The following is a 57,671-nucleotide window of genomic DNA, read 5'->3' as shown; positions in this document are numbered from 1 at the left end:
CGGATCAAGCTGGAGAACGACATCCGCAAAGCGATAGCGAACGACGAGTTCATGCTGTTTTACCAGCCGCAGGTGGACATCGAAACCGGGCGCATCGTCGGCGCGGAGGCGCTGATCCGCTGGAATCATCCGGAGCGGGGAATGATCCCGCCGAATCAATTCATCCCGTTCGCGGAAGAAACCGGGCTGATCGTCACGATCGGAGAATGGGTGCTGCGCGCCGCCTGCAAGCAAAACAAAGCCTGGCAAAATCAAGGCTTTCCGCCGATTCCGATCTCCGTCAACTTGTCGATGCGGCAGTTTTTCCAACATAACCTGAAGGGCAAAATCGGCCATGTTCTGGAACAGACCGGACTGGATCCGCAGTACCTGGAGCTGGAAATTACCGAAAGTATGACGATGGATGTGGACCATGCGACCCAGTCGCTGCTCGAGCTCAAGCAACTGGGCGTCAATGTCAGCATTGACGATTTCGGCACCGGCTACAGCTCGCTTTATTTTTTGAAAAAGTTTCCGATCGATAAGCTGAAGATCGACCGTTCCTTCGTGCGGGACATTATGACGGACCCGAATGATGCCGCGATTGTCGCGACGATCATCGCCATGACGCATCATTTGAATTTGAAGGTGATTGCGGAGGGCGTCGAAACCGAGGATCAGCTCCGCTTTTTGCACCAAAACCGCTGCAACGAAGTGCAGGGCTACTGGTTCAGCCCGCCGATCAGCGCGCACCAGATGGAGGGCATGCTGCAGGGCGGCTCGCAAGCGGCCGAGACGGGCGCTTAAAATAAATAAGAGGGTGCCCCGGGTGGGGCGCCCTCGTTCGCAGTATCAGACAGTAGCCATGTAGTCGTCGATTTCGTTAAGTTTAAAGGAATAAACCTTTTTCTCGTCGACATGATAGACGGTTACATTTTGCGAGCCGCTGTCATAGTTGAGGATGCGGCAAGGCAGATTCAACTTGATTCCTTTCGCCTTAATGACAGTCAGCCGGACAAGCGTGTTGTTATTTTTGAACTGTTCAAGCTGCTCGATCACTTTCTCATTTGCCCGTTGGCTGGACGTGCTCGCAGTCGCCTCCTTCAGCAGGGCGGACGGTTCCGGACTTGAGTGCCCTCTCGCGTTAACCTCGATCAGTTGGCCGAGATCGATTCCTTTCAGGATCTTATAATCCCGTACTTGGTCCGTATTCAACAGATGAAGAAGCTTTTCCAAGGCCAGACCGTTGGTCGTTTCTTCGATCAAAATTTCTACGGTGAATAAGTGCCCGTGGCGGTTCGTGCTCACTTTTCCCTGATTCATAAGGTCTCCTTGCTTGATAATGATAACCGAATTGATAGCCTAGTAAAGTAATAACCTAACTATATCACGATATTGTGTCCAAAAATAGTTGCATTTTCATGTGATTTTGGGAAAAGGAGCTAATAGCGATGATCAGCGTCATTTTAGTGGCCCTCGTGGCAATCGAGCACATATACATCCTTTATCTGGAGATGTTTATGTGGACAAAACCGAGGGGGCTGAAAGCTTTCGGAACGACCAAAGAAGCGGCCGAAGCCTCCAAATCGCTGGCTGCGAATCAAGGGCTTTATAACGGCTTTTTGGCCGCCGGATTGATCTGGGGCTTGTTATATCCGGATGCGGCGGTGGGCCGGCAAATCCAATTATTTTTTCTCATCTGCGTGCTTTGCGCGGCCGTTTTCGGGGGATTGACCGCCAAAAGGTCGATTTTGCTCGTTCAGGGACTTCCCGCCCTGGCCGCTTTATTATTCGTATGTGTGGCGATTTTTTCTGCTTAGCGCCGGTTGAAAAAAAGTACGAAATCCGCTACTACACCGAACTAGCAATGCCCGCATATACTACCCGTAAGACTGCGAAGAGGAGCTGTGCTGAGCATGATGCGGGTAGAACCAATTCTTCTGGACGGACATACGGTAATCGCCATCGAAGTCAAGCTGCCTAAAACGACGCTGCTGGTCGTTACGACGGATAAAGGATACATTATGTGCGGCGCTTTGGACGTGGCGCTGTTAAATGAACGGTTGAGGGAAAGAAACATTGTGGCGGCCAGGGCAACGGGAGTCCGTACGATCCAGGAGCTTCTGGATGCGCCTCTCGAATCGGTGACGCATACGGCGGAAGATTTGGGAATCCGGGTCGGTATGACGGGGCGAGAGGCCATTTTGAAAATGGTATAATAAATAGGGAATGAAGGGCGCCGGCTTCCGGCGTCTTTTTTTCGATGAACACCGCGGTCAGGCGTCATGAAAAAGGTATCGCGCAATTTTCTAACGCCACCAGGACGTTTTAGCAAGCGCCTCTCCCGGCGCGGGTTGCAGTGCTGCACGGCGGGTGGTCATGCGGCGGCTTGGCAGGCTGGTCTGGGGTGAAAACCTGCGAAAGTGCAGGAATTTTTGCTGAAAGTGAGTCTGTGTCCATGTATTTGGTGAAAAGCCTGCACATTTGCAGGAATTGTTCGTGGCCAATGATCAAGGACGCAAATTCATGTATTTTTGCAGGTTTTCTTTGTGCAGCTAGGTAGATTGCGGCAGGGATTTTCGAAAAAAATGAATCTGAACCCATTTCGTGGGAAAAAGCTTGCACAAATGCAATAATGCTTCGTCTTCAGCGTGTCTATGCCGGTCATCCATTTCCGGCGGATGTAAACGTTTGTCACCCGCAGGGTGATTTTTTTTATCGGACAAGCTGTCGGTTTTTGTCAAAGTTTTTGGTAATTTTTAATAAAATTATTGATAAATATACCAATTTAGCATTATAATTGTCATTAAAGTGTTAATCGGGTAACCAAAGTGATAGAGCTTTTTGTCAACATTTACTTATAATGGGCTCACGATGAGGCATTTATGCTGCTTCGGAACCATATCGGAAATATGAGAGGAGGTGATAGTCGGGGCGGTTCGAACGGAAAGGAGGCGGTGCATATGTAAGACCAGCGGAATTTCCTCGAGTTTATTTTAATTTGGAAAGGTTGGGAAAAGATGAATGGAAGAGCAGCGAAGTTCACACTCGGTCTGCTTCTAGCTGCAAGCACTCTGGTATCGGGAATCGGCGCTTCCGCAAGCAGCCCGAATTATTATCATACCAGCGGCAACCGGATCGTGGACTCAGGCGGTACTCCAGCCACCTTTAACGGCATCAATTGGTTCGGATTTGAGACGTCGAACTTTTCGCCGCACGGTTTGTGGACCCGTTCGATGGACAGCATGCTCGATCAAATGAAAACAAAAGGTTACAATTTGCTGAGAATTCCGTATACGAACGAAATGTTTCTGCCCGGGAAAATGCCAAACAGCATCGACTACGTGCAAAATCCCGATCTCCAGGGACTGACGCCGATTCAGATTCTTGACAAATTGATTGAAAAAGCGGGCTCGCGCGGCATGAAAGTGTTCCTGGACCGCCATCGGCCAACGGCAGCCGGCCAATCGGAACAGTGGTATACGTCCACGGTTTCCGAAGCGACCTGGATCGACGATTGGAAAATGCTTGCGCAGCGCTATTTGGGCAACGATACCGTCATCGGTGCCGATCTGCACAACGAGCCGCACGGCAACATTTGCTGGGGCTGCGGGGATCAGTCGCGCGATTGGCGATTGGCGGCGGAGCGCGCCGGCAATGCGATTCTCGGCGTGAACCCGAATTGGCTGATCATTGTCGAGGGCGTAGATGCGAACGTCCAGGGACAAAGCGGCAGCTACTGGTGGGGCGGCAATCTGAAAGGGGTGCAGGATAATCCGGTGCGGCTGAACGTCGCGAACCGAGTCGTCTATTCTCCGCACGATTACGGTCCGGGCGTATCGAACCAACCGTGGTTCTCCGACGCTTCGTTTCCAAGCAACATGCGGGCCATTTGGGACGCCTACTGGGGCTACATCCACAAAAATAACATCGCACCGATTCTCGCCGGAGAGTTCGGGGGCCGCAGTGTAGATACGGCTTCGGTCGAGGGCAAGTGGCAAAACGCGCTTGTCGATTATCTCAAAGCGAACGATATGTACTGGACTTACTGGTGCGTAAATCCGAATAGCGGCGATACCGGAGGTCTGCTTTTGGACGATTGGACCACATGGAATCAACCGAAGCAAGATATGCTTAATCGGCTGATGAAAGCGCTTCCCGGAGGAGGCGGAGGCAATCCGACCGTTCCGGCGGCTCCGACCGGGCTGGTCGCAACGGCCGGCGATGGGCAAATTACGCTGGGCTGGTCCGCGTCCGCAGGTGCGGCAAGCTACAGCGTGAAGCGCGCGACTGTAAATGGCGGACCGTACACGACGGTTGCGTCCGGCTTGACGTCGCCGGGTTATGCGGACACCGGCTTGACGAACGGCACGGCTTACTACTATGTGGTAAGCGCTTCGAACAGCGCCGGCGAATCGGCGAATTCGTCCCAGCTAAGCGTTTCTCCGTCGGCAGGCGGCGGCACCTCAAGCACGCTGGCGCTTCAGTACAAAGCGGGCGATACGAACCCTGGCGACAATCAGTTCAAGCCGCATTTTCGCATCGTGAACAACGGCACGGCGGCCGTTCCGCTAAGCAGCCTGAAAATCCGCTATTGGTACACGATCGACGGAGTTAAACCGCAAACGTTCAACTGTGATTATGCGAATGTAGGCTGCGCGAATGTGAACGGTCAGCTGGTTCCCATGAGCACGGCGAAGACCGGGGCGGATTATTATCTGGAGATCAGCTTCGGCGCAGGCGCCGGCAGCGTGGCCGCAGGCGGCAACACCGGGGATCTGATGACGCGGATCAACAAGAACGATTGGACAAATTACAATGAGAGCGACGACTATTCGTTTGACGCGACCAAGACGGCGTATACGAACTGGAGCAAAGTCACGCTTTATCAGAACGGCACGCTTGTATGGGGAACGGAGCCCTAAAGCTCCTCTAATTTCTAAAATCAAAGGAGAAGTGATATGGTGATTGGAGTCAAGCCCAAAAAATGGCTAAGCGTATTGACGACGAGCACTCTTGTATTGTCAGCCAGCGTCCAATTGTTCGTCGGATCCCCGCAAACGGCGGCGGCGGCCAGCGTGAATGAAACGCGCTTTTTGCAAATGTACAATCAGATCAAAAATCCGGCTAACGGTTATTTTTCTCCTGAAGGCATCCCATACCATTCGATCGAAACGCTCATCAGCGAGGCGCCTGACTACGGGCATATGAGTACATCGGAAGCTTACAGCTACTGGCTGTGGCTGGAGACGCTCTACGGGCGCTACACTGGCGACTGGTCCAAGCTGGAAGCGGCTTGGGACAATATGGAGAAATATATTATCCCGATAAACGAGGGCGACGGCAAGGAAGAGCAGCCGACGATGAGCAACTACAATCCGAACAGCCCGGCCACTTATGCGGCGGAAAAACCGTATCCCGACCAATATCCTTCACAATTGTCGGGCCAATATCCGGCCGGCCAAGATCCGATCGACAGCGAGCTGAAATCGACTTACGGCAACAACCAGACCTATCTGATGCACTGGCTCATCGACGTGGATAACTGGTACGGATACGGCAACACGCTCAATCCTTCACATACGTCGACGTATGTGAACACGTTCCAGCGCGGAGAGCAGGAATCCGTCTGGGAGGCGATCGACCACCCGTCCCAGGACAATAAAACATTCGGCAAAACGAACGAAGGTTTCATGTCTCTGTTTACGAAAGAAAATCAGGCCCCAGCCGCCCAGTGGCGCTACACGAATGCAACCGATGCGGACGCCCGGGCCGTTCAGGTTATGTATTGGGCCAAGAAGCTTGGCTATAACAACGCGAACTATCTGAACAAGGCGAAAAAGATGGGCGACTATTTGCGCTATGGCATGTATGATAAGTATTTCCAAAAAATCGGCAGCGCCAGCGGCGGCTCCCCGCAAGCGGGCAGCGGCAAAAACTCCAACATGTATCTGATGGCTTGGTACACGTCTTGGGGCGGCGGCCTTGGCAGCGGAGGCAACTGGGCTTGGCGGATCGGCGCCAGCCATGCGCATCAGGCGTACCAAAACCCGGTCGCGGCGTATGCGCTTTCCGACGCCAACGGCGGATTGATTCCGTCGTCGCCGACAGCTCAAACCGACTGGAACGCTTCGCTGAAGCGGCAGCTGGAATTTTACAACTGGCTGCTATCTTCGGAAGGGGGCATTGGCGGGGGCGCGACGAACAGCTTTAACGGCAGCTACAGCGCATATCCTGCAGGGGTAAGCACGTTCTATGGCATGGCCTATCAGGAGGCGCCGGTTTATCACGATCCGAATTCGAACACATGGTTCGGGTTCCAGGCTTGGCCGCTTGAGCGCGTTGCGGAATTGTACTACATTCTCGCTTCCAGCGGCGATATTACTTCCGAAAACTTCAAAATGGCCAAAAATGTCATTACCAAATGGATCGATTGGTCGATGGATTATGTGTTTGTCGACAAGAAGCCGGTTACCGACGCGGACGGCTACTATTTGAACGCTTCCGGGCAGCGGGTTACGGGAGGAGCCAATCCGGCGATCGCGACAACTTCGGCGCCGGGCGAGTTCTGGCTTCCGAGCAGCCTCGGTTGGAGCGGTCAACCTGACACATGGAACAACTTCTCCACGTTTACGGGCAACCCGAACTACCATGTTTATTTAACGAGCCCAAGCCAGGACGTCGGTGTGCTTGGAAGCTATGCTAAAGCGCTCTCATTCTTTGCTGCAGGCACAAAAGCGGAGACAGGAAGCTTGACGGCGCTGGGCACCCAGGCCAAAACGCTCGCGGAGCAGCTGTTAGGCGCCGCCTGGAGTTATAACGACGGCGTAGGCATCGCCACAGATGAAAAGCGCGAAGACTATTATCGTTATTTTACGAAAGAAATTTATTTCCCGAACGGTTGGAGCGGCAAGTTCGGTCAAGGCAACACGATTCCGGGCTCGGGCGGCACGGCCTCCGATCCGGCAAAAGGCGGCAACGGCGTATATATCAGCTATCCGGAGCTCCGCCCGAAAATTACGCAAGATCCGAAATGGTCTTATCTGACTAATCTGTACAACTCGTCATGGAACCCGACTACGAAAAAATGGACGAACGGCGCCCCAACGTTCAAATATCACCGCTTCTGGTCGCAAGTCGATGTGGCGACAGCCTATGCCGAATACGATCGTTTGCTTGGCAGCGGCACGACGAATCCGACCGCACCTGCAGCGCCGGCGGGCCTGACCGCAACGGCGGGCAATGCGCAGGCAGCGCTGAGCTGGAGCGCGTCGGCTGGAGCGGCGAGCTACAACGTGAAGCGCGCGACAACGAGCGGCGGTCCGTACACGACGGTCGCGACAGGCGTGACGGCGGCGACGTACACGGACGCCGGCTTGACGAACGGCACGACGTATTACTACGTCGTGAGTGCAGTGAACAGCGTGGGCGAGAGCGTGAACTCCAAGCAAGTAAGCGTTACGCCGAGCGCAGGGGCGACCGTACCGGCAGCGCCGACGGGCCTCGTGGCGACAGCGGGCAATGCACAGGCAGCGCTGAGCTGGAGCGCAGTGGCGGGAGCGACGAGCTATAACGTGAAGCGTGCCAGCGTAAGCGGCGGCCCGTACACGACGGTCGCAACGGGCTTGACGGCGACGTCGTATACGAACACCGGCTTGACGAACGGCACGACTTATTATTACGTCGTAAGTGCGGTTAACAGCGCGGGCGAGAGCCCGAATTCCGCGCAAGCGAGCGTTACGCCGCAAGGTACGACGCAGCCTACGGGCAATCTGGTCGTGCAGTACCGTGCAGCGGATACGAACGCAACCGACAATCAGATCAAGCCGTTTTTCAATATCAAGAATACCGGCACGACGCCAGTCAATTTAAGCGATCTGAAGCTGCGCTACTATTTCACCAAAGACGGCTCGCAGGCGATGGATTCGTGGATCGACTGGGCGCAGATCGGCGGCAGCAACATCCAAAGAACGTTCGTCAGCGCCACGGGCACGAATACGGACACTTACGTCGAGCTGAGCTTTACGGCAGCGGCGGGTTCGATTCCGGCCGGCGGGCAGACCGGAGAAATCCAGCTGCGTATGTCCAAAACCGATTGGTCGAACCTCAACGAGGCCAACGATTACTCGTTCGATGCGACCAAAACGTCGTATGCGGACTGGAACAAGGTGACGCTCTACCAAAACGGCACGCTCGTTTGGGGCATTGAGCCTTAGGCAACGGATCGGAGCAGCGGGGCACGCCTGCAATGTGTCCCGTTGTTTTAACTAATTATCAAGGAGATGAACAGATGATAACCGCTTTGTATAAATCGAAACCCGTTTCGATTATTTGTCTGATCATGGCAATGTTAGTAAGCTTCTTCATACCTTTAGGAAACAGCAGTTCTGCGGCCGAGGCGCACGTAGACAATCCGTTTTTGGGCGCAACGTTATACGTGAACCCCGATTATGCGGCATCGGTCGATACGTCGATCGCGCAAGTAAGCGACAGCACGCTGATCGCAAAAATGCAGACGGTCAAATCGTACCCGACAGCCGTCTGGCTTGACCGCATTGCGGCGATTCAGGGCGGCGCAGCAAACGGCGGCCGCAAAAGTTTGACGGAAACGCTGGATAACGTGTTAGCGCAAAAACAAGGCAGCACACCGATCACGGCGACGTTCGTTATCTACGATTTGCCGGGACGTGATTGCCATGCGCTGGCGTCCAACGGCGAGCTTCCGTTAACGCAGGCGGGGCTGCAAACGTATAAAACGCAGTATATCGATGCGATTGCAAGCATTTTCTCCAATTCCAAATATCAAGATATCCGGATCGTTACCGTCATCGAACCGGATTCCCTGCCGAATCTGGTGACGAACCTGAGCGATCCTAAATGTGCCGACGCAAATTCCACGAACATTTACCGCGATGGGACCAGGTACGCGCTCGACAAGCTGCATGCGATTCCGAATGTGTACACGTACATGGATGTGGGGCACTCCGGCTGGCTCGGCTGGGATTCCAACCGCCAGCCTGCGATCGACTTCATCACTTCGGTCGTATCTGGGACCGTGGCCGGACTTGCCAGTGTTGACGGCTTCGTTACGAATACGGCGAATACGACGCCGTTTGAAGAACCGAATTTGCCCAACCCCAATCTGAACATCGGCGGGCAGGAGATCAGGTCCGCCAAGTATTATGAGTGGAATCCGTATTTTGACGAGGCGGACTTTACGGCAGCGCTGTACTCCGGTTTCGTGGCAAAAGGATGGCCGGCAAGCATCGGGTTCCTGGTCGATACTTCGCGCAACGGGTGGGGCGGGCCGAACCGGCCGACCGGAGCGAGTGGAAGCAATATCAACGATTATGTGAATTCAGGCCGGATCGACAAGCGTCTCCACCGGGGCAACTGGTGCAACGCTTCCGGCGCAGGCATGGGCCAAGCGCCGCAGGTGGCGCCAGCCGGTCACCCGGCATCGCACCTTGATGCGTTCGTATGGGTGAAGCCGCCGGGCGAGTCGGACGGTTCGAGCACGCTGATCCCGAACGACGAGGGCAAAGGTCTTGACAGAATGTGCGACCCGACCTACACGAATGCGAACGGTACACTGACAGGCGCGTTGCCGAACGCTCCTTTATCGGGTCATTGGTTCCATGACCAGTTCGTGCAGCTCGTTCAGAACGCTTATCCGGCTATTCCGGGCAGCAATGGCGGCGGCAATCCGACCGTACCTGCAGCGCCGACAGGCCTCGTGGCGACAGCGGGCAACGCGCAGGTGGCGCTGAGCTGGAGCGCAGTAATCGGAGCGACGAGCTACAACGTGAAGCGTGCGACAACAAGCGGCGGTCCGTACACGACGATCGCGACGGGCTTGACAGCGACGTCGTATACGAACGTCGGTTTGACAAACGGCACGACGTACTACTACGTCGTTAGTGCAGTGAACAGCGTGGGCGAGAGCGCGAACTCCGCGCAAGTGAGCGCCACGCCGAGCGCAGGGGCGGCAGTGCCTCATGCAGACAATCCGTTTCTGGGAGCAACGTTATACGTGAACCCCGATTATGCGGCATCGGTCGATACGTCGATCGCGCAAGTAAGCGACAGCACGCTGATCGCAAAAATGCAGACGGTCAAATCGTACCCGACAGCCGTCTGGCTTGACAGCATTGCGTCGATTCAGGGCGGTGCAGCGAACGGCGGCCGCAAAAGTTTGACGGAAACGCTGGATACCGTACTCGCGCAAAAACAAGGCAACACACCGATCACGGCGACATTCGTTATCTACGATTTGCCGGGACGCGATTGCCATGCGCTGGCATCGAACGGCGAGCTTCCGTTAACGCAGGAAGCGCTGCAAACGTACAAAACGCAATATATTGATGTGATTGCAAGCATTTTCGCCAATCCTAAGTATAAGGACATCCGGATTGCTACCGTAATCGAGCCGGATTCCTTGCCGAATCTGGTGACGAACCTGAGCGATCCAAAGTGCGCCCAGGCGAACTCCACGAACATCTATCGCGATGGGACCAGGTACGCGCTCGATAAGCTGCATGCAATTCCGAATGTATACACATACATGGATATGGGACACTCCGGTTGGCTCGGATGGGATTCCAACCGCCAGCCTTCGATCGATCTCATCACTTCGGTCGTATCCGGAACAGCGGCAGGACTTGCAAGCGTCGACGGTTTCATTACGGATACGGCGAATACGACGCCTCTTGAAGAACCTAATTTGCCCGACCCCAATCTGAATATCGGCGGGCAGCAGATCAAGTCCGCTAATTACTATGAGTGGAATCCGTATTTTGACGAGGCGGACTTTACAGCAGCGCTGTACTCCGGTTTCGTGGCAAAAGGCTGGCCGGCAAGCATCGGCTTCCTGGTTGATACTTCCCGCAACGGGTGGGGCGGACCGAATCGCCCGACCGGAGCAAGCGGCAGCAATATTAACGATTATGTGAATTCAGGTCGAGTCGACAAGCGTCTTCACCGGGGCAACTGGTGCAACGCTTCCGGAGCAGGCATGGGCCAGCCGCCTCAGGCAGCGCCAGCGGGCTATCCGGCATCGCACCTTGATGCGTTCGTATGGGTGAAGCCGCCGGGCGAATCGGACGGTTCGAGCTCACTGATCCCGAATAACGAGGGCAAAGGCTTTGACAGAATGTGCGACCCGACCTACACGAATGCGAACGGTACGCTGACAGGCGCATTGCCGAACGCTCCTATATCGGGTCACTGGTTCCATGATCAGTTCGTGCAGCTCGTTCAGAACGCTTATCCGGCCATTCCGGGCAGCGGCGGCAATCCGACCGTACCTGCAGCGCCTGCAGGCCTCGTAGCGACAGCAGGCAACGCACAAGTGGCGCTGAGCTGGAGCGCGGTAAGCGGAGCGACGGGCTACAACGTGAAGCGCGCGACAACGAGCGGCGGTCCGTACACGACGATCGCGACGGGCTTGACGGCGATATCGTATACGAATGTCGGCTTGACAAATGGTACGACGTACTACTACGTCGTGAGTGCAGTAAACAGCGTGGGTGAGAGCGCGAACTCCGCGCAAGTGAGCGCCACGCCGAGTACGGGAGTGACCGTACCTGCAGCGCCGACGGGCCTCGTGGCGACAGCGGGCAATGCGCAGGCAGCGCTGAGCTGGAGCGCGTCGGCGGGAGCGGCGAGCTACAATGTGAAGCGCGCGACAACAAGCGGCGGCCCGTACACGACGGTCGCGACAGGCGTGACGGCGACGACGTACACGAACGTCGGCTTGACGAACGGCACGACGTATTACTACGTCGTGAGTGCAGTGAACAGCGCGGGCGAAAGTGCGAACTCCGCGCAAGTGAGCGCCACGCCGAGCGCGGGAGTGACCGTACCGGCAGCGCCGACAGGTCTCGTGGCGACAGCGGGCAATGCGCAGGCAGCGCTGAGCTGGAGCGCGTCAACGGGAGCGGCGAGCTATAACGTGAAGCGCGCGACGACAAGCGGCGGCCCTTACACGATGGTCGCGACAGGCTTGACGGCGACAACGTACACGGACGCCGGCTTGACGAACGGCACGACGTATTACTACGTCGTGAGTGCAGTGAACAGCGCGGGCGAGAGCGCGAATTCCGCGCAAGTGAGCGTTACGCCGCAAGGCACGACGCAGCCTACAGGCACTCTGGTTGTGCAGTACCGTGCAGCGGATACGAACGCAACCGACAACCAGATCAAGCCGTTTTTCAATATTAAGAATACCGGTACGTCGCCAGTCAATTTAAGCGATCTGAAGCTGCGCTACTATTTCACCAAAGACGGCTCTCAGGCGGTGGATTCCTGGATCGACTGGGCGCAAATCGGCGGCAGCAACATCCAAAGAACATTCGTCAACGCTACGGGTGCGAATACGGACACTTACGTCGAGTTGAGCTTTACGGCAGCGGCGGGTTCGATTCCGGCCGGCGGACAGACCGGTGAGATCCAACTGCGGATGTCCAAAGCCGACTGGTCGAACTTCAACGAAGCCAACGATTACTCGTTCGATCCGACCAAAACGTCGTACGCGGACTGGAACAAAGTGACGCTCTACCAGAACGGCACACTCGTGTGGGGAATCGAACCTTAGGTTCGATTTCCCTGCATAAACGGAAATGTGTCAATTCCGATTCTATGGAGGGTTGATTGTGAAATTGAAAAAGACCCGTAAGTTGTGGCATAAAAGCTTATCGATCCTGACGTCCGGAGCTATCGCCGGAGTTTTCTTAGCCGGTATTCAACCGCCCGCACCGGCTTATGCGGCGGATTCTTCTTACAACTACGCAGAGGCCCTGCAAAAGTCGATCTTTTTCTATGAAGCTCAGCGTTCCGGCAAGCTGCCCGCGAACAACCGCGTCAGTTGGCGGGGCGACTCGGGGCTAAGCGACGGCGCGGATGTCGGTCATGATCTGACGGGCGGCTGGTACGATGCCGGCGACCATGTGAAATTCGGCCTTCCGATGGCATACAGCGCAGCCATGCTGGCCTGGTCGGTCTATGAATACCGTGACGCTTACGAACAAACCGGGCAATTGGACGCCATGCTCGATAACATCAAATGGGCGACGGATTATTTCATCAAAGCCCATACCGCTCCCAATGAGCTTTACGGTCAGGTGGGGGCGGGCAATACCGACCATGCCTGGTGGGGACCTGCGGAAGTCATGCAAATGAGCAGACCCGCTTACAAGATTGACGCCCAGAATCCCGGTTCGGATCTGGCCGGCGAGACGGCAGCGGCGCTGGCGGCCGCCTCCATCCTCTTCCAGACGAAGGACCCGCAATATTCGGCCACTCTTTTGACTCATGCGAAGCAGCTGTATTCGTTTGCCGACACCTATCGCGGGAAATACTCCGACAGCATTACCGACGCCCAGTCGTTCTACAAGTCCTGGACCGGGTATCAGGATGAGCTGACGTGGGGCGCGGTGTGGCTGTACCTGGCGACCAAAGACCAGACTTATCTGGATAAGGCCAAAGCTTCCGTCAACGATTGGGGCAAGGAAGGCCAGACCAATTACTGGGCATATAAATGGACCCAAGGCTGGGACGACGTTCATTACGGAGCCCAACTGCTTTTGGCCCGCATTACCGGCGAATCGAAGTACATCGAGTCCGTCGAACGAAACCTGGACTACTGGACGACCGGCACAGCCGGCGGGGAGCGCATCAAATATACGCCCGGCGGTTTGGCCTGGCTGGATTCATGGGGTTCCTTGCGCTATGCCTCAAACGCAGCCTTTCTCGCGTTCGTTTATTCGGATTGGGTGACGGATACGGCGAAAAAAGCGAAGTACCGGGATTTCGCGACGAAACAAATCAAGTACGCTCTCGGCGACAATCCGCGCCAGGGCAGCTACGTAGTCGGCTTCGGCCAGAACGCTCCGAAGCATCCGCACCACCGGACCGCCCATGGATCGTATGCCGACAGTCTGAGCGTTCCTGCGGAGCACCGCCATACGCTGTACGGCGCGCTTGTGGGCGGACCCGACGCAAGCGACGGCTATGCCGACGACGTTACGAACTATGTGACGAATGAAGTGGCGACCGATTACAACGCAGGCTTCACAGGCTCTCTGGCCAAGATGTACCTGCTGTATGGAAGTGGTCAAAAGCCGCTCGCCGATTTTCCGGTGGCAGAGAAGGCAACCGAGGATGAGATGTTTGTGGAAGCGGGTTTGAATCAGTCGAGTGACAATTTTACCGAAATCAAGGCGCTGCTGAACAATCGTTCCGGTTGGCCGGCCCGGATGGGCGACAAGTTGTCGTTCAAGTATTTTGTCGATCTGAGCGAGCTGTATCAAGCGGGATATTCGGTCAAAGACACAACCGTGGCATCGGCCTACAATCAGGGTGCTTCCGTCTCGCAGCTGCTGCCTTGGGATGAAGCCAAGCATATTTATTACGTGAATGCCGATTTTACCGGCGTCAAGATTTACCCGGGCGGTCAGCCTTATTACAAGAAGGAAGTTCAATTCCGGATAACAGGCCCGGCGAATACGAAAATTTGGAATCCGGCCAATGACTTCTCGTATCAAGGCATTACCGCTTCAGTCGCGAAAACGGCCAACATTCCCGTGTACAGCGCGGGAGTTAAAGTATTCGGCAGCGAGCCGGGCGCAGGCGGCACTCCTGTAGTTCCGGCTGCGCCGACGGGCCTCGTGGCGACAGCGGGCAATGCGCAGACAGCGCTGAGCTGGGGCGCAGTGGCCGGAGCGGCGAGCTACAACGTGAAGCGCGCTGTCGTAAACGGCGGCCCGTACACGACGGTCGCGACGGGTGTAACGGCGACGACGTACACGGACGCCGGCTTGACGAACGGCACGACGTATTACTACGTCGTCAGTGCAGTGAACAGCGCGGGCGAGAGCGTGAACTCCGCGCAAGTTAGCGCCACGCCGAGCGCGGGAGTGACCGTACCTACAGCGCCTGCGGGCCTCGTGGCGGCTGCTGGCAATGCGCAGGCAGCGCTGAGCTGGGGCGCAGTGGCTGGAGCGGCGAGCTACAACGTGAAGCGCGCTAGTGTAAGCGGCGGCCCGTACACGACGGTCGCGACGGGTGTGACGGCGACATCGTATACGGATGCCGGTTTGACGAACGGCACGACGTATTACTACGTCGTTAGTGCAGTGAACAGCGCAGGAGAAAGCGCCAACTCCGCGCAAGCGAGCGTTACGCCGCAAGGCACGACGCAGCCTACGGGCAATCTGGTCGTGCAGTACCGTGCAGCGGATACGAACGCAACCGACAACCAGATTAAGCCGTTTTTCAATATCAAGAACACCGGCACGACACCGGTGAATTTAAGCGATCTGAAGCTGCGCTATTATTTTACCAAAGACGGCGCGCAGGCGCTGGATTCGTGGATCGACTGGGCGCAGATCGGCGGCAGCAGCATCCAAAGAGCGTTCGTCAGCGCCACGGGCACGAATACGGATACGTACGTCGAGCTGAGCTTTACGGCGGCGGCGGGTTCGATCCCGGCCGGCGGGCAGAGCGGCGAGATCCAACTGCGGATGGCCAAAACCGACTGGTCGAACTTCAACGAGGCCAACGATTACTCGTTCGATCCGACCAAGACGGCGTACACGGACTGGAACAAAGTGACGCTCTACCGGAACGGCACGCTCGTTTGGGGCATCGAGCCTTAAGCACGACCCGGGAGCAAGGGGATGCAGCACATCGTCAGCATCGTTCGTCGACGTCTGAAAAGCAGCGTCCCCCCTTGACGTTCGCACCAAGCATAGCTCCCAGTGCGGAATGTTGCGATGCATGACGTCGGTCGATCGACCACATTCAGCCCAAGAACCTGCAAAAGTGCAGCAATTTTCTCAGGCAGCGGTCTATTTGTGGGGAAAGCCTGCAATAGTGCAGGAATAATCGACTTTGACGGCTCTAAGCTGGAGTTTGGCGCGAAAAGCCTGCAATTTGCAGGAATGATTCGCAGCTTGAACCGACATAGAGCAAAAAGATGCATCTTCGCAGGTTTTCTGCGTTTTGCCCGTGATGTCTTAGCCGGCAAGCGTTTGGATGATCTCGACAGTATCGCTGCAGCACGGGGGAACGAGCGAACGCGGAAATTTTTTGCGCCGGGTTAGATGCGGGCCCAGGCGCCAGCCAGACTCCCGGGGCGAACACTTGATGCTTAACATTAAGCGTCAAGCGTATAAACCAAAAAAGCGTCCTGCCAGGTGTTCATGCCCTGGCAGGACGCTTCCGTTATTTACCACCCGCGCACATACGGCTTGGGCGGCGTAATCTCCGCTTTGAGCTTATGGGCGGCCGTTCTGGGCCAATAAGGTTCGCGCAGCAGCACCCTGCCCAAAAAGATCAAATCCGCCCGCTCATTGCGCAAAATGTCTTCGGCATGCTCAGCTTCGGTAATTAATCCTACGGCGCCTACAGGGATGCCGGCTTTGGCGCGAATCGTTTCTGCATAAGGGACTTGGTATCCCGGGAATGCATTAGGCACAACGGGAACAAGCCCTCCCGAGCTGACATCGATGAGATCGACGCCTTTTTCCTTCAACCGGGCTGCGATGTATACGTAATCCTCAGGAGTGTAGCCGCCGTCAGCGTATTCATGAGCAGATACCCGAACGAACAGCGGGCCATCCCAGCTTTGCCGGGTGCGGTCGATGATTTCGGCGAGGAAGCGGAAGCGCCGGTCGCGGTCGCCGCCGTATTCGTCGCTGCGCAGGTTGGTGAGCGGCGATAAAAATTCGTGAATCAAATATCCGTGGGCGGCATGGATTTCCACAACGTCAAAACCGGCTTGCTTGGCCCTGGCAGCGGCCTCCCCGAAGGCGTCGACCGTTTCCCGGATTTGCTGGAGGGCCAAAGCGTCGGGAGTTTTGGACTGCTCGTTGAAGGGCAGCGCCGACGGTGCGACAATCGGCCCGTCGAGCACCGCTTTTCTGCCCGCATGGGCAAGCTGGATGCCGATATGAGAGCCTTGCTCGTGAACGGAGTCGGCCAGTTCCTTAAGGCCCTCAATCTGCGCGTCGCTCCATATCCCGAGATCTTGCGGGGAGATGCGGCCCTGCGCCGTAACCGCGGAAGCTTCCACAACGATGAGGCCGGCCTGTCCGACCGCGCGGGAACCGTAATGCAGGCGATGCCAGTTTTTCACGGTTCCGGAGTTGTCCGAAGCGTACATGCACATGGGCGACATGACGATCCGATTTTTTAACGTCACATTTTTTATCGTATAAGGTGAAAATAGCATGGTCCCTCACATCCTTTTCTATGTTTTATATGGGTAAAATATGTAGATGTCACTATTGTATATTAATCCAATTGGAATTATCAAATAATTTGTCGCACGAAAACTTGAATCGCGGCGGCCAAAGGCATAAAATATGAGAAGGCTGCGAATCGGGCGCAATCCCTGATTTGCAGTTTTCGTATTCTATGAAACTTTTATGCAGCAATAACAGTCTATGTTTTATATGATTTTTTTTCTATTTTAAGGAGGCTTTGCGAAAATGAATTTCAAAGCGACAGGCATATTGGCGCTGATCATGGCGTTTGCCATCGTGACCGGGTGCAGCAGCGACAAGCAGGAGGCGGCTTCATCCCCGTCCGCGGGCGTGACCCCGGCTGCCGGCTCTGCAGCGAGTCCGGCGTCGCCCCAGGGGGCAACTCCGGCCGCGTCAGGGAAGGCGGGCACCTCTGCCGAGACTACTGCGTCTGCAGCGCCTACTGCATCCCCGTCTGCGACGTCTGCCGCATCCCAGAAACCGACCCCGGCAAGCACGGCTAATTCGGCGGGAAAAGCGGGAAGCACGAAAGTCATAGACAAGCCGGAAAGCATTTCCGTGCTGGTGAACAAGCAATTTTCGCTGCCGTCCGATTACGAACCGAGCGATTTGGTTTACCCGGACGTGCCTTTTACGTTCAAGGAAAAGATTGAAAAGCGAAAAATGCGCAAGGAAGCGGCGGCGGCGCTGGAGAAGCTTTTTGCCGGGGCCGACAAGGACGGCGTCAAGCTGGCCGGAGTTTCCGCATACCGTTCGTATGCAACGCAAAAAGCGGTCTTTCAGCGGTATGTCATCAAGGACGGCGAAGAAAAAGCAAAGATGTACAGCGCAGTGCCGGGTACGAGCGAGCACGAGACAGGACTTGCTATCGATGTGACCGGCAGCGACGGCAAATGCGCGGCTGAAGACTGCTTCGGCGGCACGAAAGAAGCAAAATGGCTTGAAAAGCACGCGTACGAATACGGCTACATAATCCGCTATCCCAAAGGCAAAGAGAACATTACAGGGTACCAATACGAGCCTTGGCATATCCGTTACATCGGTACGGCGGAGGCTAAAGAATTAACCGACAAAGGTTTGACGCTGGAAGAATACTTGAATGCTGTACCCGTTTCAAAATAAAAAACCGCCGTACCTCCCTGAATCGCAATTCAGGAATGGTACGGCGTTTTTTATTACCACACTAGTTCTTTACAGCGCTAAACTGGCGTAGAACAGCATTCTTATTGGCGAATAAACCTACCGTTAAAACGTGGCCCTCACATCTACGAAAGACCTCGATAGAGGCTTATCTCAACATATTATATTCTCGGGTCTTGGCATGTGTAGATTTGATGAATACCGCTGCCCAGCGTCATGAAAGAGGTATCGCGCACTTTTCTACAGCCAACAGGACGTTTTTGCAAGTTTCGCACCGCGCGCAGCTCCCAGCACGCGGTGTTTCGCTGCATGACGGCGGTCGGTCGACCACATGTTTGTTTTCCAAAGACGATGATGCCGGCGTTGTGCAATGACTCTTTCCTAATGAGCGCCTCTCCCGGCGCAGGTTGCAGTGCTGCACGGCGGGTGACTATGCGGCGGCTTGGCAGGCTGGTCTGGGTTGAAAACCTAAGAAAGTCGAGACGCTTTGTTAGGGTTAGGGGAAACAGTGGGGCTCCCATGCTCGCCTCTCCCGGTGCAGGTCGCGGCACTACATAATTGGGCAGGAAGCGTTCTGGTAGGGAGAAAACCTGCAAAAGTGCAGGAATTTCTTGCGAAAGTGGCTTGTTTTGGCGAAAAACCTGCAGAAGTGCAGGAATTTTTGCTGAAAGTGAGTCTGTGTCCATGTATTCGGTGAAAAGCCTGCACTTTTGCAGGAATTCTTCGTAGCCTAATGATCTAGGACGCAAATTCATGTATTTTTGCAGGTTTTCTTCGTGCAGGTAGGCAGGTTGTGGCAGGGATTTTCGATAATGGCAAAAAGCCTGCACAAATGCAGGAATGTTTCGCCTTCAGCGTATGAACGAACGAAAATCTGCACTTTGCAGGCTGCCTTTCTCCGCGCAGCCAGACAGCAAGACGTCCAAGCCGTCCGGGCCATCCGGCTCTGCGCGCGAGTTCCACTGCCTGACTTTCGCAGATTTTACGTGCTCAACTGACAGCGGGCAAGTTTTTAGAAAGTCTCTTTTTTACAGGTCATCTGCGAACGACTGGTGATGTTGGTCATTCGCAGGTTTTTCATACTATGCCGGTGATGCCGGTCATCCATTTCCGGTGGATGTATTCGTTTGTCACCCGCAGGGTGATTTTTTATTCAAACAGGCGGCGCAAGTTTTCTGCGTAAGGCGCCCGCACGATGCCTTTTTCCGTTATGATCGCTGTTACGTACTCGTTTGGCGTCACGTCAAACGCCGGATTGTAAACTTTGACGCCCTGCGGCGCCGTGCGCTTGCCGAAGCCCTGCGTAATCTCGTCTTCGTGCCGCTCTTCGATCGGGATATCCGCCCCGGTCGGCGTGCCGAGGTCGATCGTGGACAGCGGGCATGCCACATAGAACGGAATGCCGTGCGCTTTGGCGAGCACAGCTACGCTGTACGTGCCGATTTTGTTGGCGACGTCGCCGTTCGCGGCAACGCGGTCGGTCCCGACGATGACCGCCTGGATCCAGCCCTTCGACATGACCGCGCCGGCCATGTTGTCGCAGATCAGCGTCACGTCGACGCCGGCCTGCTGCAGTTCAAAAGCGGTCAGCCGCGCGCCCTGCAGCACCGGCCTGGTTTCGTCCGCGAACACTTTGATGTTCACGCCTTTTTCCTGGGCCAAGTAGAACGGCGCTAACGCCGTGCCGTACTTGGCCGCTGCCAACCCGCCGGCGTTGCAGTGCGTCAGCACGCCGAAGCCGTCCTCGAACAGCGTCAGCGCATGCTCGCCGATCAGACGATTCGTCTCCTCGTCCTCGGCTTGAATGCTCTGCGCCTCCTCGAGGAGCGACTGCTTGAAGGCGTCAGGACTCGTGCCGGACGCCGCCAGCGCCTGGGCCCGATTGCGCATGCGATCGAGCGCCCAGAACAAATTGACGGCCGTCGGGCGCGACGTCGCCAAATAATCGGCCTGCTTCCGGACCTCCGCCAGAAGCTCCTCTACGCCTGCATCCAGTCCGCGGATGCCGAGGTACACCCCATACGCGGCGGCGATGCCGATCGCAGGAGCGCCGCGCACTTTCAAATGCCGGATCGCTTCCCACACCTCGACAGGCGTCTCCAGCGGCAGGTATACGATCTCTTCCGGCAGCAGCCGTTGATCCAGCAGATCAAGCTGCTGGCCGTTCCAGCGCAATGATTGCAAAGCGCCTTGTTCAGTCTGATGGCCTAACGGTTGATTTGTCATCGTTAAAATCCTCTTTCTTGTATAAAATGTCGGCGAGGTGCCGCAGCGATTCCCCTGCCGGTTACAGCACGGATTTGCCGGCAATTTCGATCATCTCGTCGATGGAAGCGGCTTTTCGATTGAAGCGGATAAGCGCAGTTCCGATGGACAAGGCAAGCCGCTGAGCGAGCTCTCTGGCTGCGGCGTCCTCAATTTTATCGATATCGGCGACATGAGCCAAACCATAGACGCGGCGGACCATTTTGGCTCCTGTGAATCCGAAAGTGTCCTGCAGCAAATTTGCAAAGAAATAGTTTTGGTAAGCTTCCGTGTTCAGAACGGGATCGACGCCATGCTCTTTCCATAAAGTACGGAAATTGGTTTCGAAATGGGTCCATACCTCTTTGACCGTTTGCAGCAAATAGCTGCGGTAGTCGGCGCGGCTGTCAGCGTCAGAGCCCCAGCCTTCCTGGGCGGCAAAATTCAGCAGCAGATTGGCCAGCACCGCTCCGATATCGAAGCCCATCGGGCCGTAGTACGCGAACTCGGGATCGATGACTTTGGTCGAATCAGGCTTAATAAAAATGCTGCCCGTATGCAGATCGCCATGCAGCAGCGCTTGCGATTTCGTCAAAAACTTCTCGCGGAGAATCGCGACTTCCAAATGAAGCTCGCTGTCCTGCCAAATTTGCTCGGCGGCATCGCGGATGTGCGCTTCGATATTGTTCGTATCCGCATCCCGGTAAGGATCGGCGAAAATCAAGTCCTCGGTTATTTTGCATAAGTCGGGATTAATGAACCGGCCCTGCTGATTTTTTTTGGCCTGCTGGTTCATGCCCAGATCGGACGTGAAAAATAGCGTATGGGCGAGAAAACGGCCAATATGCCCGGCAAACAGCGGATAACGGTTGTGTTCGATAAGGCCTTTGCGCATAATGACATGATCGCTCAAATCTTCCATCACCGTCAAAGCCAGATCCTGCTCGTACGCATACACGTGCGGAACGAGGTCAGGGCAGAGCGATTCCTCGATTTGCAGCGCTTCGCTTTCGATGCGGGCGCGATCCAGCGTCAGCGGCCATGATTCGCCGACAACTTTGGCATAGGGAAGAGCTTGCTTAAGAATAATGCTTTTTCCGGTCGCAGGCTCCGAAATATGAAAAACGAGATTTAAATTGCCGTCCCCGATTTCTCTGCTGGCGAGCTCGGCTCCTTGGGCGAAAAGATCGGGAATTTGACGGGCGTATTCTATAGCTTCTGCTTCACTAAGCGGGCGATAGCTTGTCATGTACATATCCTCCTGTATGTAAAATTCAATTCCAACCAATTTACTGTGTATTATTCGTCATTCCTTAGTATAAGACAAATCGTTCGCGTATGAAATAGCTTTTTCAATCTGTCCTCTATTTTACATAAAAACATGCTTTTTTGCACAAAGTAGCTGAAGTGCATGTTCACTTACACGTAAAAAGGAGGAAATTTCCGTATGGTTACAGCGACAGCTTCATCCGTCCATACCGTATTGAACAAGCAGGTAGCCAATTGGAGTCTGCTGTTTGTCAAACTTCACAATTTCCACTGGTTTGTGAAAGGAAATCAGTTTTTTACGCTCCATGTGAAATTTGAGGAACTTTATAATGAAGCGGCTGCTCACATTGACGAGCTCGCCGAGCGTTTGCTGGCCATCGGCGGCAAGCCCCTCGCAACAATGCAGGCCTGCCTGGAGCAGTCATCGCTGAAGGAAGCGTCAGGGGCCGAGACGGCAACCAAAATGGTTGAAGCCGTCATCGAGGATTTCAGCATCCTGATCAGCGAGCTTAAGGAAGGCATGGATGTATGCGCGGGAGAAAACGACGAGACGACTTCCGATATGCTGCTTACCATTCATACGGCGCTTGAAAAGCACCGCTGGATGCTCCAATCGTTTCTCGGCTAATTTTACAAAACGTTTATACAGACAAGACATCTGCCTAACAGTCGGCGGTTACACTGAAAGGACTAAGAGATTCGGAGGGTTAGCATGAGAATTCTGAATTTGCTCCTTGTAGCCGCTGCCTGCTCGGTTTTGCTTCTGATTGCTTACTTTGCGGAACCCGCCGATTCCAAGTGGGAACCCAACCCGATGAAAAGCAATCAGGCCCAGCTTACCCGCGTACAACAAGAAGTCCGTGGACTGGATTCGAAATAAATGATAAGGGATGGCGCTCAAGGCGGCCATCCCTTTATATTTTTCTAAGGATTTGGCAAGCCATCCAAGACGGTGGTTCCGATGTCGGCACAGCGGCTCTTTCCTCAAGCGTGCCTCTCCCGGCGCGGGCTTTAGCGCTGCACGGCGGGTGGTCATGAGGCGGCTTGGCAGGCCGGTCTGGTGAGAAAACCTGCGAAAGTGCAGGCTTTTTCTGAGAAAGTGGTTCATTTGGGCGAAAAACCTGCGAAAGTACAGCAATTTTCGACGAAAATGAATCTGAGCCCATGTGCGTGGCAAAAAGCCTGCACAAATGCAGGAATGTTTCGTTTTCAACGTATGAACGAGCAAAAACCTCCCACTTTTGCAGGAATTCTCCGCGTAACCGCGCAACCGTGCAGAAAGGCAGGCAGACAGGCAGTTAGGCGCAGGGTGATCCGGTTCTGCTTGCGGGTTTCTCAACTGCCTTTGTCGGGCGGAGTATTTGCATTGTTTTGCCTGCCGGAATTCCTTTATAATAGAGAGCATCAAAAGTGTTAATCGAGGTGATCGTGTAATGAGTACCCAACCCATTGCGCTCAAAGAATGGGCTTCGGCCGTGAAAGCGTTGGAAGACGGCACACAGATTATTATTATGCGCAAGGGTGGAATCGCCGAAGAGACGCGGGATTTTCAAGTCGAAACCGGCTCTTTTTATTTATATCCCACCTACGAGCACCAGAAGCAATCATTGTTAAAACAATCCTGCCAATCCTTGATCGACGCCACGTTGGAAGGCTGGAGCATCGACGACCCGTTCGTAAATATTACGGCTTATGCCCGGTTAGTTGAAGATATCGAAATATTGGATCAGGAGAAGCTGGACCGCTTGCTTCCTTTTCATATTTGGACGGAAAGCTTCACAGAGGAAAGATTGAAATGGAAGCGGAAAAATCCTCTGCATGTTATGCTGCTGCGCGTGTATAAGCTGGAAGAGCCTGTACGGGCGGAGATTTCATCGGCCTATTTGGGCTGCAAATCGTGGATCCAGCTCCAAGGCGAGTGGGGGAACGCAAGCATGTCCCCTGTATTGGACGACGCCGATTTCGAGGCGCAGGCAGCTGCGCTCAGAGCGGCATTAGGCTGATTGAACGGCAGCGGACAAAATCCCGGGAGGCTTCTCAAGCCCCCCGGGATTTTATGCATTACAGCAGCAGCTCGTTCAAGTTTAAAATGCCGACAAGCTGACCTTCGCTATGCCCGATTCCTGTGAAATGGGCGCCTCTGACGCTGCCGACCCAGTCGGGGGGAGCGTGGATGTCGTCGTAGGAAGACACTTTGTTGGCCTGATCGACGATGATGCCGATAAAAGTTTCCCTATGCTTGATGACGACGATGCGCGTAGCTTTGGTCAAAACCAAATCCGCATAACCGAACAGGCTGCCCAGATGAACGACAGGGATAATGCTGCCTCGCAAATTAATTACGCCTTTGATGTACGGAAGGGTGACCGGTATTTCCGTAATCGGCTGCATTTTAATTATTTCTTGAATATCCTTAATTCCTATCGCATAGGTTTCATTTCCTGCAACCATCTCTATGTATAAATCCCGCGGGGCAGAAGACATGCAATCACATCCAGATCAAATTATTGAATCTTGAAGACGGACACCGAAGTATGGAGATCGTCTGCTAAAGTGGCTAATGATTGGCATGTCGCGGCCGTTTCTTGAGATGCGGCTGCCGCTTCCTGACTGGCTGCCGCTATAAGTTCCACAGACTGCATGACCTCCGAGGCTTGAGCCGCTTCTTCCTGACAGGCTGCGGCGATTTCGTTCACTTTATTGGAAGAGCTGTCGACCATCTTGACAATTTTTTTAAACGCTTCGCTCGTTTGTTCCGATTGGGACACGCTGTCCAGAACGGCGGCAACGGTTTGCTTCGTATTTTCTTGAATGACCTTGATGATGGCGGAAATTTCTTTCGTGGCGGTGCTGCTTCGTTCCGCGAGCTTTCTCACTTCATCGGCCACGACGGCAAAGCCCCTGCCTTGATCGCCCGCCCTTGCCGCTTCGATCGCGGCGTTCAAAGCGAGCAGGTTGGTTTGGTCCGCGATATCGTCGATCACTTCGATGATTTCCCCGATTTTGTTGGAGTCGTCCTCCAACCGGGTCATACTGGTGTTGACCTTTTGCATGCCTGCTATGGAAGTTTCTACGACTTGGCCGCCTTCATTCGCTGTTAGTACCGTCGTATTCGACATCTCCGCGGCTTGTTCCGCGCTTTTGGCAACAAAATTAATTGCCGACGAAAGCTCGGTGAACAGCTCGGAGATCGACTGCGCCGACTGGGCCTGATTCGTCGTTCCGCTGGCTATTTCTTCACTGCTGGCGGAAATTTGCTCGGATGCGGCAGCTACGTTTTGCGACGATTGCAGGATGCCGCCGATCAATTCTTGCAAACTATCGATCATTTGATTGATGGAAGCGGCGAGACGGCCGATTTCGTCTTTCGTTTGAATGTCCGACTTTTCACGCAGATCGCCGTTCGCCACTTTCGACACCAAAGCCACAATTTTGTTCAGCTGCCGGGAAATCAACTGGGAAATCGCATAGCCGAGTCCGATGCTTATCGCAAAAGCGGCAATAATGACGGCGATCGTAGCAAGGCGGGCGGAAGAGTAAGTTTGGGCCGATTGGTCGTTTGTCTCGGAAGCAAGCTTCACGTTGATATCGATCAGCTTTTCCATACTTCCTCTTACTATCGCCCCTTGAGTATTCAGTGTTTCTTCCCGGTACTTATAAAATTCGGTTTGATCTTCTTTGTAAGTCAATTGCATTCCCTGTTCAAAAAGCTTTACGTAAGCCGGCCAGGACGAATCGAATATTTTCAACTGTTCCTGTTCTTCTTTTGTAGTAGCTACAGGACGGTAAGAATCCATTTTTCCAATAATCTGTTTGTTGTAACCGTCAATATCCGCCGCGAGCTTGTCTTTATCTTCCTTTTTCGCAGTCATGCTCATATCCCGTATCGCAACCCGCATGTTCTGGTAGCCGATCATCGCAGCCGACAAATCTCTTACGGAAATAAGATTGTTGTTGTACATTTCTTTCATATTCGAATTCATCGAGCTTAAATTCATCAGCGAATAGATGCCGACTGCGGTCAAAATCAACGAAACTATAACAAATGCGGAAATAAGCTTTGCTGCTGTCTTTAAATTAAAATACCATTTCAAAATAGCCACCCCATCATCCGTATTTTCGCGGCTTCCAGCAGCCGCTGTGTTTTAATCAGTGCCATGGAATAACATCTGTTGCGTTTGAAATTTCGCACCACCCGTTCGGTCGTTTTTTGAACGCAGATTTGCATTTGAGGTAACAGACCTATATGCTGTTGCGCCTTATGTCGTACAATATCAGTTATACGACATAATATTACATAATACTACAATTATACACGTTCCGACTGTTTAATTATAGTTATATTTTACTATATTAGCAACCAATTATTTGTAATTTGAACCAAAAATTTTCCATAAAATAAAATCCGTCACAAATATTCACTCAAGCTGTCTTCCACGTAATCCGTCGCCGATTTCTTCATTTGCTCCACCGTATGCAGGTATCGTTGTGTCGTATTGATATGAGCATGTCCCAAATTTTCCTGGACTTGCTGCAGCGATGCGCCGTGAAGCAAGGCTAAAGTCGCATTAGTGTGTCTCAGCCAGTGAGGTGTCGTCTTTTTCCCAAGTTCGCACTGCTCGCAAGCTTTGCTGATAATCCTTTCCACTTGCCGGACGGACAGCGGAAACAGCCGTTTATTTCGAACCGGTTCCTCCTGTTTTCCGGAGAACGAATCAAAATATTCCGTCAGGAAAACCCACAGCTGCTGAGGCACTTTAATTTCCCGCTGTTTCCCGCCTTTGCCTTCCATCACGGTCAGCCACATGGAGATTTCCAAGGGATCTTTGCGAAAATGCCCCCACTCCACAGCCGTTAATTCAGACACCCTTAATCCCATCAAAACCAGGGTCAATCCGATGAGATAGTTTCGGAAACTTTGCTGCTTGAGCTGGTTTAACAGCCGCCCCACTTCTTGTTTAGTCAAATAGTGATGCTTGCTTGTGATCTGTATCTTGGGCGGGCGAACGCCGGACATCGGGTTGTTGTCGAAAATGCGAATGTTCGGGTCGCTGCCCCATTTGTACAAGGAATTCAAAGGCGCGATGAAATTGGCCACTGTGGCCGGAGCGAGCTGTTTTCGCTGGATGCTGTAGTAGCCTTTCATTAGGCCTAATTTATAAATTTCCAGGTCCTTCCACGTCACTTCGCGCAGCGGCCTATATTTAATAAACTGCCTGAACAGTTCGATAGCCCTTCTGTAATTGCGCATCGTATATGGGGAGTCCGCACGCACGCTCAAAAACATGGAAATGATTTGTTCATCCGTATAAGAGTGCCCAGTGCGATCCTGATTCGTAAGTAATGCCGTTTCGTCTTGGTTCATGTCATTTTCTCCTGCCATTATGTCGTATAACTGATATTGTACGACATTATAGCTGTTATATGGCACTTTCGCGCAAATTTTGCATGCTGGAATTACAAAAAAATGCGTCCAAATCGGCTTGGAATTGTTGACCGCAAGGGGATCAACGATGCCGGCTTTTTTTTTGTTTGACGTTTTCAAAGCCGGGTTCATGTGCATACTTGAATGATGAACAACATATTCGTCAGATTTTTAACGTCTTGCCCTTTATTGATTTCGCCGGGTAAGTTATAATAGAATTATTCTAATGAGAATCAGTGAGAATCATTTAATAATGATTTTCTTTTACAAGTTAATTCAAAATTATGGAGGCTCAAGAGATGGCAAACTCACCAACATTCACAATAGACGGCCTGAAGGCGAACGTCGAAGGAAAGGAAATTTTGAAAGGCTTGAACCTGGAGATCAAAGGCGGCGAAGTCCATGCGATTATGGGACCTAACGGAACCGGTAAAAGTACGCTGGCTTCCGCGCTGATGGGCCACCCCAAATACGAAGTGACCGAAGGCTCCGTAACGCTTGAAGGTGAAGACGTGCTGGAAATGGCGGTTGACGAAAGAGCGCGCGCCGGACTGTTCCTCGCCATGCAGTATCCGAGTGAAATTACCGGGGTAACGAATGCCGACTTTTTGCGCAGTGCGCTCAATGCGCGCCGCGGCGAAGGCAATGAAATTTCCCTGATCAAGTTCATTCGCCAAATGGAAGCGAAAATGAAACAACTGGAAATGAACCCCGAGTTCATGCACCGCTATTTGAACGAAGGCTTTTCCGGCGGCGAGAAAAAGCGCAACGAAATTTTGCAAATGCTGCTGCTCGAGCCTAAAATCGTCATTCTCGACGAAATCGACTCCGGTCTTGACATCGACGCCCTGCGCATCGTTGCGGAAGGCGTTAACGCTATGCGCAGCGAAGACCGCGGCTTCCTGATCATCACTCACTATCAGCGCCTGCTGAACTACATCAATCCTGATTTTGTCCATGTCATGATGCAAGGCCGCATCGTCAAATCAGGCGGTCCTGAGCTCGCTCAGCGTCTGGAAGCGGAAGGCTACGACTGGATCAAAGAAGAGCTGGGCATCGTGGATGAAACCGTAGGCCAAGAGACGGAAGAATTCAAAGTTCCTATGAACACGACTGCGCCGAAGTACTAAATCAGGAGGAATACCATGAGCACACAAACTATTCTTTCCATTGATCCGGGCGCGGTTGCAGAGCTTTCCCGCAGCAAAAAAGAGCCTGAATGGATGACGGCTCTGCGCAGCGAAGCGCTGAAATCGGCGGAATCTTTGGAATTGCCTAAACTTGAAAAAACGAGAATCGACCGTTGGAGCATCAGCTCACACGGTTCCTATAAAGCACAGGCGGCCCTGGCTTCTCTGGATGAGCTGCCTGAAGCGGCCAAAGGTCTGTCCAACCCGGACAACCTGATTGTGCAAAGAAACTCCGGCATCGTATACAAGCAAGTTGCGGATCAGCTTAAACAGCAAGGAGTTATTTTCACGGATCTTGAGACTGCGCTGCAGGAGCATGCCGATCTTGTGAAGACTTATTTCATGAAAGCTGTTGAAGCGGGCGAAAATCAGTTGACTGCGCTGCACGCTGCTCTTTGGAATGGAGGCATCTTCCTTTACGTGCCCAAAGACGTGAGAGTGGACATCCCGCTGCAGGCGCTTTTTGTTACTGACGATGCGGAAGCGAGCTTTGCGCCTCACGTTCTGATTGTTGCGGAAGCGAACAGCTCGGTAGCTTATGTCGACAATTTTGTTTCCTCGCACAGCGGCGGCCACCTGGTTCAAAACGGAGCGGTTGAAATTTTCGTGAAACCGGGAGCGAAAGTAAACTACGCGACGATTCACAATATGGGCGAATCGGTAACGGATTTGACTTACCGCCGCGCGATTGTCGAAAATGACGGCGGCGTGCAGTGGGTAGTCGGAGAGCTGAACTACGGCAATTCGATGTCCGATACGACGTCCATTTTGAAAGGCAACGGCTCCGATTCGGACGCCAAAGTCATCTGCGTCGGAACTGACGAGCAAAAGCTGAACCTGACTACGCGCGCCGTACACTTCGGCAAAGCTTCGACTAGCGATATGATTACCCGTGCCGTTATGAGAGACGGAGCTACAGCGATTATCAACGGTATTACGAAAATCGAAAAAGGCGCTACAGGCTGCAACGGCCAGCAGACCGAGAAAGTGCTCATGCTGAGCCCCAAAGCGCGCGGCGACGCCAACCCGATCCTGCTTATCGACGAAGACGACGTTAAAGCGGGCCACGCGGCAAGTGTCGGTCAAGTGAACGCGGAGCAGGTCTACTACCTGATGTCCCGCGGGATTTCCAAAGAAGAGGCGCAGCGCCTGATCATCTACGGATTCCTTGCGCCGGTCGTTTCCGAAATTCCGATCAAGAGTATCGAAGAGCAGCTGCAAAGCTTTGTAGAAAGGAAGCTGGGACAATGAATACCGCGGAGATACGTGAGCTTTTTCCCATTCTCAAGCAGGAAGTGAACGGTCATCCTCTCGTATATCTGGACAGCGCAGCTACGTCCCAGAAGCCGGTGAGCGTGATTGAAGCGCTGAAGCGTTACTATGAGTGGGACAATTCCAACGTTCACCGCGGCGTTCATACGCTCGGCTCACGCGCGACTGACGCGTATGAAGGGGCACGGGAGAAAGTAGCCAAATTCATCAACGCGTCCAGCGAGCAGGAAATTATTTTTACGCGCGGCACGACGACCGCCATTAATGTGGTGGCGAACAGCTACGCGAGAGCGGTGCTGCGGGAGGGCGACGAGATCGTCATTACCCCGATGGAGCATCACAGCAATTTAATCCCATGGCAGCAAGTTGCGAAAGCGACGGGAGCCACTTTAAAGTACATTCCTTTGCAGGCTGACGGTTCCATATCTTTGGCCGATGCCGAGAGCGTCATTACGGAGCGGACGAAATTCGTTTCGATCGTTTATGTATCCAACGTGCTCGGGGTCATCAATCCGGTTAAAGAAATTGCCAAAATCGCGCACGAGCATGGCGCAAAAATCATGGTCGACGGCGCGCAAAGCACACCGCACATGAAAGTCGACGTGCAGGATTTGGATTGCGACTTTTACGGCTTTTCCGGACATAAGATGTGTGGACCTACCGGAATCGGGGCATTGTATGGGAAGAAGGCACTGCTGGAAAGTATGGAGCCCGTTGAATTCGGCGGAGAAATGATCGATCATGTGGATCTCTATGAATCTACCTGGAAAGAGCTCCCCTGGAAATTCGAAGGGGGGACGCCGATCATTGCCGGCGCCGTAGGATTGGGAGCGGCTATCGATTTTCTGCAGCAAGTTGGTATGGACAATATTTATAAGCATGATGTGCAGCTTACGAATTATGCGCTTGAGCGAATGCGGAAGATCGAAGACCTCACCGTTTACGGTCCTCTCCAAAACCGCGCTGGTCTCGTCACGTTTAATCTTGGGGATGTGCATCCTCACGATGTGGCGACGGTACTGGATGCGGAAGGAATAGCCGTTCGTGCCGGCCACCACTGCTGCCAGCCTTTGATGAGATGGCTGCAGGTTACGGCTACGGCTCGCGCCAGCTTTTATATGTACAATACCGAAGAAGATATTGACCGACTTGTGGCGGCCTTACTAAAAACAAAGGAGTACTTCGGTCATGCAATTGGATGATTTATACCGCAGAGTCATTATGGATCACTATAAAAACCCCCGCAACCGCGGCAAGTTCGACTCCAGCGAAGCGGTCACGATTGACCTGAACAACCCGACCTGCGGCGATAAAATATCGCTGCAGATGAAGGTGGAGGACGGGAAAGTCGCGGACGCCAAGTTTATCGGCGAAGGCTGTTCGATCAGCCTTTCTTCCGCTTCGATGATGACGGACGCGGTGAAAGGCAAGACGCTCGACGAAGCGCTCGAAATGGCTGAGAAATTTTCCGGATTGATGAAGGGCGAAGCCGTGGAATTCGAGTATGAAGATATTGAGGCGTTGTCGGGGGTCAACAAATTCCCGGCCAGAATCAAATGCGCGACATTAGCGTGGAACGCGCTGCGCAAAGGCATCGATCAAACGAAACAGAACGGATAACGAATAGGAGGTAACTACGATGGCCAAACAAATGCCCGAACTCGATGAGTACAAATATGGTTTTAGAGATGAGCACAAGGCTGTATTCCAAAGCGGTAAAGGTCTGACGCGCGAAATCGTGGCGGAAATTTCCAAAATGAAGGGCGAGCCGGATTGGATGCTGCAGTTCCGCTTGAAATCGCTGGAACAATTTTTTGCAATGCCGATGCCTCGTTGGGGCGGCAATTTGGACGATCTGGATTTTAACGATATCCAGTACTACGTAAAACCTTCCGAGAAGCAAGGCAAAACGTGGGAAGAAGTTCCGACGGAAATTAAAGAAACTTTCGACAAGCTGGGGATCCCGGAAGCCGAGCAAAAGTTCCTGGCGGGCGTATCCGCGCAGTACGAATCCGAGGTCGTCTACCACAGCATGCAAAAAGAGCTTGAAGAGCAAGGCGTTATCTTCACCGATACTGATACGGCGCTTCGCGAATATCCGGAGCTGTTCAAAGAATATTTCGGCACGGTCATTCCGCCAAGCGATAACAAATTTGCCGCACTGAACAGTGCCGTATGGTCCGGCGGCTCCTTCATCTATGTGCCAAAAGGCGTGAAATGCGAAGTGCCTTTGCAAGCTTACTTCCGCATCAACTCCGAAAACATGGGGCAATTCGAGCGCACGCTGATCATTACGGACGAGGACAGCTTCGTGCACTATGTAGAAGGCTGTACAGCTCCTATCTACAGCACGAACTCCCTGCATAGCGCCGTAGTTGAGATCGTCTGCAAGAAAAACTCCCGCGCCCGCTATACAACGATTCAAAACTGGGCGCCGAACATTTACAACCTCGTTACCAAACGTGCCGTTGCCGAAGAAAATGCGACGATGGAATGGGTCGATGGCAACATCGGTTCCAAACTGACCATGAAATATCCGGCCGTCGTTCTTAAAGGCCGCGGCGCCAAAGGGATGGTACTGTCCATCGCCGTAGCAGGCAAAGGACAGCATCAGGACGCCGGCGCCAAAATGACGCATCTGGCTCCGGAGACGACGTCGACGATCGTCTCGAAGTCGATTTCCAAGCACGGCGGCAAGGTGACGTACCGCGGACTTGCTTCCTTCGGACGCAATTCCCAAGGCTCGAAAGCGAACATCAAATGCGATACGCTCATTTTGGATAACGAATCCACATCGGATACAATTCCTTATAACGAAATTATGAACGACAACATTACGCTGGAGCATGAAGCGACGGTATCCAAAGTATCCGAGGATCAACTCTTCTACCTGATGAGCCGCGGCCTTACCGAAGCGGAAGCTACGCAAATGATCGTTATGGGCTTCATCGAACCGTTCACGAAAGAACTTCCGATGGAGTACGCCGTAGAGATGAATAGATTGATCAAATTCGAGATGGAAGGCTCCATCGGTTAATCAAAAAAGCTCCCTGACGCTAACGCTAAAGGGAGTTTTTTGCTTTTGGCGCAGCCGCTTTTTCCTGCATGTGCCTCTCCCGGCACGGTTGGGTTGAGGCGCCTCACGGCGGTTGGTATCCTTGTTAAGGAGAAAACCTGCAAAAGTGCAGGTTTTCTCCATGTAAATGGTTCATTTTGGCGAAAAGCCTGCACTTTCGCAGGTTTTTACTCCCTGGATGCCGATGATGTGTCAGCTCTAGCGAGCGAGTTTTTCAATTAGCGTCTTGCTCATTTCCGGGACGTATTAGGATACGGTTTAAGCTGTACTTGTACAGGTTCAAGTTGGAGCGACCATTCTTGTCCGAACAAGCCGTACTCATCATATCCCCACATCCACAAAGTTCCGTCTTTTTTTATGACCGCATCGGTAATCTCGCCTGCAAAAACCGCAGCGACATCGGATAACCCTTCAACCTGGGCCAGGGGGCGATTAATTGAAGGTGATAGGGTGCTTACCGTTTCTACATATTTTTTTGGAATATATCCGAAAGTCCAGACGGTACCGTCCTTTTTCAAAGCGATTACATGGTTGCCTCCGATTGCCAGATCAACTACATCGTTTAAGCCTTTAACCGGGGCCGGCGGTTCATCTTTGCCTCCGTCAAATTTCGGGTCTGAAAGGTAGCCGGCTCCCCAGAGCCAAACCGTTCCATCCTTTTTCAGGACGATATGGTCATAGGAATTGCCCTGTCCGAGCTTTACAATATCCGTTAACCCTTGAACTTGCACGGGATTTTGCGTTTTAATTGATGCGAGCATGTTGTTTTCCCGATGATTATATTCCCAGGTCCAGACGGTTCCATCATCCTTCAGGATCAAGGAAGGAGAGATGTCTTTAATATGGTCGATGCTTTTGACGAGCGTCAGTCCTTCTAGCGGGCGAGATTGGTATTTCTGCAATTCGGTCGTTTTAGCAAAAGCGGGGATGTCTTCCCATACCCACATTTTTCCGTTTTTGTCGACTGCTGCAAAGACATTGTCATGGAAGGAGCAAATTTTTACAATGTGCTCCAGATTGGGGACTTGTGTCCCGAGCTTTGGTGTAGTTGTAGTTTCCCCCCACTTGTCTGAGTCCGATGATTCATCAGAATCGACGGTCCATACGGTGCCGTCATCTTTTAATGCGATCCCGAAATTTCTGCTGGAAACGATGCTTACAATATGTTTCATGTTCTCCAGCTGAAACAAATTACCCCGGTTAGGCAGCAGATTCATTCTGTAGGCGCGCGACGAGATGGACAATCCCCATCCGTTGCCTTTATCGTCCAATACTAAAGGAGACAAGCCTACATCTGAAATTTGGACTGCTTTTACTTCTTCCGGGGTTTTTACTTCGGCTTGGACGGAAGGCGCTGCTCCGCCTAATACGAACAGACTCATTACGGCAGCTATAGATGTCGTCATTCTTTTTCTTAGCACATTTAAAATCATCCAACAAACCTCCAACTTATAGTAATATTCATTTTACATCCAAACTATAAGTTAGACGCTGGAAGTTCAAAAAAAGTTTCTCATCTATACCCTAAAATGGAAAATGAATCATTCCTACCCTTACTTCACTATAAACTCGACTCTCGTGCCGTTGGGATACTGATCCAGCTGGTTTTTGACCCAGCTTCCGGCGCCGCGGTTGTCAGATGGCGTTATGTATTCGATGTTGGCGCCTTTGCCGCCTTCGCGGCACATAGCCATGGGCCATTCATCACGGTCATATCCCTTTTTGACAGGTATGTCCTGGAGCGATGCTTTGCGGTTATCGTCCGCTCCTTCGCGGGCAATGGTGCATACGGCTGATTCGCCGGATTTGATCGCTTCTTTGATGTGTTTTGCCGTTTCCGGGTAACGATCTTTAGGGAACACCAGTTGCACGGTTGCCGGCTTTGTCGGCTCAATGGCTTTGTAAGTGAACAAGCCGCCGCTGAGCAGGACCGAGAGGGATACTAAAATGAAAGCAATTTTCTTACGCAATGATAGGAACTCCTTTACTAGTTAGTTATGAACGGCGAATCGCGAATGACAGTGTAGGGTCCGCCCACAACGGAACGGCGATACTGAACAGCCAATAGGCGAGCACCAAAAAAGAAAGCAGCGCAATAATGAAACCGCCGGAGCGACCGTTGCGAGTTTTGGCGACGATCCCGCAAATCAAGGCAATGATCCCGAAAACAAGACCGATCGGCGTTGTAATGAGGAGAACGTTCAATGCGATGGCGATCAGGCCAAAGATGACGCTGTAAAGAGAAGAAGCGGAAGCGGGCTTTTCCGGATTCATGTCATTGACACCAGCCTTTCGTTCACGATTTTTATATACTCATTCTCTCCATCTTACCATACGTATTAGCACGAATCTAACGGTAAAAGAGATATGTTGGCCGTTATGGATGCTATTGATGTATATTTGCAAGCGGCTTGTTTCAACCTATGAAGGATCACAACGTTTCCTCAAAGGAGCAGAGATGCCATGTGGAAAAGGCTGAAATTAGCGGCAGCGGGAAGTATGATCGCGGCATTGGCCGTAACAACCGCTTGCAGCGGGTTTAACGCTGCGCCGTTCAGTTCCAAAGCAATTCGCGGAGAGGCCTCATCGCCGCCTGTCATCGGGAGCGTATCCCAGACCGGCCAAGGACAGAAGATGCCGGGCGCCCAGGATGCCGTAATTCCCTTAAAACAAATAGGCAATGTGAATTATGTGTCAGCGGGCGATTTGGTAGGCATTCTGAATTTCCAGTCGGATTGGGTGGAAGGCAAAGACACTTTCCTTATCGGAGATCACGACTCCAACTTCGAACTGAGTATGAATTCGACAAAGGCGCGCAAAGACGGCTATGAGCTGAACGTTCATCAGCCTTTCGTCAAGCAGGGTGTTATCGCCTATATTCCGATTTCTGCGCTCGGCGATCTGTTTCAAGAAGATATGTCGTATAAAGTGAGCGAGGGACAGCTCCGCATTCATCCATCGCCAGCCATTGAAGCCCGGAATGAGGATGATCTGGACCCCGGCGGAACGGAGGATGAGCTTGATTTTGCCGACGATCCGAACGATCCTTTTAAAGACGCGGATGAGGCGGCCAATCCGGTTTCGGGGACAGGCGGTTTCCCGATGGCCGAGATTGAAGCATGGTCGCCGGTCGGGCGCGGAGATATTGTTCCCGTCTTGAAAAATACGGATATCAACGCGCTGATTCGCAAAGGCAAGCAGTACATGGGCGTCAAGTATAAATTCGGAGCGGACTCTTACCCGTCTACGGGTCTTTTCGACTGTTCGGCTTTTACGCAATATATTTATGTCAAATTCGGCGTTAAGCTCCCCCGGTTGGCGAGGCAGCAGGCGGCGGAGGGCAATTTGGTCAGCCGCAAAAGCTTGCGAAAAGGCGACTTGCTGTTTTTTTACGTGCCCGGGCGGTTCAAAAGCAATAAAAACGTAGGGCATGTCGGCATGTATATCGGCAATCATCGGATGCTCCATGCGTCGCCTTTATCCGATAAGGGCGTTCAAATTACAAATATCGATACAGCCTATTGGAAGGAAACTTTTTTGCGGGCGAAACGTGTCATATAATGGATTTTAATGTAAAATTAAGGTCTGTCTCCGGGACAGGCTTTTTATTTTTGCTTTTTTTTGAAACAATTCGGGAGGTCCTGCGTTTTACTTAGTAGGCAGTCTGATGAATACAACACATTTTGTCGAAACGAGGAGGTTTGCAATGAACATCGTGCTTTACGAAAAAATGGCGGACGGCGGACTCAGCAAAATTCACGAACGCGCGTGGGACGAAAAGCTGGTCATGGCGCTGGAAGCGGCTAATTATTTGCTAATCGGGGGCAAGGAATATGAAATGATCGAGGGCAGATTGAATCTGGACCTCAACGTATTTGAATTGCTGCTTGCTGCAGGAGGGGAAGCGGACGACCGCGCAGGGGGAGATCAGCTTTGAAACAGCCGTTGAAAGTATTATCCACTTCTCTAGGCCTTTTGCTTGCGGGACATATGCTTTTGATTCCTGCCGGGTCTGCGGAAACGGCTGCTTCCGGCAGCACCCCTCAGCTTGTCGAATGGTCGACGGATCAGGTCAAGGCTTATTTTGACGCGAGTGCGGACTGGAATTTGCCGATTGCGGCCGTGCAGGGAGAGAAGCTTCCGGAATCAACGGAAGAGCCGCAAGCCGGCGGAGGGACATCGGGCGGCAGCGCGCCGGTCGTCGTCAACAATTACGGAGGCGGCCTCGGTTGGGACGATTTGCTTTTATATCATCTGATTTTGAACAGCGGCCGTTCCTATTCATCCAGCAGTTGGGCAAACAGCCATCCTTCCTATGATTACCGGACGAAACAAAAGTATGTCCCGAAAACATACACCGGCGATACTTTTGCCAACCGTTCCAAAACAAAGACACCTACGACTTCGAGCGGAACAGGATCTTTTACGACCAATAAATCCAAAACCGGCTCCAGCTCCAGTGCCAAAGCCACTCCATCAAGCGGCGGCTCGGGCGGAGGTGCAAGCAGCTCAAAAACGAGCACAGACGCCGGTTCAAAAGCGAATACGGATAGTGGTGCAAAAGCGAGTACGGGCAGCAGTACAAAAACGGGCGCGGACACCAGCTCAAAAGCAAGCACAAGCAGCAGCTCCAGTAAAAGCACAAGCTCAAGCACAAGTTCAATCACAAGCTCAAAATCGAGCTCGACATCGTCCGGCAGCATTGGCGGCAGGTCCAGCGGGTTCAGCTCAAGTTCCAGTTCCAGCTCCAGTTCCGGGGGTTGACGAAAATGGCGTATGAAGTTATGGGCACTCCTTCTCCCGATCGGAGCAGCCGGGTGAAGCAGCTTGCCGAGCTCGGCTTTACTTGGGCGGATCTGGAACAGGAAGCCTACTGGATTGACCAACTCGTCGCGATGGACCGCGGCACGTACGAGGAATTGCTGGCCGCCGCGGGAAAGCTTTGGATCGTTTTTGACAAAGCTGCGCGATTCGTCCTTGGACGGCGGGACCTGTATGCGGCGCTCTCCATCCCGGAAGTGCTGTGGGACGGCTTGGACTCCCTCGAACCGAACGGTCCGGGGCTTTTGAGCCGGTATGCGCGGTTCGATTTCGCCGTTGATCAAGAAGGCGGCATCAAGCTGTTGGAGCTTAATGCCGACACACCGACGGGCTATGTCGAAGCCTCGATGGCGACGCCGTGGATGTGCGCGCAGTATGGAATCGACTCGCCTAACAGCGGGATGAAAGAGCTCGTGCGCCAGGCCTGGGAAGCGGAAGCCCCCGATTATGCGGCATGTGTCGCTTACGGCCGTCATGCGGAGGACTCGGGGACGATAGATGCTCTTGTCGCCCATAGCGGACGGACAATAACGTGCGTCGATTGTCTCGATTTATGGATCGACGAAGGCGTCGTGAAAGTCGGGGAGGAGCACACGATTCAAACCATGTTCGCCCTGTATCCGAAAGAATGGATGGGCATCGACGACGGCGGCGAAGCGCTGGCCTATTCGCTGGAAGAGGGGCACCTCAGCTTGTTTAATTCGCTCCATGCGGTCATTTTGCAATCAAAAGGGCTGCAGGCCGTTATTTGGGGGCTTCATGAGCTTGGCGCCGACCTATTCACGGAAGAGGAACATTCGGTCATTCAAGCTTACATGCTGTCTACATATACGATGCCCGTGCTGGACGGCAGATACGTGTCCAAGTCGATGTTCGGCCGGGAGGGCGGTTCCGTGGAGCTTTACGATGCGGAAGGCGCGCTGGAGACAAAGGACGAGGCGGGATTCGACACGAGTGTGTTTTTTCAAAGAGTTTACCAGCAGCGTGCGGATTTGCCCAAGCTGGCTTTTCATCATGCGGAGCTGCATCTGCTCACCGGATTGTTCGTGCTGAACGGCGAGCCCTGCGGTCTGCTGGGCCGCGCAGGCGGCATCATCACCGGGAATTCGAGCCATTTTGTAGCGATAGGAGTGAAATCAACTTGAAGCAAAATCGATTTTGGCTCATGGCGGGAGTCTTTGCAGCCATCATTTTCATTATAGGGTTTATTGTTGCCGCTAACGGCAGCAAATCGACGGTTCAGGACAAAGCCGCTTCGGGAGCCGGCGGCAGTGAGATTCCGTGGGATTATCGGGTAACGGAAGGCAAAGTCGGCGACTTGCTGGACGGGGATATGCTGCTGCTGCCGAACAATGAACGGATTTCCAATGATCAAAATTTTGCGACCGGCGATCAGGTTTGGGTGCTTAATTATATGAATGCAAGCATGAAAACGAATGCTGAGGGCCGCAACGATGTGACGCTGTCGCAATGGAAGCCGATCAAAACGTTCAAGACCAAGGAAGATGCGGAAAAGGATTTGTCCGAGTTGAAAAAGGAAGTGAAGACCACGGTGGACCTGGTAGGTGTGTACAAAACGGAGTTGGACGGAAAATACCGCTATTTTGCGGTAGCGGATTTGCCGACGGGGCAAAAGGTCAAGCAGCCGATCGGAGAGGACCGCTATGCCAGCCTTAAGGATAAAAAGCAGGTGGACGTTATTTTGGAAGAAGTTCACGATTACGGCGATTACGATCAAGCAATGGCAAAATTCAGGGGGTGGGCAGATTGATGGTATGGAATCTTGTACTTAGCTTTTTCGTCATCGTATTGCTTCAATTCGCCGGGATGTATCTGTTCAGTCTAATGACTCCCTACCGCGATATGGAAGAAATCAATAACGGCAATCTGGCCGTAGGCATTACAATGGGAGGCAAGTTCGTTGCCTCGTCCATTGTGCTTGCGATTGCGGCGTATACGAACTCCTCGATCTGGCATATGAGCCTGTGGTTCGCGGTAGGGTATGTATGTCTGATTGCGGCTTACTGGGTGTTTGACTGGCTGACGCCGGGCGTCAAGCTGTCGGACCAGCTTCGTCAAGGCAATGTTGCCGTAGGGACGATGCTTGCGGCCGTCTATGTCGGGATCGCTTTGACGGTCAGCAGCCTGATCGTCTGATAAGGCTACATGGCGATTTGCGTGATTTCTACATCGCCAAGCTGAGACAAGTCGAGAAACTCGTCTTCGATTTTAACGAGCGGCCGGAAGAAGTCGGAAGGGTTGGTCATGATGATTTTTCCGGTTCTTCCGTCGCTTAGCAACACTTTTTTGCCGATAAAGTTAGGAATCATGTGCCGTATGAAAACTTGCGTAATTTGCGGGTCCAGCTCGCCGAAGCTCATGCGGTGCAGTTCCTTCAGGACGTACAGCAGATCGCGTTTTTCCTGGTACACACGGTTGTTGATCATCGCGCTGTAGACGTCTGCAACCGCGACGATACGGGCGTAGGAATGAATGTCCTTGTTGATTTTGCGCAGCGGATAACCGGTGCCGTTAATGCGTTCGTGATGCTGCAGGGCAGCCAGGGCGATAGCCTGTTCCTGCAAGGAATCGCGAATGATTTCAAAGCCGTAAATCGTATGTTTTTTGATTTCATCGTATTCGTCGTTGGTAAGTTTGCCGGGCTTTTGCAAAATGCTCGGGTCGATTTTGCTTTTTCCGATATCGTGGAGATAGCCGGCCTTACCTATGTATAGAGCTTCTTTTTCCGATTTTTCCATCCATTTGGCGATATAATAGGAAAGCATGCCTACTTGTACGCTGTGCTGATAGGTGTAGTCATCCGGGCTGTTTAAAGAAAGCAGCAGAGAGACGACATCTTTTTCGTCCCGACACGAGTCGATCAGCGGATTGAAAGAGGCCTCGATCGCTTCATTGTCAATGAGCTTACCGGAGCCGGCTTTGCCATACAGATCTTTGAATCCATCGATAGCACTTTGAAAACCAAGGGATTGTGCGGGGCTTGCTTCAATGTCAGCGGTTTCATCAGGTTCTGCTCCATCCGCGCTTCTCGGAAAAATGTCAACATAGTCGACATTGTGCATGTTCAGCAGATGGATATCGCTGCCGCTGAGCGAGGTTCCGGCCGACAGGAGATTCAATCCCGCGGCATTGTAGGTGTCGTTCATCAAAGTATCGCCAACTACTAGCTGTAAGACATGTGTGCGCATAAGTAAGTCCTTTCTACAGCCTATATATCTAAAGTAGGTATATAGTTATAGTATCAGCTACTCCTAGAAGTTGGCAATAAGCAAGGATGAGTTTTTGCGTTTTTTACATTCCAATGTAGCGGCTGTAAAGACTTTTGGCATGCGTCAGGTCGCTCGTACCCTGCACCAGAACGCGTCCGTCCGGGAAAATGACGAGCGTGACTTCGGGACCGGCCTGAAATTTGAGCAAAAAGCGGTTTCGCTCCGTAGGACCCAGCGGCGTAAGTCTTTCTTCCCATTGCTCGAGGGTCAGGGACGAAGGGACTACCGGATGGATTTGCACGGAGTCGCGTCCGCAAAGCGTCTGGATGACGTCGCTGTCGTGCACGGCATCCAAATAGTCGTAATGCCCTTTACCGCAGGCGGGACAATCCGGCTTGCGCGCGCCCGCAACGTTAATGGAGGAATTGTGATTGAACCACAAGTCCCACTGCTGCATGCGGTCATTCAAATGCTCCAGATCCCCTACGAGATATTTGATCGCTTCCGTAGCCTGAAAAGAAGCCACGACATGGATAATGCCGCCGATGACGCCGGCCGTATCGCACGTTTCCGCCGTTCCGGCAGCGGGGGCTTGCGGGAACAGGCATCGCAGGCAAGGGGTATGCCCGGGCCGAATCGTCAAAGCGACGCCTCTCGAAGCGACGGCTCCTCCGTAGATCCAGGGGATGCCGAGCTTGCTGCTGACGTCGTTGATGAGAAAGCGGACGGAGAAATTGTCGGAACCGTCCAGAATAATGTCCACGCCTCCGAGCAGCTGCTCCGCATTCAAAGGATTGAGGTCGACGACGTGCGGCTCGATCGCAACGAGAGAGTTGACGCTCTGCAGCCGCCTTGCCGCTGCAACCGCCTTGGGCATCGAGGAAGCGGCGTCTTCCTCATCGTACAGCATTTGGCGCTGCAAATTGCTGGCCTCGACGAAATCGCGGTCGATCAGCCGCACATACCCGACTCCGGCGCGCACCATATGATTGGCAAGCACCGTTCCGAGCGCGCCCATGCCGACGATGGCGACTCTGCTGACGTTCAATTTTTTTTGACCTGCCGTTCCGATCGGAGCAAACAGCGTCTGCCGGGAATAACGGGGATCCACGGCCTGTTCCAAATCGTTATCTATTTGCATGAATGTTCACCTCTTGCAGTCAGTCCGGTTGTTTCAGCGGATTCCAGGTGCCGGTCTGGCTGCCTTTCCACTCCGAACCGTCCTCCCAAATTTCTTTTTTCCAGATCGGAACCGTCTGTTTTAAACGCTCGATGGCATAGCGGCTCGCTTCGTAGCAGTCCGCCCGGTGGGGCGTTGACACGGCGATCACGACGCTTGCTTCGGCGATCGCGACTTTGCCCAGCCGATGCGTAATAGCGCACAGCGCCCCCGGCCATTTGGCGCCAATTTCCCCGCCGATCGCTTCCATCGTCTTGATGGCCATAGGCACATAAGCTTCGTATTCCAGAAGCACCGTCCGCTGTCCGGCGGTCATTTCCCGGGTTGTCCCGATAAAAACGAGAGAAGCGCCGTGATTCGGGTGGTTAACTTTGGCGGCCACCTCCGCCGCATCGATGGCGTCGTACGTAACCGCATATTTTGAAGGCTCCGGCTGTCCGCCCGACACGGGAGGGATCAGAGCCAGCTCGTCGCTCTCGGAGACGGTCTCCTCTTCGCCGGCGTAGGCCTGGTTCTTGGCGACAAAACAGGCGTGCAGCATGGCTGCAGCGGCCGGATGCCGTTCGGCGATGAGCTGTTTTAATTGTGCTATAGATACAGTTTCCTGTTCCGTTTCCATAGTAAGGACGGAAGTTTCCAGCAGATCCGCGAGACCTGCGAAGAGCTGTATGGTTACTCTCATGGCTGTGTGCACCTCTTGGCTTGATGTCGATTCCCTACAGCATATCATATTTTTGCGGTAAAATGGTATAATGAGGCATGTCAGGCAATCTGCCGTACAGAAAGAAGGGAACTGACGTATATGGGAGAGCGAATGAGCATACAAGTGAAAGACAAGCATATAGCCGCCGAGGTGTTTGCCGTGGAGGAGATGGCGGCCCTGGCCGAGCTGCGCTTGCCGTTGGAGGAGCGGGTTCCGGCCGTGCGTGGAGAAGCTTTTGATCTGAAATCGTGGTATCGGGGATGGAGGCAAAAGCACGGGGCGACGGATGCTCCGCAGCCTACCCATCTGAAAGTCGAGGCCGCCGATGAATTCCAGGCTTTGATTCCGTGGTCCGAGGCCGACCGGGCGTTGTTTTTGTATGCCCAGGACGGCGAGCCGCTGAGCAAGGGGTATCCGATCCGGCTGTACGTTCCGGACGGAAGCAGCGAATGCCTGAATGTCAAGAGCGTCGTCAGCATATGGTTTCTCCATGATGCGGGGCTGGGGAACGAAGCGGCATTCGGCTTCAAAAATTCGGTATCTCCGGATGAGCTGAAATTCAAGAAATGAGCGGAATTCGTCGGATAGATCCCAGGAGGTGAACGTATTGGTTAGTGGGCTGCGCAAACTAGTCATTTTGCATACGAACGACATACACAGCCATTTTGAACAGATGCCGAAAATCAGCGCGTACTTTCAAAGCGTACGAAGCTCGCTGCCTGCGGATCAAGTGCTGGCGCTCGATATCGGAGACCACATGGACCGGATGCGGCCGGAAACGGAAGGCACCGGCGGGGTTGCGAACGTGGAGATTATGAACGCCACCGGCTATGAAGCGATGGCTGTGGGCAACAACGAAGGGCTTACTTTTACCCCGGATGCGCTTGGCGCCGTATTTCGCGAGCATGCCCGGTTTCCGGTCATCGCCAGCAATGTGCTGGATGCGGCAACGAACCGGACGCCGGACTGGATGCTTCCGTATTTGATCGTTCATAAGTCGGGGCTGCGGATCGCCTTGATCAGCGTCACGGCCGCTTATACCGACTACTACGAGCTGCTTGGCTGGCACGTTGCCGAGCCGCTGCAAGCCGTCGCCGAGATGACGGAGCGGCTGCGGCCGCAGGCGGATCTCGTCGTCGTCATGTCCCATCTGGGACTGCGGATGGATCAGCACATGGCGGAGGAACTGGAAGGCATCGACCTGATCCTCGGCGGCCATACGCACCATCTGCTCGAGGAGCCGCTCTTGATCGGCGGCACCTATATTGCCGCGGCCGGCAAGTTCGGCGCTTACACCGGCCGCATCGATCTTGCCTACGATCCGGCCGGCCGCCGGATCGCCGAGCTCCGCGGCAGCGTCGTGCCGATGGACGGCGCCGCCGAAGACAGCAGCGTCACCGCGCTGCTGGAGAGCTACCGCAAGTCCAGCGCCGCCGCGCTGGACGAGGAAGTCGCGCGGCTGCGGCAGCCGCTGCGCCTTGATTGGTACGGCGAGTCCCCGCTGGGCAACTTGCTTGCCGCGGGGCTTCGCCGATGGACCGGCGCCGAGATCGGGCTGGTCAACAGCGGCCAGCTCCTTCAGGGGCTGAAGGAGGGGCGCATTACCCGCGGGCGGCTGCTGGAAATATGCCCGGGGCCGATCAACCCCTGCCGCCTGCGGCTCAGCGGGGCCAATCTGCTGCAAGCGCTCGAAGAGTCGCTGCTTGGCGAATTTATGGAGAAGCCGATACGGGGCTACGGCTTCCGGGGCGAGGTGCTGGGTGTTCTGTGCGTCGACGGCATGCGCGTCGAAACGGACAGCTCCCGCCCGCCTTACGAACGCGTAATCGCCGCGACAGTCGGCGGCGAGCCGCTGGAGCCGGACCGCGAATATACGATCGGTACGATCGACATGTTCACGTTCGGCTCCGGCTATATGTCGCTGGGCAAGGGCAGCGACATCGAATATATGCTCCCGGAGTTTATCCGGGATGTGCTGGCCGCGCAGCTTCGGGACGAAGAGGCGGTCAAGAGCTGCGGGGACCAGCGGTTCACGGACCGAAGCCGCGCGAATTTTGCGGAAGAATAGTTCCAATTGACGATCTTTGTCGGATGTATTGTCAGATATGCATATAGTTAGGTAGAATATATAATCGGACAGGAGATTACCATAAACGAACTATTCGAAGGGGGAAGCCATGTACCACATTTGGGAAGCATTTATTATTGGCATTGTGGAAGGATTAACCGAATTTTTGCCCGTATCCTCGACAGGACATATGATCCTGACTCAAAACTTGATGAAAATTAACGATAACGACCCGGTCATCCAGACGTTTAACTTTTTTATTCAATTGGGAGCTATTTTGGCCGTCGTGCTGATTTATTGGAAACGGATTTTGTCGCTGTTCGGATTGATCCGCAGAAAAAGCGACAGCCCTACCGGGAGAAAGCTGAACCTGCTGCACATTCTGGTCGGCATTTTGCCTGCGGGCGTAATCGGCGTACTCTTCAACGATTATGTCGATAAGTATCTGTTCAATGCAACAACGGTGCTGGTCGGTCTCGTGTTGGGCGGTATTCTTCTGATACTCGGCGAGAAACGAAAAGAACGCCCGTCTACCGAAGTGATGGACGATTTGACGTACAAGCAGGCATTTTTCATCGGTATGTGGCAGCTGCTTTCCATATGGCCGGGATTTTCCCGATCCGGATCGACGATTGCCGGCGGCATGCTCTCGGGAGTAAGCCGGGCGGCCGCTGCGGATTTTACGTTTATTATGGCGATCCCGGTCATGTTCGGGGCTTCCGGCATATATGTGCTCAAAAACCATTCGTCTTTGTCCATTGACTATCTTGGATTTTTCCTTACAGGCTTCTTCGTTTCGTTCATCGTCGCACTGCTGGCGGTCGTAACGTTCATCAGACTGGTGCAGCGCATGAAGCTTACATATTTTGCCTACTATCGCTTTATCGTTGCCATTATTTTTGCTTTATACTTGTATTTGTAAAAAAATTGTACCTTAGAACTAGATCGAACCGTGCCGAATGGTGCGGTTTTTCTATTGCTCTTTTTTATGAAATCTATTACATTTAGAAGAAAGATGAAATAAAATTTGCCAGAGTCTTTCACCTAAGCGAGGGAAGCAAAATGCGCTTAATGCCGATCAACATGTGTAAACCGGGAATGAGGCTGGCCAAAAATATTTACAACGAAGAGGGCCTGGTTCTGCTCGCTGTGAATGTAGAGCTTACGGAGCGACTTATAGAAAGGCTTTTCGTCTACGGCATCGACTATATATACATAGCGGATCCGCGTACGGATGATATCATACAGCCTGATTTGATACAGGAAGAGACGAGAAGAAAAGCGATACACGAAATTCGCAGCACGTTCCGCAGCATGATGGAGAATTCGCATAAGCGCAGCGCTGTCAGCTATTATGATTTGGGGCGCAAATTCCGCGAAGTGATGGCGATGATTATCGACGATGTAAGCAGTCATCAGGAAGCGATGGTCATGCTGAATCATATGAATATTACGGACAATTACTTGTTTCAGCATTCATTGAACGTAAGCATTTATGCAACCATGCTCGGAATCAGCTATGGCTACAACCGCGACAATCTCGTGGCGCTCGGTGTCGGGGCGCTGCTGCACGATATCGGCAAGACCAAAATTCCATTGGACATTTTACGCAAGCCGTCGCAATTAACCCACGAGGAATTCGACGAGATGAAGAACCATACGACCTACGGGTTCAATATCCTGAAAGAAGAACCCAACATTCCGCTCGTTTCCGCCCATTGCGCCTTACAGCATCACGAACGGATCAACGGCAGCGGTTATCCGCGGGGCATTCACGGAAATGACATTCACGAGTTCGCCCGCTGGATCGGCTTGGTGGATTCGTATGACGCGATGACGACCATGCGGGTGTACCGCCGTCCGATGCTGCCTCATCAAGCGATGGAGCAGTTGTTCGCAGGGTCCGGCACGATGTATGATCAGAGCAAAATCGCGCTCTTCCGGGACAAAGTCGCCATCTATCCGCTCGGAATTCCGGTGCGCTTGAATACGGGCGAGTCCGGAATCGTATCCAAACTGCACATTACGGTTCCGCACCGTCCCGTTGTCCGTATTTTGCAGGATGAATCCGGTCAAGATTTGAAAGAGCCGTACGAAATCGATCTGTCCGTAAAGCTGAACATTCTCATAACGGATGTCGGAGATACGCATGTGGGAGAAGTTGCATCCGACAAAGGCATACCTACGATTTTTTGAGATACAATATAAGCTAACGAATCAAGAACCTGGGAAACCGGGTTCTTTCTTATTTTGTCGGATCCGGAGGGGTTGACGTGAGGAATACGGAATCGAAAGGGAGCTTTTGGCGATGGGGCTATGCGATGCACCGATTCAGGTGGCCGGTCTTAATCGCCGGCCTTGTGCTGCTTCTCGGATTTGCGTTCTTTGCTCAAAAGACGCCCGGCCTGCTCAAAGATAACGGCTTTACGCCGAAAGGCAGCGAATCCGACCGCGGGCTCGCCGGACTGCAGCAGGAACTGGGGCTTCCCGTCACTTTGCTGAACCTGGTATATACGGGCAAAGGATACGATTTCACGGAGCAGCGGAATCAGCAGGCGGTTCTGGACTCGCTGAAAGAGCTCGGCAAGCTGCCCTATGTCGGACAAATCAGCTTATCCGGCGTTCCGCGTCTGGAAGGTCATCGCGACGTTCAGGCCGCAGCCGTGCCGCTCAATCTGGAAACGAACGAGGCGCTGGAAAAATTCCCGGAGATCAAGCAAAGAGTCATTCCGCCTGCGGGAATGAATGTGTATGTCACGGGCGGGCCGGCCATTCTGTACGACATGCAGGAAGCCAGCAAGCGCGATATCGCCAAATCGGAAGCGATAGGTCTGCCGATTGCGCTGCTTGTTTTACTCGTGGTATTCGGCACTTTGGTGGCGGCGATGCTCCCGCTCGTCGTAGGCATAATGAGCGTTACGCTGACGCTTGGAATTACTTATTTTATTGCCCAGCATCAATCGTTGTCCAACTTTTTACCGAACATGGTGACGATGCTGGGGCTGGCGGTTGGCCTCGATTATGCGCTGTTTCTCGTGAGCCGCTACCGGGAGGAGCTGGGCAAGCAGCCCGGGGTGGCCGAAGCCGTGGCCATGACCTGCCATATGGCGGGCAAATCGATATTTTTTTCCGGCATCGCGGTATTGATCGGTCTGCTCGGCATGCTGTTCGTGGACCTCACTTTTTTTCGCTCGCTGTGCCTTGGCGGCGTGATCGTCGTTTCCATTTCCGTCATCTCCGCCAATACGGTGCTGCTCGCCCTGCTTGCCGTCCTGGGGCACAAAATAAACGCCCTGCAGATCATCCCCCGGCGGTTCCGCAAGGAAAGGACTTCCCTCTTCTGGGAGAAGGTGGCGTACGGCGTCATGAAACGCCCGCTGCTGCTGATCGTTGTTGTCGGCGGCGCGCTCATATACACGATGACGCCGATCGGCTCGATGAAGCTCAGCGTGCCGAACGCCGAGGTGCTTCCTCCGGCCTATGAATCCCGGTACGGATCGGATCTGATGAAGACGGCGTACGATTCGCGGAAGCTGAATCCGATCCAGATTCTCATCCGCACGCGAGCGGAGGTTTGGGAGGAGGAGGCGATTCGGCAGGTGCGCGGACTGGAGAGCAAAGTGGCGGCAATCTCCGGCGTCCGGGAGGTGAGCAGCTATATCAGCACGTTTGGCCGGCTTTCCGACGCAGAGCTGGCGGCGATGCTGGCCTCACCGTCTGCAAGGGCGCCGATCGAACAGGGCAAGCTGGCAAAAGCGCATACCGCGCTCATGGTCGTAACCCCCCGGCAGGACCCGGACGACCCTGCAACCGATGGGCTTGTCAGGGATTTGCGCAATCTGGACCCGGGCGGCCTGGATATCGAGATAACCGGGGGTCCCGCGTATCGTCTGGACATTATCGACCGGATTCAGAGCCGCATCCCCGAAGTGCTGGCTTTTGTAATGGGCATTACGTATATCGTACTGCTGCTGGCTTTTCGTTCGGTGCTCCTTCCGCTTAAAGCCGTGCTCATGAATATGCTGAGCCTGGGGGCGAGCTTGGGCATCGTCGTGCTTATTTTTCAATACGGCTATTTGTCGGACATGCTGCGGATCACTTCCATCGGGTATGTCAGCGCAACGCTGCCCGTCATTATTTTTTGCATCGTGTTCGGGATTTCGATGGATTACGAGGTGTTTCTTATTTCGCGGATTATGGAGGAGTACGAAAGCACCGGAGACAACGAAGCGAGCACGGCCGCCGGCCTGACAAAAACCGGAAGCTTGATTACGAGCGCGGCGTTTATTTTGGTCGTCGTGGTCGGCTCCTTTATTTTCACGGACATCGAAATTATGAAGGCATTGGGGCTCGGCCTCGGGCTGGCCGTCCTGATCGATGCGACCGTCATCCGCGTCATGCTCGTGCCCGCGCTTATGAAGCTGCTGGGCAAAGCGAACTGGTGGGCGCCCCGCTGGGTAAAAAAGCGCCGGATTTCGGAACGCGGGGGCTAGTGCGAGCGAGGGAGGCATGTTTCACTTTTTACTTTGCATAAGTTACAATATAGGTCATAGAATTAGGCACAATAAGATGCCGGCTAAATCAAGGAAACGATAGGTCAGGTGTAAACAGCATGAATATAAATGCACATGCGGCCAGCCCGCTGCTGCCGGAGCTGTCTCCGGCGTACGATCCGTGGGATCCGCTGCGGTCGTATCGAAAGTACGGCAAACATGTATTGACGAGCGTGGAGTTAACGATCACGAACCTTTGCAATATGCGCTGCGAGCACTGCGCGGTCGGGGATTCCCTGACGATGACGGAAGGCCCGCGAATTCCGGTTGCCGAGATGCTCAGGCTGCTCGACCGGGTCGAGCATTTGGAGACGATCAGTCTAACCGGCGGAGAGCCGTCATACCATGAGAAAACGGTCAAAGAGTACATGCTGCCGATTCTGAAATACGCCCGCGAACGGGGAATTCGCACGCAGATTAACTCGAACCTGACGCTGAATTTGGCCAGATACGAGCTGATCGCTCCTTATCTCGACGTGATGCATATCTCGTTCAATTATTTGAATGCGGAAGATTTTCACCGGGTCGGGTTCGTGAACAGCAGCCATCCGGTCAGTCTAGAGACGGCTTCGCGGATGTATGAGCGGATGGTCGATAATACGGTCGCGCTGAGCAAAGGCGGGCTGTACGTCTCCGCCGAATCGATGATCAATACCCGGACGCATGAAAAATTGCCCGATATCCACAAACTGATCGTAGAGATGGGCTGCAGGCGCCACGAGGTTCATCCGATGTACCCGAGCTCCTTTGCCGCGCATCTGCCGATGCTGTCGCTTGAGCAGCTCCGCGGCGCCATACACCGGCTGCTGGACAGCCGGAATCAGAAGCTCTGGATGCTGTTCGGCACTTTACCGTTCTTTGCTTGCAACGAGGAAGAACAGGACCGCAAGCTGATTCAAAGGCTAAGAAGCGAGCCGAACGTAACGATGCGCAACGATCCGGACGGCCGCAACCGGCTGAACGTGAATTTGTTTACCGGAGACGTGTACGTCACCGATTTTGCCAATGAGCCGCCGCTGGGCAGCGTGTACCGGGACGATCTCGATACGATATTCGCCAGATGGGAAAGTCATCCGCTCAACCTGCGCGTCAACTGCTACTGCAGCGCCGCCGACTGCTGCGGGCCGAATTTGCTGGTGGCGGAATCGTATTACCGGAACGTGGATTTCAAAAGCCGAAAAGCTATCATTTAATCTTTTTTAAAGGAGATCCTTTTCGTTGGAACATACTTCGTTCGAACCCGACCGTATATTCTTAAATTTGGCTCTCGTGCTCGTGCTGGTGCTGCTGAACGGCTTTTTCGTAGCGGCCGAGTTTGCGCTGGTCAAGGTGCGGCAGTCCAGGCTGCAGCAGCTTGTCAATGAAGGGAGCAACAGGGCTCAATACGCGATGGCGGTCACGAACCAGCTGGACACTTATTTGTCGGCGACCCAACTCGGCATTACGCTCGCTTCGCTGGGACTCGGCTGGGTCGGGGAGCCGGCCGTCTCGGAGCTGATCATCCAGCCGCTGCTGTACGCTCTGCATATCGAGCCGTCCGTGTACACCCAAACGCTGTCGTTCGTCGTGTCGTTCGCGATTATTACTTTTTTGCACATCGTGCTCGGAGAGCTTGCGCCCAAATCGCTCGCCATCCAAAAAGCGGAGACGACCTCGCTCTGGCTGTCCGCGCCGCTGCTGTTTTTTTATAAAATATTCCGGCCGATTATTTGGCTGCTCAACGGGGCGGCGAACGCTTTTCTGAGATGGCTGGGCGTAGAGCCGGCGAGCGAGCACGAAGCCGCGCATACGGAGGAAGAAATCCGGATATTAATGGATGAGAGCGTGAAAAGCGGACATATCGACCAAGACGAAATGGCGCTGTTTGACAACATCTTCGAATTCTCGGAACGGATGGCGCGGGAAGTTATGCTGCCCCGCACGGATATGGACTGCTTGTTTCTCGATTTGAGCTTTTATGAAAACCTGCAAATCGTGCATGAAACGAAGCATACCCGGTACCCTGTCGGGGTGGAGGATAAGGACCAGATCGTCGGCTTCGTCCATATTGCCGATTTGCTGACAGCCGACCCCGACGAGGAGCAGGATTTGCAAACTTTTATCCGTCCGATCCTGAACGTGCCGGAGTCCATGGAAGTGAGCCGGGTGCTCAAGCTTATGCAAAAAAAGCATTCCCAGCTTGCGGTTGTCATTGACGAATACGGCGGCACGGCGGGGCTTTTGACGCTTGAAGATATTTTGGAGGAAATCGTCGGCGAGCTGCACGACGAATTCGACACCGACGAGCGGCCCGGCATCGAAGTGAAGGATACGTACACCTCGGTCGACGGCCGGGTGCTGATCGAGGATTTGAACGATATGCTGGATCTGGATATCGAGGACGATGAAGTCGACTCCATCGGCGGCTGGCTGTTCAAGAAGCTCGAAGGGGCTCCCGTCAAAGGGAAAAAAGTTGAGTTCGGCAAACATATTTTTGAGGTTTCAGAAGTCGACCGCTTGCGGATCATACGGATACACATATACACTCAGCTGAGCGAAGCATAGAACGGAATAGGCGGAGGGTTCACATGTCTTTAAAAACCGTAGTAATCATGGCGCTCGGAATGCTGCTTTTGTACGGATTGTTTACGGTCGGGCTGCCTTTTTTGCTGGCGCTGGTTGCGGCCATATTTTTGGACCCGGTCACCGTGCTTTTGATGCGCGTCGTGCGGCTGAACCGGGTCGCGGTGGCGACGGTCGTCTGCACGCTGTTCACGCTGCTGACGCTTGCGTTGTTTTATTTTATCGGGCTGAACGTCGTGACCGAGCTTATCGATCTGGCCCGCAATGCGCCGAGCTATATGAACGAAGTGAACCGTTACGTCGATCAGGCGGTCAAGCAGACGCAGATTTTTTACGAATCCTTGCCGTCGGATATCGCCGATCAACTGCAGAGCTGGCTGGAAAGCAGCACGACCTCTTTGACGCAGGCGTTTACGAAGCTTTTGACGGGCATTTCCGGCTTTTTCCTTAGTCTGGCGGGAAAAATACCGAACATGTTCGTTTGGCTGATCGTATTCGTCATCGCCTTGTATTTGTTCATGTTCAGTCTGCCCAAGCTGAAAGCCGCATTCCTGTCGATGTTCGAGGAACAGTCCAAAACGAAAATGGAGAACGTGCTGATCAACCTGCGGCAGGCGATTTTCGGATTTATCCGCGCCCAGCTTATTATGGCGGTTTTGACGTACATGGTCACATTCATAGGGCTTTTGATTTTGCGTGCCGACTATCCGCTCGCCATTTCGCTCGTCGTGATGGTGATGGAATTCGTGCCCGTAATCGGTACGGGAATGGTGTTTATCCCCTGGTTCGGCTATCAGCTGCTGGTCGGGCATACGGCGATGGGGATCAGCCTACTTGTGCTGTTCCTGGTCTTGACGATTTTCCGCCGGATCGTCGAGCCGAAAGTGCTGAGCGACGCCGTGGGCATCAATGCGTTGGCCGCTTTGATCAGTTTGTATGTCGGTTTTGAGCTTATGGGCATCAAGGGCTTGTTTCTCGGCCCGCTCGTCGTCATCATTTATCAGGCTATGCGCCGCGCCGGCCTTTTGAAGCTGAACATCAAATTGGAGTAGAGGAGGGGGAAAGTCTCCGGCATGAAGCTGATTTTATTCGATTTGGACGATACTTTGTTCGATTTCTCGGAAACGTGGAACGTCGTGCTGAAACGGATGTTTGCGGAGCACGATGTTACCGGCCGCTACGAGACGGAAGCTTTCTTCACCGCGTTTCAAAAGAAAAGCGACGAGCTCTTTCACTTGTATGAGCAGCGAATTTGCTCGATTGACGAGTACCGCAGCCGCAGGCTGATCGAGACTTTGCACGATCACGGATACGCGATGCGGACGGAGGAGGCGGACGCGTTCAACCGCGAATTCGTAGACCGGTATTTGCTCAGCCTGAAGCCGGACCCGGGGGTAAGGGAGCTGCTGCTGCGGCTCGGGGAACGGTATAGGCTCGGCATCGTCACGAACGGCCCGCACGATATGCAGGAAAGGAAGCTCGACAAGCTCGGCTTACGGGATTTGTTTCCGGCGGACAGCGTGTGGATCTCCAATGCGGTCGGAGTGGCCAAGCCGGACCCGCGCATTTACAGGCTGGCGCTTGACCGCTTTCAAGTGCAGCCCGAAGAATCCGTATTCGTCGGAGATTCGTGGGAGGCGGACGTCGCCGGTCCGATCCGGATCGGCATGAAAGCGATATGGCTGAACAAATATGGCAAAAAGCAGGGGCAGGACGCCGTCCCTTTGGCCAGCATTGCTCATTTGAATGAACTTATCGATCTTTTATTGTAAAAAGATCGCCCTTCACCCTTTATGGGGAGGGGCGGTCTTTTTCTTTGCCGGGCGCAGCCGCGGCCGGAATGCGGGAAAGCCTGCGAAACACCCATGGCGTTGGGGACGCCACTCCACAGGCACTGCCTGCGGTGCGTGGAAAAGCTGCAAAAGCACGCAGCAGTGCCGGCAGTGCGTGTGAAGGCTGCAAAAGCACGCAGCAGTGCCCGCGGTGCGTGGAAAAGCCGCAAAAGTACGCGGCAGTGTGTAGAAAACCTGCAAAAGTGCAGGTTTTTGCTCGTTTAGACGCTTGCTGCGAGAAATTCCTGCAATTGTGCAGGCTTTTCCGCGCTAAGTAGGGTCCAGAGCCATTTTGACTTGGAATTCCTGCATTTTCGCAGGCTTTTTGCCAAAATGAGCTGATTTCACGAAAAAAGCCTGCACTTTCGCAGGCTTTTCGGGCTGCTAAGCGCTAAACAAAACGAACGGCACTGCAGTTTGCGGATAAGCTCAGCGCAGCAAGATGACAACGGCAGTCGGAGCGAAAAATAATCTGCAAACGCGCTCGGCAGCGACTCGGATTTTTTGGGCGGCCGAAAGGGCTTATTTAGCTTTTGTGCTTAGTAGATGCGCTTCGCTCCGGCATACTTGGGTGCCCAGTAGGTGCTGTCCATGCTTTGAGCGTAAACTCCTGCGGAGCGGGTGACGGAAAGGAACCGGTTGTCTCCCATGTAAAAGCCGACGTGATCGACGGCGCCGGGGGCGGCAACGGAAAAGAAGACAAGGTCGCCCGGCTGCAGGTTGGCTTTTGCAATCGGAGCTCCCATTTGGTAGAGCGCGCTGGAAGTCGTGCGGTCCAAGTTAACCCCATGGGTTTTGAACATGTAGTATACAAAACCGGAGCAGTCGAAGCCCTGCGGAGCCGCGCCTCCCCACACATACGGCGTGTGCAACAAATTCATCGCATCGCCAAGCAGCGCATTTTTGACAAGCGCATGATCGATACCCGTCCGGGTGGCGGCGTCAACAGCGCCGGTTGCGGGAAATTCGTACGCTTTTTGAAAATTTTTGACCGAATCGGCGGTAATCGCGCCATAATAGCCGGTCACCGTTGGATAAGTGAAGTAGCCGAGCGTTTTCAGGTTTTGCTGGAGCGTCGATACGGAGTCGCCCCTCATTCCTTGCGTCAGCGTGGAAACGGATGCCGTGGGCGCGGCGAAGGCGGGAACTGCGGGTATAACATTTGCGGCGGATGCTGTTATAAGGATTGCGGCTGTAGCGAGAATCAGCTTGCGTGCGATCATCGTTGCGGTCTCCTCCTTGTGCTGGAAGTCTGACGGGTAGAGTTGCTTTTGTGCACGACTATTTACTGTGCCGCTCACGCTGCATAAACACCTCAGGTTCACCGGGCGGACTCCCAGTACCTCGTCATAAACATTTTCCAAGTATGGAATGGTTTTATTGTAGCGGCCAATCTATGGATCGAACAATATGGAAATGTTGGAAAAACGTGAATTTTGGTCAAGTTATTCCGCATATATCCTCTATATAGGCCTCTCTGCCGATGCGGGCAGAGTGATGCGAATTTGCTTGCAAAGAGGAGGATACACATGCATTCGCAATTCAAAGCGTACTATCCGTTTGTCGGCCCTTTTGATCCTTGTCCGCCGATTCGCACCAAATTTTACAATACGCCGCCTCAGCTATATATGACGTTTCAGCCCCCGGGATTGCCGCAGTTCAGTCCTTACGAAGCTCTCAGGATCGGAACGCTGTGGCCGGCTCTGTACGGACCCTATGAAGCAAAAATGGTCGAAGGGAGGGAACCGACGTGAGCCAAATGCGCTCGGACGAATACTACAGGCAGCTTCATGACCTGCAAACGGTGGACTTTGTACTGATCGAACTGACGCTGTATTTGGACACTCATCCGGACGATTATGACGCACTTCATCAATACAATCAGTTTGCGGAAAAAAGAATGCATCTCGTCCAACATTTTGAAATGGAATTCGGCCCGTTAAAGGCGTACGGCCAAAGTTTCTCCAAATACCCGTGGCAGTGGGTGGAAACGCCTTGGCCATGGCAGGTCTGAAGGGGGAGGAGGTATAGCGGATGTGGATTTATGAAAAAAAACTGCAATATCCGGTCCGCGTCAGCAAATGCGATCCGTATATGGCAAAACTGCTGCTTGAACAGTACGGCGGAGCGGATGGGGAGCTGGCTGCGGCGCTCAGGTACTTGAATCAGCGGTATTCCATACCCGACAAAGTGATCGGGCTGCTGACGGACATCGGCACAGAGGAATTTGCCCATTTGGAAATGATTGCCACAATGGTATACAAACTTACAAAAGACGCCACAATCGAGGAGCTAAAAGCAGCGGGATTGGCCGATCATTACGTTTCCCACGACAGGGGGCTGTTCTATCAAAATGCCGGAGGCGTGCCCTGGACTGCCGCCTACATACAAGCAAAAGGCGACCCGATTGCCGATTTGTACGAGGATATTGCCGCAGAGGAGAAAGCGCGGGCAACTTACCAGTGGCTTATCGACATGACCGACGATGTGGATTTGCAGGATGGGCTGAAATTTTTGCGCGAACGGGAAATCGTGCATTCGCTGCGGTTCCGGGAAGCGGTGGAAATATTGAAGGAGGACAGGGAGCAGAAGAAATTTTACTGAAGAGTGTAAAGAAAAGGCTGCCTGCGGTCGAACTGCTGCCGCGGACAGCCTTTGTTCAGCTAGGAGTTTGACCAGAGGTATATATACAAAATGACAGTAATTATGCAGCGTAAGCGGCAATATATGCAGTTATTATTCAGTGGGTATGCACAAAAGTAACTCCGTCAGACAGACTCCTAGGAAGCGAGGATGCCGAGGTACTCTTTCAGAGCTAAAGCCGTAGCCGACAATCCCGAGTAGGAGGGAATAAAGGCATAGGCATACGCCTGGAGGTCGGCGCTGCTTTGATAGTCGGTCGGGTAGGGCAGAACATCGATTTTCTGCTTTTGAAACTGTTTGACCGATCGGGCCATATGAAAAGCGGAAGTGACCAAAATCGGCTTTTTCCAGTGGTTTTGCTCCAAAATCGCCTTCGTATTGGCGGCGTTTTCTTCCGTATTGCGGCTCGTATCGTCGAGCTTGATAGCCGACTCAGGCACCCCCAAGGCGATCAAATGACGCTTGGCGATTTGCGATTCGTTGCCCGTATCGGCAAAAACCTGCCCGCCGGACAGCACAATCGGCAGCTTCGTCTGCCGGTACAGCTCGGCGACGGTAAGCACGCGTGCGGCTGTACTCGGGCTAGGATGGCCGGTGCCGCCGGTCAAAGGATCAGGAGTGCCCGCAACCGCACCGCCGGTCAGCATGACGAGCGAATCGCCGGCCACCTCGGCCGGAGGCGAATATCTTTTTTCAATCGTATGCAAAAAAGAATTGCCGAGAAAAGGCGTCGAGCATGCATAGAGCAGCAAAGCCGCGAAGCCGACCAAAAAAGAGCTCATGAGCTCTTTTTTTTGCTGGAGCCAAAGGGCGGTGAAGACAAGCAGCACAATAATAATGCCGGGCGGAAACAGCAGCGTATATGCGGTTTTGATCACGTAAAGCATGGGCAAAATTCCTTTCTTTGCGATTAAAAAAACAGCATCGGTCGACTACTTAACTTCGACGGCATTCGCACCAATCCTGCAAGAACGTTGAAATGTTCGCCCGGGGAGGTGAAGTGCTTATGAAGCACCTGAGCGGTTGAACGCTTGAAACCCGAACGCCGAACCCGAACCCTGGAAACCGGAGCCTTGTGCGGAGCCCGAACCCCGAACACCAAACTTTTGCGAGATGTACTTTTGCAGCTTTTTAGCGTGGGAGGTTGGTCGGAGAGGTGTTAACGGGGGAGTTTTCTGTGTTTTGAGAAGACGTAATGGCGTATGCAGTATGTAGCT

At 53.4% G+C, this 57,671-nt stretch carries 51 protein-coding genes (1 of these 51 running past the window's edge); 35 read left to right on the top strand and 16 right to left on the bottom strand.

The features are described 5' to 3' along the window. Window positions 1-786: the 3' end of a putative bifunctional diguanylate cyclase/phosphodiesterase gene (locus AC0LWT_RS03435; RefSeq protein WP_474679797.1), read on the top strand. The gene continues 1,053 nt to the left of window position 1, outside the view; 786 of the gene's 1,839 nt are visible here — the last part of the coding sequence; the start codon falls outside the window, past its left edge; it ends in the stop codon at window positions 784-786. 45 nt (window positions 787-831) lie between these two features. Here the strand turns inward: AC0LWT_RS03435 and AC0LWT_RS03430 are convergent, their stop codons facing one another. Then, a complete protein-coding gene (locus tag AC0LWT_RS03430; RefSeq protein ID WP_474679796.1) occupies window positions 832-1,302 on the bottom strand; it encodes a hypothetical protein in 471 nt (156 codons plus the stop codon). A 122-nt stretch (window positions 1,303-1,424) separates the two neighbouring features. Here AC0LWT_RS03430 and AC0LWT_RS03425 point away from each other — a divergent pair, with 122 nt between their 5' ends. From AC0LWT_RS03425 to AC0LWT_RS03395, 7 genes are all read left to right on the top strand, one after another. Continuing rightward, window positions 1,425-1,799 carry a DUF1304 domain-containing protein gene (locus tag AC0LWT_RS03425; RefSeq protein WP_474679859.1) on the top strand — a complete coding sequence of 125 codons (375 nt, stop codon included), beginning with the start codon at window positions 1,425-1,427 and terminating at the stop codon, window positions 1,797-1,799. 96 nt (window positions 1,800-1,895) lie between these two features. Further along, complete coding sequence (locus AC0LWT_RS03420) at window positions 1,896-2,198, top strand: YunC family protein (protein WP_474679795.1); 303 nt, start codon at window positions 1,896-1,898, stop codon at window positions 2,196-2,198. Between the two features lie 801 nt (window positions 2,199-2,999). Then, window positions 3,000-4,904: a cellulase family glycosylhydrolase gene (locus AC0LWT_RS03415; protein WP_474679794.1), complete on the top strand. Its 1,905-nt coding sequence runs from the start codon at window positions 3,000-3,002 to the stop codon at window positions 4,902-4,904. Between the two features lie 36 nt (window positions 4,905-4,940). Next, complete coding sequence (locus AC0LWT_RS03410; protein ID WP_474679793.1) at window positions 4,941-8,195, top strand: glycoside hydrolase family 48 protein; 3,255 nt, start codon at window positions 4,941-4,943, stop codon at window positions 8,193-8,195. A 125-nt stretch (window positions 8,196-8,320) separates the two neighbouring features. Then, a complete protein-coding gene (locus AC0LWT_RS03405) occupies window positions 8,321-12,574 on the top strand; it encodes a glycoside hydrolase family 6 protein (protein WP_474679858.1) in 4,254 nt (1,417 codons plus the stop codon). A 145-nt stretch (window positions 12,575-12,719) separates the two neighbouring features. Beyond that, a complete protein-coding gene (locus tag AC0LWT_RS03400; protein WP_474679857.1) occupies window positions 12,720-15,635 on the top strand; it encodes a glycoside hydrolase family 9 protein in 2,916 nt (971 codons plus the stop codon). Window positions 15,636-15,752: 117 nt separating this feature from the next. Then, window positions 15,753-16,082: a hypothetical protein gene (locus AC0LWT_RS03395; RefSeq protein ID WP_474679792.1), complete on the top strand. Its 330-nt coding sequence runs from the start codon at window positions 15,753-15,755 to the stop codon at window positions 16,080-16,082. Between the two features lie 125 nt (window positions 16,083-16,207). On the opposite strand, the gene namA is transcribed toward AC0LWT_RS03395, so the two are convergent. Then, window positions 16,208-17,212, bottom strand: coding sequence for an NADPH dehydrogenase NamA (gene namA, locus AC0LWT_RS03390; protein WP_474679791.1), 1,005 nt, complete (start codon window positions 17,210-17,212; stop codon window positions 16,208-16,210). A 259-nt stretch (window positions 17,213-17,471) separates the two neighbouring features. On the opposite strand from namA, the gene AC0LWT_RS03385 reads away from it, so the two are divergent. After that, window positions 17,472-18,368 carry a M15 family metallopeptidase gene (locus AC0LWT_RS03385; RefSeq protein WP_474679790.1) on the top strand — a complete coding sequence of 299 codons (897 nt, stop codon included), beginning with the start codon at window positions 17,472-17,474 and terminating at the stop codon, window positions 18,366-18,368. Between the two features lie 179 nt (window positions 18,369-18,547). Here the strand turns inward: AC0LWT_RS03385 and AC0LWT_RS03380 are convergent, their stop codons facing one another. The 3 genes from AC0LWT_RS03380 to mtnK form a co-directional block, all read right to left on the bottom strand. Beyond that, a complete protein-coding gene (locus tag AC0LWT_RS03380) occupies window positions 18,548-19,216 on the bottom strand; it encodes a hypothetical protein (protein WP_474679789.1) in 669 nt (222 codons plus the stop codon). Window positions 19,217-19,535: 319 nt separating this feature from the next. Continuing rightward, on the bottom strand, window positions 19,536-20,612 hold the full coding sequence (gene mtnA, locus AC0LWT_RS03375; RefSeq protein WP_474679788.1) for an S-methyl-5-thioribose-1-phosphate isomerase: 1,077 nt from the start codon (window positions 20,610-20,612) through the stop codon (window positions 19,536-19,538). A gap of 61 nt (window positions 20,613-20,673) precedes the next feature. Continuing rightward, entirely contained in the window at window positions 20,674-21,879 is a 1,206-nt protein-coding gene (mtnK, locus tag AC0LWT_RS03370) for an S-methyl-5-thioribose kinase (RefSeq protein WP_474679787.1), read from the bottom strand. A 198-nt stretch (window positions 21,880-22,077) separates the two neighbouring features. Between mtnK and AC0LWT_RS03365 the strand changes: the two genes are divergently transcribed. From AC0LWT_RS03365 to AC0LWT_RS03355, 3 genes are all read left to right on the top strand, one after another. Then, the gene (locus AC0LWT_RS03365; RefSeq protein ID WP_474679786.1) at window positions 22,078-22,527 is read left to right on the top strand and encodes a Dps family protein; all 450 of its coding nucleotides are present in this window, start codon (window positions 22,078-22,080) and stop codon (window positions 22,525-22,527) included. 84 nt (window positions 22,528-22,611) lie between these two features. Continuing rightward, entirely contained in the window at window positions 22,612-22,779 is a 168-nt protein-coding gene (locus AC0LWT_RS03360) for a hypothetical protein (protein ID WP_474679785.1), read from the top strand. Window positions 22,780-23,332: 553 nt separating this feature from the next. Further along, window positions 23,333-23,902 carry a DUF1802 family protein gene (locus AC0LWT_RS03355; RefSeq protein ID WP_474679783.1) on the top strand — a complete coding sequence of 190 codons (570 nt, stop codon included), beginning with the start codon at window positions 23,333-23,335 and terminating at the stop codon, window positions 23,900-23,902. Window positions 23,903-23,960: 58 nt separating this feature from the next. Here AC0LWT_RS03355 and AC0LWT_RS03350 read toward each other — a convergent pair whose 3' ends face one another. The 3 genes from AC0LWT_RS03350 to AC0LWT_RS03340 all read right to left on the bottom strand — a co-directional run bounded on the left by AC0LWT_RS03350 (window position 23,961) and on the right by AC0LWT_RS03340 (window position 27,264). Further along, window positions 23,961-24,383 (bottom strand): chemotaxis protein CheW, encoded by a 423-nt coding sequence (locus AC0LWT_RS03350; RefSeq protein WP_474679782.1) that lies wholly within the window; start codon window positions 24,381-24,383, stop codon window positions 23,961-23,963. 20 nt (window positions 24,384-24,403) lie between these two features. Next, on the bottom strand, window positions 24,404-26,002 hold the full coding sequence (locus AC0LWT_RS03345) for a methyl-accepting chemotaxis protein (protein WP_474679781.1): 1,599 nt from the start codon (window positions 26,000-26,002) through the stop codon (window positions 24,404-24,406). Window positions 26,003-26,307: 305 nt separating this feature from the next. Next, window positions 26,308-27,264 (bottom strand): tyrosine-type recombinase/integrase, encoded by a 957-nt coding sequence (locus tag AC0LWT_RS03340; RefSeq protein WP_474679780.1) that lies wholly within the window; start codon window positions 27,262-27,264, stop codon window positions 26,308-26,310. A gap of 359 nt (window positions 27,265-27,623) precedes the next feature. Between AC0LWT_RS03340 and sufC the strand changes: the two genes are divergently transcribed. Genes sufC through sufB form a run of 5 tightly spaced genes read left to right on the top strand, consistent with a single transcriptional unit; the run spans window position 27,624 to window position 32,823 of the window. Further along, a complete protein-coding gene (sufC, locus tag AC0LWT_RS03335; RefSeq protein ID WP_474679779.1) occupies window positions 27,624-28,454 on the top strand; it encodes a Fe-S cluster assembly ATPase SufC in 831 nt (276 codons plus the stop codon). A gap of 15 nt (window positions 28,455-28,469) precedes the next feature. Beyond that, window positions 28,470-29,765 carry a Fe-S cluster assembly protein SufD gene (gene sufD / locus AC0LWT_RS03330; RefSeq protein ID WP_474679778.1) on the top strand — a complete coding sequence of 432 codons (1,296 nt, stop codon included), beginning with the start codon at window positions 28,470-28,472 and terminating at the stop codon, window positions 29,763-29,765. Then, window positions 29,762-30,988 (top strand): cysteine desulfurase, encoded by a 1,227-nt coding sequence (locus AC0LWT_RS03325; RefSeq protein WP_474679777.1) that lies wholly within the window; start codon window positions 29,762-29,764, stop codon window positions 30,986-30,988. The genes sufD and AC0LWT_RS03325 overlap by 4 nt, the downstream gene beginning before the upstream one ends. After that, window positions 30,975-31,406: a Fe-S cluster assembly sulfur transfer protein SufU gene (gene sufU, locus AC0LWT_RS03320; RefSeq protein WP_474679776.1), complete on the top strand. Its 432-nt coding sequence runs from the start codon at window positions 30,975-30,977 to the stop codon at window positions 31,404-31,406. Before AC0LWT_RS03325 ends, sufU begins: the two co-directional genes overlap by 14 nt. Window positions 31,407-31,425: 19 nt before the next feature. Further along, window positions 31,426-32,823 carry a Fe-S cluster assembly protein SufB gene (gene sufB, locus AC0LWT_RS03315; RefSeq protein WP_474679775.1) on the top strand — a complete coding sequence of 466 codons (1,398 nt, stop codon included), beginning with the start codon at window positions 31,426-31,428 and terminating at the stop codon, window positions 32,821-32,823. Window positions 32,824-33,092: 269 nt separating this feature from the next. On the opposite strand, the gene AC0LWT_RS03310 is transcribed toward sufB, so the two are convergent. From AC0LWT_RS03310 to AC0LWT_RS03300, 3 genes are all read right to left on the bottom strand, one after another. Next, entirely contained in the window at window positions 33,093-34,295 is a 1,203-nt protein-coding gene (locus tag AC0LWT_RS03310; protein WP_474679774.1) for an RCC1 domain-containing protein, read from the bottom strand. 120 nt (window positions 34,296-34,415) lie between these two features. Further along, window positions 34,416-34,775 carry a NucA/NucB deoxyribonuclease domain-containing protein gene (locus AC0LWT_RS03305; protein WP_474679856.1) on the bottom strand — a complete coding sequence of 120 codons (360 nt, stop codon included), beginning with the start codon at window positions 34,773-34,775 and terminating at the stop codon, window positions 34,416-34,418. Between the two features lie 82 nt (window positions 34,776-34,857). Next, window positions 34,858-35,136 (bottom strand): hypothetical protein, encoded by a 279-nt coding sequence (locus tag AC0LWT_RS03300; RefSeq protein WP_474679773.1) that lies wholly within the window; start codon window positions 35,134-35,136, stop codon window positions 34,858-34,860. A gap of 189 nt (window positions 35,137-35,325) precedes the next feature. Between AC0LWT_RS03300 and AC0LWT_RS03295 the strand changes: the two genes are divergently transcribed. The 6 genes from AC0LWT_RS03295 to AC0LWT_RS03270 all read left to right on the top strand — a co-directional run bounded on the left by AC0LWT_RS03295 (window position 35,326) and on the right by AC0LWT_RS03270 (window position 39,840). Then, window positions 35,326-36,423 carry a C40 family peptidase gene (locus AC0LWT_RS03295; RefSeq protein ID WP_474679772.1) on the top strand — a complete coding sequence of 366 codons (1,098 nt, stop codon included), beginning with the start codon at window positions 35,326-35,328 and terminating at the stop codon, window positions 36,421-36,423. Window positions 36,424-36,568: 145 nt separating this feature from the next. Then, window positions 36,569-36,799, top strand: coding sequence for a hypothetical protein (locus AC0LWT_RS03290; RefSeq protein WP_474679771.1), 231 nt, complete (start codon window positions 36,569-36,571; stop codon window positions 36,797-36,799). Next, the gene (locus AC0LWT_RS03285) at window positions 36,796-37,626 is read left to right on the top strand and encodes a hypothetical protein (protein ID WP_474679770.1); all 831 of its coding nucleotides are present in this window, start codon (window positions 36,796-36,798) and stop codon (window positions 37,624-37,626) included. The genes AC0LWT_RS03290 and AC0LWT_RS03285 overlap by 4 nt, the downstream gene beginning before the upstream one ends. 5 nt (window positions 37,627-37,631) lie before the next feature. Then, entirely contained in the window at window positions 37,632-38,828 is a 1,197-nt protein-coding gene (locus tag AC0LWT_RS03280; protein WP_474679769.1) for a glutathionylspermidine synthase family protein, read from the top strand. Then, entirely contained in the window at window positions 38,825-39,454 is a 630-nt protein-coding gene (locus tag AC0LWT_RS03275) for a signal peptide protein (RefSeq protein ID WP_474679768.1), read from the top strand. Before AC0LWT_RS03280 ends, AC0LWT_RS03275 begins: the two co-directional genes overlap by 4 nt. Next, a complete protein-coding gene (locus AC0LWT_RS03270; protein ID WP_474679855.1) occupies window positions 39,454-39,840 on the top strand; it encodes a DUF350 domain-containing protein in 387 nt (128 codons plus the stop codon). Before AC0LWT_RS03275 ends, AC0LWT_RS03270 begins: the two co-directional genes overlap by 1 nt. A 5-nt stretch (window positions 39,841-39,845) precedes the next feature. Here AC0LWT_RS03270 and AC0LWT_RS03265 read toward each other — a convergent pair whose 3' ends face one another. The 3 genes from AC0LWT_RS03265 to AC0LWT_RS03255 form a co-directional block, all read right to left on the bottom strand. Continuing rightward, complete coding sequence (locus tag AC0LWT_RS03265) at window positions 39,846-40,892, bottom strand: HD-GYP domain-containing protein (RefSeq protein ID WP_474679767.1); 1,047 nt, start codon at window positions 40,890-40,892, stop codon at window positions 39,846-39,848. Between the two features lie 103 nt (window positions 40,893-40,995). Further along, window positions 40,996-42,054, bottom strand: coding sequence for a ThiF family adenylyltransferase (locus AC0LWT_RS03260; protein ID WP_474679766.1), 1,059 nt, complete (start codon window positions 42,052-42,054; stop codon window positions 40,996-40,998). A 19-nt stretch (window positions 42,055-42,073) separates the two neighbouring features. Continuing rightward, on the bottom strand, window positions 42,074-42,775 hold the full coding sequence (locus AC0LWT_RS03255) for a molybdenum cofactor biosynthesis protein (protein ID WP_474679765.1): 702 nt from the start codon (window positions 42,773-42,775) through the stop codon (window positions 42,074-42,076). 132 nt (window positions 42,776-42,907) lie between these two features. Between AC0LWT_RS03255 and AC0LWT_RS03250 the strand changes: the two genes are divergently transcribed. From AC0LWT_RS03250 to AC0LWT_RS03210, 9 genes are all read left to right on the top strand, one after another. Then, window positions 42,908-43,366, top strand: coding sequence for a molybdopterin-dependent oxidoreductase (locus AC0LWT_RS03250; protein ID WP_474679764.1), 459 nt, complete (start codon window positions 42,908-42,910; stop codon window positions 43,364-43,366). Window positions 43,367-43,403: 37 nt separating this feature from the next. Beyond that, complete coding sequence (locus tag AC0LWT_RS03245; RefSeq protein WP_474679763.1) at window positions 43,404-44,864, top strand: bifunctional metallophosphatase/5'-nucleotidase; 1,461 nt, start codon at window positions 43,404-43,406, stop codon at window positions 44,862-44,864. Between the two features lie 109 nt (window positions 44,865-44,973). After that, a complete protein-coding gene (locus tag AC0LWT_RS03240) occupies window positions 44,974-45,786 on the top strand; it encodes an undecaprenyl-diphosphate phosphatase (RefSeq protein WP_474679762.1) in 813 nt (270 codons plus the stop codon). Window positions 45,787-45,926: 140 nt separating this feature from the next. After that, the gene (locus AC0LWT_RS03235) at window positions 45,927-47,060 is read left to right on the top strand and encodes an HD-GYP domain-containing protein (protein ID WP_474679760.1); all 1,134 of its coding nucleotides are present in this window, start codon (window positions 45,927-45,929) and stop codon (window positions 47,058-47,060) included. 77 nt (window positions 47,061-47,137) lie between these two features. After that, on the top strand, window positions 47,138-49,357 hold the full coding sequence (locus AC0LWT_RS03230) for an MMPL family transporter (protein WP_474679759.1): 2,220 nt from the start codon (window positions 47,138-47,140) through the stop codon (window positions 49,355-49,357). Window positions 49,358-49,476: 119 nt separating this feature from the next. Then, entirely contained in the window at window positions 49,477-50,610 is a 1,134-nt protein-coding gene (yfkAB, locus tag AC0LWT_RS03225; protein ID WP_474679758.1) for a radical SAM/CxCxxxxC motif protein YfkAB, read from the top strand. A gap of 25 nt (window positions 50,611-50,635) precedes the next feature. Further along, complete coding sequence (locus tag AC0LWT_RS03220; protein ID WP_474679757.1) at window positions 50,636-51,961, top strand: hemolysin family protein; 1,326 nt, start codon at window positions 50,636-50,638, stop codon at window positions 51,959-51,961. 23 nt (window positions 51,962-51,984) lie between these two features. Then, window positions 51,985-53,031 carry a sporulation integral membrane protein YtvI gene (gene ytvI, locus AC0LWT_RS03215; protein WP_474679756.1) on the top strand — a complete coding sequence of 349 codons (1,047 nt, stop codon included), beginning with the start codon at window positions 51,985-51,987 and terminating at the stop codon, window positions 53,029-53,031. Window positions 53,032-53,052: 21 nt separating this feature from the next. Next, window positions 53,053-53,751, top strand: a complete 699-nt coding sequence (locus AC0LWT_RS03210) for an HAD family hydrolase (protein WP_474679755.1) — start codon at window positions 53,053-53,055, stop codon at window positions 53,749-53,751. A gap of 599 nt (window positions 53,752-54,350) precedes the next feature. Here AC0LWT_RS03210 and AC0LWT_RS03205 read toward each other — a convergent pair. After that, complete coding sequence (locus AC0LWT_RS03205) at window positions 54,351-55,034, bottom strand: C40 family peptidase (protein ID WP_474679754.1); 684 nt, start codon at window positions 55,032-55,034, stop codon at window positions 54,351-54,353. A gap of 306 nt (window positions 55,035-55,340) precedes the next feature. On the opposite strand from AC0LWT_RS03205, the gene AC0LWT_RS03200 reads away from it, so the two are divergent. Genes AC0LWT_RS03200 through AC0LWT_RS03190 form a run of 3 tightly spaced genes read left to right on the top strand, consistent with a single transcriptional unit; the run spans window position 55,341 to window position 56,415 of the window. Continuing rightward, window positions 55,341-55,565, top strand: a complete 225-nt coding sequence (locus AC0LWT_RS03200; RefSeq protein ID WP_474679753.1) for a spore coat associated protein CotJA — start codon at window positions 55,341-55,343, stop codon at window positions 55,563-55,565. A 5-nt stretch (window positions 55,566-55,570) separates the two neighbouring features. Further along, complete coding sequence (locus AC0LWT_RS03195; RefSeq protein ID WP_474679854.1) at window positions 55,571-55,825, top strand: spore coat protein CotJB; 255 nt, start codon at window positions 55,571-55,573, stop codon at window positions 55,823-55,825. Window positions 55,826-55,845: 20 nt separating this feature from the next. Beyond that, window positions 55,846-56,415 (top strand): manganese catalase family protein, encoded by a 570-nt coding sequence (locus tag AC0LWT_RS03190; RefSeq protein WP_474679752.1) that lies wholly within the window; start codon window positions 55,846-55,848, stop codon window positions 56,413-56,415. 176 nt (window positions 56,416-56,591) lie between these two features. Here AC0LWT_RS03190 and AC0LWT_RS03185 read toward each other — a convergent pair whose 3' ends face one another. Continuing rightward, on the bottom strand, window positions 56,592-57,341 hold the full coding sequence (locus AC0LWT_RS03185; protein WP_474679751.1) for a YdcF family protein: 750 nt from the start codon (window positions 57,339-57,341) through the stop codon (window positions 56,592-56,594). Window positions 57,342-57,671: the final 330 nt, after the last annotated feature.

This window comes from Paenibacillus sp. sgz302164, from assembly GCF_056120505.1.
The sequence above is the reverse complement of the archived record's forward strand: the minus strand, read 5'-3'. Positions and strand labels throughout refer to the sequence as shown.

Bases quoted from the DNA above. Each gene is read 5' to 3' on its own strand.
- AC0LWT_RS03360 (WP_474679785.1), top strand. From the start codon at position 22,612: ATGAGAATTCTGAATTTGCTCCTTGTAGCCGCTGCCTGCTCGGTTTTG.
- yfkAB (WP_474679758.1), top strand. From the start codon at position 49,477: ATGAATATAAATGCACATGCGGCCAGCCCGCTGCTGCCGGAGCTGTCT.
- AC0LWT_RS03280 (WP_474679769.1), top strand. From the start codon at position 37,632: ATGGCGTATGAAGTTATGGGCACTCCTTCTCCCGATCGGAGCAGCCGG.
- mtnK (WP_474679787.1), bottom strand. From the start codon at position 21,879: ATGACAAGCTATCGCCCGCTTAGTGAAGCAGAAGCTATAGAATACGCC.
- AC0LWT_RS03350 (WP_474679782.1), bottom strand. From the start codon at position 24,383: ATGTCTTCTGCCCCGCGGGATTTATACATAGAGATGGTTGCAGGAAAT.
- AC0LWT_RS03210 (WP_474679755.1), top strand. From the start codon at position 53,053: ATGAAGCTGATTTTATTCGATTTGGACGATACTTTGTTCGATTTCTCG.
- AC0LWT_RS03415 (WP_474679794.1), top strand. From the start codon at position 3,000: ATGAATGGAAGAGCAGCGAAGTTCACACTCGGTCTGCTTCTAGCTGCA.
- AC0LWT_RS03290 (WP_474679771.1), top strand. From the start codon at position 36,569: ATGAACATCGTGCTTTACGAAAAAATGGCGGACGGCGGACTCAGCAAA.
- sufB (WP_474679775.1), top strand. From the start codon at position 31,426: ATGGCCAAACAAATGCCCGAACTCGATGAGTACAAATATGGTTTTAGA.
- AC0LWT_RS03355 (WP_474679783.1), top strand. From the start codon at position 23,333: ATGAGTACCCAACCCATTGCGCTCAAAGAATGGGCTTCGGCCGTGAAA.
- AC0LWT_RS03265 (WP_474679767.1), bottom strand. From the start codon at position 40,892: ATGCGCACACATGTCTTACAGCTAGTAGTTGGCGATACTTTGATGAAC.
- AC0LWT_RS03240 (WP_474679762.1), top strand. From the start codon at position 44,974: ATGTACCACATTTGGGAAGCATTTATTATTGGCATTGTGGAAGGATTA.
- AC0LWT_RS03395 (WP_474679792.1), top strand. From the start codon at position 15,753: ATGCATGACGTCGGTCGATCGACCACATTCAGCCCAAGAACCTGCAAA.
- AC0LWT_RS03410 (WP_474679793.1), top strand. From the start codon at position 4,941: ATGGTGATTGGAGTCAAGCCCAAAAAATGGCTAAGCGTATTGACGACG.
- AC0LWT_RS03250 (WP_474679764.1), top strand. From the start codon at position 42,908: ATGAGCATACAAGTGAAAGACAAGCATATAGCCGCCGAGGTGTTTGCC.
- AC0LWT_RS03295 (WP_474679772.1), top strand. From the start codon at position 35,326: ATGTGGAAAAGGCTGAAATTAGCGGCAGCGGGAAGTATGATCGCGGCA.
- AC0LWT_RS03195 (WP_474679854.1), top strand. From the start codon at position 55,571: ATGCGCTCGGACGAATACTACAGGCAGCTTCATGACCTGCAAACGGTG.
- AC0LWT_RS03405 (WP_474679858.1), top strand. From the start codon at position 8,321: ATGGCAATGTTAGTAAGCTTCTTCATACCTTTAGGAAACAGCAGTTCT.
- AC0LWT_RS03365 (WP_474679786.1), top strand. From the start codon at position 22,078: ATGGTTACAGCGACAGCTTCATCCGTCCATACCGTATTGAACAAGCAG.
- AC0LWT_RS03235 (WP_474679760.1), top strand. From the start codon at position 45,927: ATGCGCTTAATGCCGATCAACATGTGTAAACCGGGAATGAGGCTGGCC.
- AC0LWT_RS03190 (WP_474679752.1), top strand. From the start codon at position 55,846: ATGTGGATTTATGAAAAAAAACTGCAATATCCGGTCCGCGTCAGCAAA.
- AC0LWT_RS03310 (WP_474679774.1), bottom strand. From the start codon at position 34,295: ATGATTTTAAATGTGCTAAGAAAAAGAATGACGACATCTATAGCTGCC.
- AC0LWT_RS03200 (WP_474679753.1), top strand. From the start codon at position 55,341: ATGCATTCGCAATTCAAAGCGTACTATCCGTTTGTCGGCCCTTTTGAT.
- AC0LWT_RS03205 (WP_474679754.1), bottom strand. From the start codon at position 55,034: ATGATCGCACGCAAGCTGATTCTCGCTACAGCCGCAATCCTTATAACA.
- mtnA (WP_474679788.1), bottom strand. From the start codon at position 20,612: ATGACAAATCAACCGTTAGGCCATCAGACTGAACAAGGCGCTTTGCAA.
- AC0LWT_RS03185 (WP_474679751.1), bottom strand. From the start codon at position 57,341: ATGCTTTACGTGATCAAAACCGCATATACGCTGCTGTTTCCGCCCGGC.
- AC0LWT_RS03430 (WP_474679796.1), bottom strand. From the start codon at position 1,302: ATGAATCAGGGAAAAGTGAGCACGAACCGCCACGGGCACTTATTCACC.
- sufU (WP_474679776.1), top strand. From the start codon at position 30,975: ATGCAATTGGATGATTTATACCGCAGAGTCATTATGGATCACTATAAA.
- sufD (WP_474679778.1), top strand. From the start codon at position 28,470: ATGAGCACACAAACTATTCTTTCCATTGATCCGGGCGCGGTTGCAGAG.
- namA (WP_474679791.1), bottom strand. From the start codon at position 17,212: ATGCTATTTTCACCTTATACGATAAAAAATGTGACGTTAAAAAATCGG.
- AC0LWT_RS03270 (WP_474679855.1), top strand. From the start codon at position 39,454: ATGGTATGGAATCTTGTACTTAGCTTTTTCGTCATCGTATTGCTTCAA.
- ytvI (WP_474679756.1), top strand. From the start codon at position 51,985: ATGTCTTTAAAAACCGTAGTAATCATGGCGCTCGGAATGCTGCTTTTG.
- AC0LWT_RS03325 (WP_474679777.1), top strand. From the start codon at position 29,762: ATGAATACCGCGGAGATACGTGAGCTTTTTCCCATTCTCAAGCAGGAA.
- AC0LWT_RS03340 (WP_474679780.1), bottom strand. From the start codon at position 27,264: ATGAACCAAGACGAAACGGCATTACTTACGAATCAGGATCGCACTGGG.
- AC0LWT_RS03260 (WP_474679766.1), bottom strand. From the start codon at position 42,054: ATGCAAATAGATAACGATTTGGAACAGGCCGTGGATCCCCGTTATTCC.
- AC0LWT_RS03255 (WP_474679765.1), bottom strand. From the start codon at position 42,775: ATGAGAGTAACCATACAGCTCTTCGCAGGTCTCGCGGATCTGCTGGAA.
- AC0LWT_RS03385 (WP_474679790.1), top strand. From the start codon at position 17,472: ATGAATTTCAAAGCGACAGGCATATTGGCGCTGATCATGGCGTTTGCC.
- sufC (WP_474679779.1), top strand. From the start codon at position 27,624: ATGGCAAACTCACCAACATTCACAATAGACGGCCTGAAGGCGAACGTC.
- AC0LWT_RS03300 (WP_474679773.1), bottom strand. From the start codon at position 35,136: ATGAATCCGGAAAAGCCCGCTTCCGCTTCTTCTCTTTACAGCGTCATC.
- AC0LWT_RS03420 (WP_474679795.1), top strand. From the start codon at position 1,896: ATGATGCGGGTAGAACCAATTCTTCTGGACGGACATACGGTAATCGCC.